The organism is Rothia sp. CCM 9417 (genome assembly GCF_048513575.1).
Taxonomy (GTDB): Bacteria; Actinomycetota; Actinomycetes; order Actinomycetales; family Micrococcaceae; genus Rothia.
Genome location: NZ_JBLXXT010000001.1, coordinates 57,672 through 115,342, shown reverse-complemented (window position 1 = coordinate 115,342; position 57,671 = coordinate 57,672). Strand labels below are relative to the sequence as shown.

Annotated in this window: 51 protein-coding genes (2 of these 51 cut by a window edge); 27 read left to right on the top strand and 24 right to left on the bottom strand. The window is 59.2% G+C overall.

The window, feature by feature from the left end; genetic code table 11:
- From ACN082_RS00500 to ACN082_RS00480, 5 genes are all read left to right on the top strand, one after another.
- Positions 1-1,158, top strand: partial view of an aldehyde dehydrogenase family protein gene (locus ACN082_RS00500; RefSeq protein ID WP_419098896.1) — the 3' portion only. Its footprint begins 258 nt before the window's first position; only the last 1,158 of its 1,416 coding nucleotides appear in the window; its start codon lies beyond the left edge, outside the window; the stop codon is at positions 1,156-1,158.
- A gap of 265 nt (positions 1,159-1,423) precedes the next feature.
- Positions 1,424-2,755, top strand: coding sequence for an MFS transporter (locus ACN082_RS00495; RefSeq protein ID WP_419098895.1), 1,332 nt, complete (start codon positions 1,424-1,426; stop codon positions 2,753-2,755).
- Between the two features lie 176 nt (positions 2,756-2,931).
- Positions 2,932-4,140 (top strand): thiolase family protein, encoded by a 1,209-nt coding sequence (locus tag ACN082_RS00490; protein WP_419098894.1) that lies wholly within the window; start codon positions 2,932-2,934, stop codon positions 4,138-4,140.
- 62 nt (positions 4,141-4,202) lie between these two features.
- Positions 4,203-4,901, top strand: a complete 699-nt coding sequence (locus ACN082_RS00485; protein WP_419099437.1) for an enoyl-CoA hydratase/isomerase family protein — start codon at positions 4,203-4,205, stop codon at positions 4,899-4,901.
- A gap of 9 nt (positions 4,902-4,910) precedes the next feature.
- Positions 4,911-5,777 carry a 3-hydroxyacyl-CoA dehydrogenase family protein gene (locus tag ACN082_RS00480; RefSeq protein ID WP_419098893.1) on the top strand — a complete coding sequence of 289 codons (867 nt, stop codon included), beginning with the start codon at positions 4,911-4,913 and terminating at the stop codon, positions 5,775-5,777.
- 171 nt (positions 5,778-5,948) lie between these two features.
- Here the strand turns inward: ACN082_RS00480 and ACN082_RS00475 are convergent, their stop codons facing one another.
- Positions 5,949-6,368, bottom strand: a complete 420-nt coding sequence (locus ACN082_RS00475) for a hotdog fold thioesterase (RefSeq protein WP_419098892.1) — start codon at positions 6,366-6,368, stop codon at positions 5,949-5,951.
- A gap of 146 nt (positions 6,369-6,514) precedes the next feature.
- On the opposite strand from ACN082_RS00475, the gene paaZ reads away from it, so the two are divergent.
- The gene (paaZ, locus tag ACN082_RS00470; RefSeq protein ID WP_419098891.1) at positions 6,515-8,596 is read left to right on the top strand and encodes a phenylacetic acid degradation bifunctional protein PaaZ; all 2,082 of its coding nucleotides are present in this window, start codon (positions 6,515-6,517) and stop codon (positions 8,594-8,596) included.
- Positions 8,597-8,730: 134 nt separating this feature from the next.
- Here the strand turns inward: paaZ and ACN082_RS00465 are convergent, their stop codons facing one another.
- The 4 genes from ACN082_RS00465 to ACN082_RS00450 form a co-directional block, all read right to left on the bottom strand.
- Positions 8,731-9,357 (bottom strand): TetR/AcrR family transcriptional regulator, encoded by a 627-nt coding sequence (locus ACN082_RS00465; RefSeq protein WP_419098890.1) that lies wholly within the window; start codon positions 9,355-9,357, stop codon positions 8,731-8,733.
- A 77-nt stretch (positions 9,358-9,434) separates the two neighbouring features.
- The gene (locus ACN082_RS00460; protein WP_419098889.1) at positions 9,435-10,808 is read right to left on the bottom strand and encodes a phenylacetate--CoA ligase family protein; all 1,374 of its coding nucleotides are present in this window, start codon (positions 10,806-10,808) and stop codon (positions 9,435-9,437) included.
- On the bottom strand, positions 10,805-11,221 hold the full coding sequence (locus ACN082_RS00455; RefSeq protein ID WP_419099436.1) for a PaaI family thioesterase: 417 nt from the start codon (positions 11,219-11,221) through the stop codon (positions 10,805-10,807). Before ACN082_RS00455 ends, ACN082_RS00460 begins: the two co-directional genes overlap by 4 nt.
- A gap of 217 nt (positions 11,222-11,438) precedes the next feature.
- Positions 11,439-12,512: a 3-hydroxyisobutyryl-CoA hydrolase gene (locus ACN082_RS00450; protein WP_419098888.1), complete on the bottom strand. Its 1,074-nt coding sequence runs from the start codon at positions 12,510-12,512 to the stop codon at positions 11,439-11,441.
- Positions 12,513-12,808: 296 nt separating this feature from the next.
- Between ACN082_RS00450 and paaA the strand changes: the two genes are divergently transcribed.
- From paaA to ACN082_RS00420, 6 genes are all read left to right on the top strand, one after another.
- Positions 12,809-13,813: a 1,2-phenylacetyl-CoA epoxidase subunit PaaA gene (gene paaA, locus ACN082_RS00445; RefSeq protein ID WP_419098887.1), complete on the top strand. Its 1,005-nt coding sequence runs from the start codon at positions 12,809-12,811 to the stop codon at positions 13,811-13,813.
- A 2-nt stretch (positions 13,814-13,815) separates the two neighbouring features.
- A complete protein-coding gene (gene paaB / locus ACN082_RS00440; protein WP_419098886.1) occupies positions 13,816-14,127 on the top strand; it encodes a 1,2-phenylacetyl-CoA epoxidase subunit PaaB in 312 nt (103 codons plus the stop codon).
- Positions 14,124-14,951, top strand: coding sequence for a 1,2-phenylacetyl-CoA epoxidase subunit PaaC (gene paaC, locus ACN082_RS00435; protein WP_419098885.1), 828 nt, complete (start codon positions 14,124-14,126; stop codon positions 14,949-14,951). The genes paaB and paaC overlap by 4 nt, the downstream gene beginning before the upstream one ends.
- A 73-nt stretch (positions 14,952-15,024) precedes the next feature.
- Entirely contained in the window at positions 15,025-15,621 is a 597-nt protein-coding gene (paaD, locus tag ACN082_RS00430) for a 1,2-phenylacetyl-CoA epoxidase subunit PaaD (RefSeq protein ID WP_419098884.1), read from the top strand.
- Between the two features lie 14 nt (positions 15,622-15,635).
- Positions 15,636-16,787, top strand: coding sequence for a 1,2-phenylacetyl-CoA epoxidase subunit PaaE (paaE, locus tag ACN082_RS00425; RefSeq protein ID WP_419098883.1), 1,152 nt, complete (start codon positions 15,636-15,638; stop codon positions 16,785-16,787).
- A 17-nt stretch (positions 16,788-16,804) separates the two neighbouring features.
- Complete coding sequence (locus ACN082_RS00420) at positions 16,805-17,575, top strand: enoyl-CoA hydratase/isomerase family protein (protein ID WP_419099435.1); 771 nt, start codon at positions 16,805-16,807, stop codon at positions 17,573-17,575.
- Positions 17,576-17,706: 131 nt separating this feature from the next.
- Here ACN082_RS00420 and ACN082_RS00415 read toward each other — a convergent pair whose 3' ends face one another.
- From ACN082_RS00415 to ACN082_RS00380, 8 genes are all read right to left on the bottom strand, one after another.
- A complete protein-coding gene (locus ACN082_RS00415; RefSeq protein WP_419098882.1) occupies positions 17,707-18,240 on the bottom strand; it encodes a hypothetical protein in 534 nt (177 codons plus the stop codon).
- Between the two features lie 854 nt (positions 18,241-19,094).
- Entirely contained in the window at positions 19,095-20,312 is a 1,218-nt protein-coding gene (locus tag ACN082_RS00410) for an ATP-binding protein (RefSeq protein ID WP_419098881.1), read from the bottom strand.
- A gap of 160 nt (positions 20,313-20,472) precedes the next feature.
- On the bottom strand, positions 20,473-21,297 hold the full coding sequence (locus tag ACN082_RS00405) for an HpcH/HpaI aldolase family protein (RefSeq protein ID WP_419098880.1): 825 nt from the start codon (positions 21,295-21,297) through the stop codon (positions 20,473-20,475).
- On the bottom strand, positions 21,282-22,067 hold the full coding sequence (gene hpaH, locus ACN082_RS00400; RefSeq protein WP_419098879.1) for a 2-oxo-hept-4-ene-1,7-dioate hydratase: 786 nt from the start codon (positions 22,065-22,067) through the stop codon (positions 21,282-21,284). The genes ACN082_RS00405 and hpaH overlap by 16 nt, the downstream gene beginning before the upstream one ends.
- 158 nt (positions 22,068-22,225) lie before the next feature.
- A complete protein-coding gene (gene hpaD / locus ACN082_RS00395) occupies positions 22,226-23,338 on the bottom strand; it encodes a 3,4-dihydroxyphenylacetate 2,3-dioxygenase (protein ID WP_419098878.1) in 1,113 nt (370 codons plus the stop codon).
- Positions 23,339-23,411: 73 nt separating this feature from the next.
- Positions 23,412-24,917 carry a 5-carboxymethyl-2-hydroxymuconate semialdehyde dehydrogenase gene (hpaE, locus tag ACN082_RS00390; protein WP_419098877.1) on the bottom strand — a complete coding sequence of 502 codons (1,506 nt, stop codon included), beginning with the start codon at positions 24,915-24,917 and terminating at the stop codon, positions 23,412-23,414.
- A 44-nt stretch (positions 24,918-24,961) separates the two neighbouring features.
- A complete protein-coding gene (locus tag ACN082_RS00385) occupies positions 24,962-25,621 on the bottom strand; it encodes a GntR family transcriptional regulator (RefSeq protein WP_419098876.1) in 660 nt (219 codons plus the stop codon).
- A gap of 4 nt (positions 25,622-25,625) precedes the next feature.
- Positions 25,626-27,104, bottom strand: coding sequence for a fumarylacetoacetate hydrolase family protein (locus ACN082_RS00380; protein ID WP_419098875.1), 1,479 nt, complete (start codon positions 27,102-27,104; stop codon positions 25,626-25,628).
- 173 nt (positions 27,105-27,277) lie between these two features.
- Here ACN082_RS00380 and ACN082_RS00375 point away from each other — a divergent pair, with 173 nt between their 5' ends.
- The 4 genes from ACN082_RS00375 to ACN082_RS00360 all read left to right on the top strand — a co-directional run bounded on the left by ACN082_RS00375 (position 27,278) and on the right by ACN082_RS00360 (position 32,696).
- Positions 27,278-27,664: a hypothetical protein gene (locus ACN082_RS00375; RefSeq protein WP_419098874.1), complete on the top strand. Its 387-nt coding sequence runs from the start codon at positions 27,278-27,280 to the stop codon at positions 27,662-27,664.
- Positions 27,665-27,934: 270 nt separating this feature from the next.
- On the top strand, positions 27,935-29,809 hold the full coding sequence (locus ACN082_RS00370; protein WP_419098873.1) for an FAD-binding monooxygenase: 1,875 nt from the start codon (positions 27,935-27,937) through the stop codon (positions 29,807-29,809).
- Between the two features lie 26 nt (positions 29,810-29,835).
- The gene (locus tag ACN082_RS00365; RefSeq protein ID WP_419098872.1) at positions 29,836-31,308 is read left to right on the top strand and encodes an APC family permease; all 1,473 of its coding nucleotides are present in this window, start codon (positions 29,836-29,838) and stop codon (positions 31,306-31,308) included.
- Between the two features lie 41 nt (positions 31,309-31,349).
- Positions 31,350-32,696, top strand: a complete 1,347-nt coding sequence (locus tag ACN082_RS00360) for a flavin monoamine oxidase family protein (RefSeq protein ID WP_419098871.1) — start codon at positions 31,350-31,352, stop codon at positions 32,694-32,696.
- Positions 32,697-32,776: 80 nt separating this feature from the next.
- Here the strand turns inward: ACN082_RS00360 and ACN082_RS00355 are convergent, their stop codons facing one another.
- The 3 genes from ACN082_RS00355 to ACN082_RS00345 all read right to left on the bottom strand — a co-directional run bounded on the left by ACN082_RS00355 (position 32,777) and on the right by ACN082_RS00345 (position 35,561).
- A complete protein-coding gene (locus tag ACN082_RS00355) occupies positions 32,777-33,160 on the bottom strand; it encodes a hypothetical protein (protein ID WP_419098870.1) in 384 nt (127 codons plus the stop codon).
- Positions 33,161-33,254: 94 nt separating this feature from the next.
- Positions 33,255-33,851: a hypothetical protein gene (locus ACN082_RS00350; RefSeq protein ID WP_419098869.1), complete on the bottom strand. Its 597-nt coding sequence runs from the start codon at positions 33,849-33,851 to the stop codon at positions 33,255-33,257.
- 156 nt (positions 33,852-34,007) lie between these two features.
- On the bottom strand, positions 34,008-35,561 hold the full coding sequence (locus ACN082_RS00345; protein WP_419098868.1) for a PLP-dependent aminotransferase family protein: 1,554 nt from the start codon (positions 35,559-35,561) through the stop codon (positions 34,008-34,010).
- A 398-nt stretch (positions 35,562-35,959) separates the two neighbouring features.
- On the opposite strand from ACN082_RS00345, the gene ACN082_RS00340 reads away from it, so the two are divergent.
- The 4 genes from ACN082_RS00340 to ACN082_RS00325 all read left to right on the top strand — a co-directional run bounded on the left by ACN082_RS00340 (position 35,960) and on the right by ACN082_RS00325 (position 39,544).
- Complete coding sequence (locus ACN082_RS00340; protein WP_419098867.1) at positions 35,960-36,556, top strand: hypothetical protein; 597 nt, start codon at positions 35,960-35,962, stop codon at positions 36,554-36,556.
- 200 nt (positions 36,557-36,756) lie between these two features.
- Positions 36,757-37,671 carry a pyridoxal 5'-phosphate synthase lyase subunit PdxS gene (pdxS, locus tag ACN082_RS00335; RefSeq protein WP_419098866.1) on the top strand — a complete coding sequence of 305 codons (915 nt, stop codon included), beginning with the start codon at positions 36,757-36,759 and terminating at the stop codon, positions 37,669-37,671.
- Positions 37,672-37,742: 71 nt separating this feature from the next.
- Entirely contained in the window at positions 37,743-38,321 is a 579-nt protein-coding gene (gene pdxT / locus ACN082_RS00330; RefSeq protein WP_419098865.1) for a pyridoxal 5'-phosphate synthase glutaminase subunit PdxT, read from the top strand.
- A 128-nt stretch (positions 38,322-38,449) separates the two neighbouring features.
- Positions 38,450-39,544 carry a YeiH family protein gene (locus ACN082_RS00325; RefSeq protein ID WP_419098864.1) on the top strand — a complete coding sequence of 365 codons (1,095 nt, stop codon included), beginning with the start codon at positions 38,450-38,452 and terminating at the stop codon, positions 39,542-39,544.
- A 777-nt stretch (positions 39,545-40,321) separates the two neighbouring features.
- Here the strand turns inward: ACN082_RS00325 and ACN082_RS00320 are convergent.
- Entirely contained in the window at positions 40,322-41,836 is a 1,515-nt protein-coding gene (locus tag ACN082_RS00320; RefSeq protein ID WP_419098863.1) for a phospholipase D-like domain-containing protein, read from the bottom strand.
- Between the two features lie 319 nt (positions 41,837-42,155).
- Here ACN082_RS00320 and ACN082_RS00315 point away from each other — a divergent pair, with 319 nt between their 5' ends.
- Entirely contained in the window at positions 42,156-42,728 is a 573-nt protein-coding gene (locus tag ACN082_RS00315; protein WP_419098862.1) for a TetR/AcrR family transcriptional regulator, read from the top strand.
- 53 nt (positions 42,729-42,781) lie between these two features.
- Complete coding sequence (locus tag ACN082_RS00310; protein ID WP_419098861.1) at positions 42,782-45,781, top strand: YhgE/Pip family protein; 3,000 nt, start codon at positions 42,782-42,784, stop codon at positions 45,779-45,781.
- Between the two features lie 146 nt (positions 45,782-45,927).
- On the opposite strand, the gene ACN082_RS00305 is transcribed toward ACN082_RS00310, so the two are convergent.
- The 4 genes from ACN082_RS00305 to arsB form a co-directional block, all read right to left on the bottom strand.
- Complete coding sequence (locus ACN082_RS00305; RefSeq protein ID WP_419098860.1) at positions 45,928-47,433, bottom strand: SulP family inorganic anion transporter; 1,506 nt, start codon at positions 47,431-47,433, stop codon at positions 45,928-45,930.
- A gap of 82 nt (positions 47,434-47,515) precedes the next feature.
- A complete protein-coding gene (locus tag ACN082_RS00300) occupies positions 47,516-47,872 on the bottom strand; it encodes a MerR family transcriptional regulator (protein ID WP_419098859.1) in 357 nt (118 codons plus the stop codon).
- Positions 47,873-47,947: 75 nt separating this feature from the next.
- On the bottom strand, positions 47,948-48,328 hold the full coding sequence (locus ACN082_RS00295; protein ID WP_419098858.1) for a low molecular weight phosphatase family protein: 381 nt from the start codon (positions 48,326-48,328) through the stop codon (positions 47,948-47,950).
- Positions 48,329-48,342: 14 nt separating this feature from the next.
- On the bottom strand, positions 48,343-49,443 hold the full coding sequence (arsB, locus tag ACN082_RS00290) for an ACR3 family arsenite efflux transporter (protein WP_419098857.1): 1,101 nt from the start codon (positions 49,441-49,443) through the stop codon (positions 48,343-48,345).
- A 105-nt stretch (positions 49,444-49,548) separates the two neighbouring features.
- Between arsB and ACN082_RS00285 the strand changes: the two genes are divergently transcribed.
- From ACN082_RS00285 to ACN082_RS00270, 4 genes are all read left to right on the top strand, one after another.
- The gene (locus tag ACN082_RS00285; protein WP_419098856.1) at positions 49,549-49,893 is read left to right on the top strand and encodes an ArsR/SmtB family transcription factor; all 345 of its coding nucleotides are present in this window, start codon (positions 49,549-49,551) and stop codon (positions 49,891-49,893) included.
- A 166-nt stretch (positions 49,894-50,059) separates the two neighbouring features.
- Entirely contained in the window at positions 50,060-50,524 is a 465-nt protein-coding gene (locus ACN082_RS00280; RefSeq protein WP_419098855.1) for a YbjN domain-containing protein, read from the top strand.
- Positions 50,525-50,528: 4 nt separating this feature from the next.
- Positions 50,529-52,370: an HSP90 family protein gene (locus tag ACN082_RS00275; protein ID WP_419098854.1), complete on the top strand. Its 1,842-nt coding sequence runs from the start codon at positions 50,529-50,531 to the stop codon at positions 52,368-52,370.
- A gap of 21 nt (positions 52,371-52,391) precedes the next feature.
- Positions 52,392-54,389: a hypothetical protein gene (locus tag ACN082_RS00270; RefSeq protein WP_419098853.1), complete on the top strand. Its 1,998-nt coding sequence runs from the start codon at positions 52,392-52,394 to the stop codon at positions 54,387-54,389.
- Positions 54,390-54,463: 74 nt separating this feature from the next.
- Here ACN082_RS00270 and ACN082_RS00265 read toward each other — a convergent pair whose 3' ends face one another.
- The 3 genes from ACN082_RS00265 to ACN082_RS00255 all read right to left on the bottom strand — a co-directional run bounded on the left by ACN082_RS00265 (position 54,464) and on the right by ACN082_RS00255 (position 57,269).
- Positions 54,464-55,846: an MATE family efflux transporter gene (locus ACN082_RS00265; protein WP_419098852.1), complete on the bottom strand. Its 1,383-nt coding sequence runs from the start codon at positions 55,844-55,846 to the stop codon at positions 54,464-54,466.
- 65 nt (positions 55,847-55,911) lie between these two features.
- Positions 55,912-56,457, bottom strand: coding sequence for a GNAT family N-acetyltransferase (locus ACN082_RS00260; RefSeq protein ID WP_419098851.1), 546 nt, complete (start codon positions 56,455-56,457; stop codon positions 55,912-55,914).
- A 386-nt stretch (positions 56,458-56,843) separates the two neighbouring features.
- Positions 56,844-57,269, bottom strand: a complete 426-nt coding sequence (locus ACN082_RS00255; RefSeq protein WP_419099434.1) for an RNA-binding S4 domain-containing protein — start codon at positions 57,267-57,269, stop codon at positions 56,844-56,846.
- Between the two features lie 141 nt (positions 57,270-57,410).
- Here ACN082_RS00255 and ACN082_RS00250 point away from each other — a divergent pair, with 141 nt between their 5' ends.
- Positions 57,411-57,671, top strand: partial view of a sucrase ferredoxin gene (locus ACN082_RS00250; protein ID WP_419098850.1) — the beginning only. Its footprint extends 714 nt past the window's final position; 261 of the gene's 975 nt are visible here — the first part of the coding sequence; the start codon lies at positions 57,411-57,413; its stop codon lies off the right edge, out of view.

Below are 57,671 nucleotides of genomic sequence, written 5' to 3'. Positions count from 1 at the left end.
CTTTCCAGGGAGCAAGGCAAGCCCCTGAACGGACCTAACGCCCGTTTTGAGGTCGGTGGTTGCGTGGCCTGGACCCGGGCTACAGCCTCCTTTGCTATGGATGAGGAGGTCTTGGTAGATGATGAAGAGACACGGGCTGTCCTCAATTATCGGCCTATCGGTGTAGTAGGTGGCATTGGCCCCTGGAACTGGCCGCTGATGATTTCTATCTGGCAGATTGCCCCAGCCCTGCGTATGGGCAACACTATTGTGCTCAAGCCCTCTGAGTACACCACTTTGAGCGTGCTGGCCCTGGTAGAGATTATCAATACGGTCCTGCCCGAGGGAGTGGTCCAGATTATTGCCGCTGATCGCGGTGTCGGTGCAGCTATGAGCACCCACCCCGGCTTTGACAAGATTACTTTCACCGGGTCTACCGCTACCGGTAGAAAAATTGCTGCCTCGGCAGCAGATACACTCAAGCGGCTCACCCTGGAGCTTGGTGGTAATGATGCCGGTATCGTTCTTGATGATGCTGACCCCAAGGCTATTGCTGAAGGTCTCTTCTGGGGAGCCTTTATTAATACCGGCCAAACCTGCGCCGCTCTGAAGCGTCTCTACGTACCCGACTCACTCTATGATCAGGTCTGCCAAGAGTTGCTAGCTGTTGCCCAGCAGATGCCTATGGGTGTTGGTCTGGACGAGCAGAATGTTCTGGGGCCGCTTCAGAATAAGGCCCAGTACGATATTGTTGCTGATCTGGTCCAGAAAGCTAAGGACTCTGGCGCCCGTATTCTGCTGGGTGGGGATCCCGACGAGAGCGCCAAGGGTTTCTTCTACCCCACTACCTTGGTTGCAGATATTGATGGCGATAATCCTCTGGTGGTTGAGGAGCAGTTCGGCCCGGCTCTGCCGATTGTTCGTTACTCCACCCTGGAAGAGGCCATTGAGGAAGCCAACAAGCTGGATGTAGGGCTGGGCGCTTCGGTCTGGTCTCCTAATATTGAGCGGGCCCGCGAGGTTGCGTCCAAGATTGAGGCCGGTACCGTCTGGATTAATAAGCACGGCGCTATTGATCCCCGTATTCCTTTTGGTGGTATCAAGCAGTCTGGCTACGGCATCGAGTTTGGTGTTGAGGGGCTCAAGCACATGGGCCTACCCCAGGTTATTTGCGAGTAGGGCGCCATCATTTTTTGAGGGCCCCGGCCTATCTCCTTGTGGAGCGGGCCGGGGCCCTTGTGTACCGCGAGCCCACCCTATGAGGCAAACCTTCGGGTGAGGGCAGTCCGTCACCCTGCCTGACCTTATTTACTGACCAAATGGTAAAAAAATAGTGCGCCCCGGGTGTGCCAAGCCCAGTTTTCATATATGATTTCTTGCAAGGCACTGTGATGCCCGCCTCATAAAGGCCCCTGACTTGACCATGACACACAAGGAGACGCAGATGTCTTCACCCGCCACAGCACACAAAATAAATAAAGAAGAAAGAAAGGTCCTCGCCGGAACCCTCATTGGCACAACCATTGAGTGGTATGACTTCTTCATCTACGCCCAAGCAGCCGGCCTGATCCTGGCCAAACAGTACTTCACACCCGAAGGTGAGGACAACACCCTAGCCCAGATCGTCGCCTGGGCCTCCCTAGGTATCAGCTTCATCTTCCGCCCCCTGGGGGCAGTAGTAGCCGGGCATATCGGCGATAAGTTCGGCCGCCGCATCGCCCTGGTCCTGACCCTCCTGCTCATGGGGCTAGCAACCGTAGGTGTAGGCTGCGTACCCACCTACGCCCAAATCGGCATAGCCGCTCCCCTACTCATCGTCCTGCTGCGCATTATTCAGGGCTTCTCTGCCGGTGGCGAATGGGGCGGTGCGGCCCTCATGTCTGTAGAACACGCCCCCCGCCACCGCCGCGGCTTCTTTGGCTCCTTCCCACAGATTGGCGTGCCCCTGGGCATGATTCTGGCAACCCTGGTCAACCTGCTCCTCAACGCCATCCTCACCGAAGAACAGTTCCTAAGCTTCGGTTGGCGCATCCCCTTCTGGTCCTCCATCATCTTGATTTTGGTTGGCTTCTACATCCGCCACTCGGTTGAGGAATCCCCCGTCTTCAAGGAGATGCAAACCCTCAAGAAGAAGGAATCAGCACCCCTGAAACAGCTCTTCAAGAGCAACAAGCGTGAGGTCATCCTGGCCGCCTTAATCTTTATCGCCAACAATGCCGCAGGCTACCTGGTGATCGCCTTCTTTATCTCCTACGGCGTCAAGAACCTGGATATGAGCCGTGGACAAGCCATGACCGCAGCCATCATTGGTGGCCTCAGCTGGCTTATCTTCACCATGGTGGGCGGCTGGATGTCTGATACAGTGGGCCGCGTTCGAACCTTCCAAATCGGCTATGGTCTTATGGCCCTGTGGGCTATTCCCATGTGGTTCCTGATTGATAGCGGCAACTTTGCCCTCTTCACCCTGGCCATCCTGGTACTTACCCTGGCCCTGGGCCCCTCCTACGGCCCCCAGTCCGCTATGTATGCTGAGATGTTCCCTGCCTCCGTCCGTTTCTCAGGTATCTCCATTGGCTATGCCATCGGTGCGATTCTCGGCGGTGCCTTTGCCCCCATGATTGCAGAGATGATTCTCAAGCAAACCGGCCAGTCCTGGATTATTGGTCTCTACATCGCCCTGCTAGCGGTCGTCTCCCTGATTGCCGTCAGCAAGGTACCTCGAGGGATCCAGGAGATAGATTTGCACCCAGCAGATGAAAGCTCCCGGGTTCACTAAGTAACACTTGAGCACAGTAACCGCCAGCCCCCGACCAGAGGGCTGGCGGTTGGCTTTAAGACCGCCCAGCATCCAACCACAAGACTTGACCTAAGTCACATAAAATGACAAGATTTATTGAACGATTGGTCAGTTATTTGGCTCTATGACTCATGCCTTCTCACAAAGGAGTAAGAATGTCCCAGACACCCCAGGCCTATCTCGTGGGAGGCTCCCGCACACCCGTTGGCAGGTATGGAGGCGCCCTGTCCTCCATCCGGCCCGATGATCTGGCCGCCCTGGTCATCAAAGACCTCGTCGAGAAGACCGGCATAGACCCCGCCACTATTGATGAGGTCATCCTGGGCAACGCCAACGGCGCAGGTGAAGAAAACCGCAACGTTGCCCGCCTGGCCTGGCTACTGAATGACTACCCCGATACCGTCCCCGGGATTACCGTCAACCGCCTCTGCGCCTCCGGCATGAGCGCCATTACCCTAGCGGCCCAGATGATTAAGGCAGGGGAAGCTGACCTGGTCATAGCAGGCGGCACCGAGTCTATGTCGCGGGCCCCCTGGGTCATGGAAAAACCGGCAACCGCTTTCGCTAAGCCCGGCCAGGTTTTTGATACCTCTATCGGCTGGCGTTTTATCAACCCGGCCTTTGCCAGCCGTGACAAGTTCACCTACTCCATGCCCGAAACCGCCGAGGAAGTAGCGCGGCAAGAGGGCATCAGCCGGCAAGACTGCGACGCTTTCGCCCTCCGTTCCCATGAGCGCGCCCTGGCAGCTATCAAGGACGGTCGTTTCCGTGACGAGATTGTCCCTGTCACCGTCCGGGATCGTAAGGGGCGCGAAACCCTTGTTGACACCGATGAGGGGCCCCGCCCAGGCACCAGCACAGAGGTGCTGGCCTCCCTGCGCCCGGTAGTGAGCGGTGGGTCAGTAGTAACAGCAGGTAATTCGTCCTCCCTCAACGACGGTGCTTCTGCAATTTTGGTTGCCTCCGAGGCCGCCCTCGAAAAGTACGGGCTGACCCCGCGCGCCCGCGTGGTGACCGGTACCAGCGCCGGCCTTGCCCCCGAAATCATGGGCCTAGGCCCGGTCCCCGCTACCGAGAAGGCGCTGGCACATGCAGGCTGGTCTGTAGCCGATCTTGACGCTGTAGAACTAAACGAAGCCTTCGCCAGCCAGTCCCTTGCCTCCATACGTCGCCTGGGCCTCAACGAAGAAATCGTTAACAAGGACGGTGGGGCTATCGCCCTGGGCCACCCGCTGGGATCCTCCGGCTGCCGTATCGTCATCACCCTCTTAGGTCGCATGGAGCGGGAGGAGGCCCAGCGTGGCCTGGCAACCATGTGTATCGGTGTAGGCCAGGGCGCGGCCCTGCTACTGGAAAGGGTCTAAGCGTGTTTGAACATTTCACCGCCCTCACCCTTGAGGAAAGCCAAGATCGCCTGCTGGTGCGCATGAACCGCCCCCAGGTACGTAACGCTATTGACGCAACCATGGTCGCTGAGCTCCACGAAGTATGCGCCTATCTGGAAAACACCCCCAAGATTCTGATTCTGACCGGCTGCCAGGTAGAGGGACGGGGCATTTTTGCCTCCGGTGCCGATATCGCCCAGTTGCGTGAACGCCGCCGGGACGATGCCCTGCGCGGAGTTAACTCGCAGATTTTTGACCGCATCCATAAGCTCCCTATGCCGGTCATTGCCGCTCTTGACGGCTACGCCTTAGGCGGCGGGGCGGAACTGGCCTACGCCGCCGATTTCCGGCTGGGAACCCCCTACATCAAGATGGGTCAGCCAGAAGCCAACCTGGGTATCATTGCCGCCGCAGGTGGTTTGTGGCGGCTCAAAGAGCTGGTCGGTGAGCCGGTGGCCCTGGAGATCCTGCTGGCCGGGCGTATCCTCAATGCCCAGGAGGCCCTGGATTTGCACCTGGTCACAGAGCTGCACGAACCGGATGACCTGCTCCCCGCTGCGCACGCCCTAGCCGACCGCATAGCCGCCCAGGACCCCCTGGCTATTCGCGTCACCAAACGGGTATTTGCCGCCCCCCGGCAGGCCCACCCGCACATTGATGAGCTAGCCCAGGCTATCTTGTTTGAATCCCAGGCCAAGTTTGACCGCATGCAGGCCTTTTTAGACCGCAAAAAGAAGTAGAGGTGTCCTATGACCGAAATTCACGAACTTAAAGTACCCGCCCGCGTAGGCGTGCTGGGCGGCGGGCGCATGGGTGCCGGCATCGCCCACGCCTTCCTGCTGGCTGGGGCGCAGGTTCTGGTGGTGGAGCGTGACGAGCTCAGCGCCCAGGCCGCCCGCGAGAGGGTCGAACGTGACCTGGCTAAGTCGCTAGAGCGCGGCACCTTCGATGGCAATTTGGATGAACTGACCGAACGTTTGAGCCTCTCTCTGAGCTACGCTGATTTTTCTGACCGCCAACTCGTCGTAGAAGCCGTACCCGAAAACTGGGACCTGAAAGTCTCGGCCCTGCGCGCGGTAGAGGAAGAGCTTGATGAAAGCGCATGGTTGGCCTCTAATACTTCATCGCTGTCCATTGATGGGCTGGCAGAATCACTAGAACGGCCAGCTCACTTTATTGGCCTGCACTTTTTCAACCCCGTACCGGCTTCACAACTGGTGGAGGTAGTGCAGTCTAAGCATTCCTCCGATGAACTCAAAACCCTTGCACGCACCTGGGTTGAGGGCCTGGGCAAGACCCCCGTGGTGGTCAATGACGCCCCAGGGTTTGCGTCCTCCCGCCTGGGTGTGGCTATCGCCTTGGAGGCTATCCGCATGGTTGAAGAGGGCGTAGCAAGCCCTGAGGATATTGATAACGCTATGGTGCTGGGCTACAAGTTCCCCATTGGTCCGCTGGCTTTGACCGATGTGGTGGGCCTGGATGTGCGCCTGGGCATTGCTGAGTACCTGGAATCGCAGCTGGGTGAACGTTTCGCACCCCCGCAACTCATGCGCGACATGGTGGCCCGTGGCGAGCTAGGCCGTAAAAGCGGTAGGGGCTTCTACGACTACAGCTAGGTGCCTGCCCTTACGCTGAGGCCCGGTCTTCGAGAAGCCGCAACAAGTCAGCTTCCGGAGAACCGGGCGGGGCTGACGCGTCTGGGCATCCATCTTTCCAGCGGGGCACCCATTTTACGGACCCGGCAGAAATTTGCCGGACCCGCCCGGGCGGGCTACTTTATAAAGAAACTACCCCTTGATGAAGTTGGTGATTCGCAGGGTGCAGAGCCGGTCCCCGCTCTCCTGGTGGGTGATGATAACTTCGTGGGTGGTCAGCGAGCGCCCCAGGTGAATGGCCTGCGCTACTGCGCGCACGGTACCGGCCCGGGAGGATTTGTGGTGGGTGGCGTTGACATCTACACCTACAGCGACCTTGCCCATGCTGGACGCATGAATAACGGCTGCCCAGGAGCCCACGGCCTCGCCCAGGGCAAGCATGGCTCCACCATGCAGTAGCCCCAGCGACTGACGGTTCCCCTCAATGGGCATAGTGGCAACAACCCGCTGAGCCGACTCTTCGAGTACTTCCACACCCAGTTTTTGATCCAGCTCCCCCAGCCTAATCTTCCAGAGTTCCGCCTGGTCGGCGGAGCGTGCATCCTGAGTCATGCTTTTGTTTTCCTTTCTGCCCGGCGGGCTGGGCACTTTCTTTCAAGTGTGATGTGAACTATAGTTTATAGCAATAACTGAACGCTCGGTCACTTATTTGCCGGGCTGTCCCTAGCGTTACCACCTGACCGAGCAAAGGAACCCCCATGACGAGCACTGCCCCTCTAGTCCCCAGCTTCATCAAGGGTAACTGGTGGGTGCCCCAAAACCCCTCCAAGGCCCAGGACGTCCTCAAGGCCGTCACCGGTGAGGTCATCTACCGGGTTTCCACCGAGGGCATCGACACCGCCGGGGCCATCGACTACGCCCGCACCGTGGGCCAGGCCAACCTCAGCGCACTAACCTTCCATGAACGCGCCCTGATCATCAAAGAGCTGGCCCTGCACCTGGGCAAGCACAAGGAGGAACTCTACGCGCTCTCCTTTGCCACCGGCGCAACCGCCCGCGACCACTACATCGATGTAGACGGCGGTATTGGCACACTCTTTACCTTCTCGTCCAAGGGCCGCCGGGAACTGCCCAACGCCCAGGTCATTATTGATGGTGCCCTGGAACCGCTCTCACGCGATGGCTCCTTTATCGGTGAACATATCTACACCACCCTGCCCGGTGTTGCGGTAGAAATTAATGCTTTCAACTTCCCCATCTGGGGGATGCTCGAGAAGTTCGCCCCTGCCTTTATTGCCGGGATGCCCACCATTGTTAAACCAGCCACCCCCACCGGCTATGTTACTGAGGCCACGGTGCGCATCATGCTGGATTCCGGCCTGCTACCGGAAGGCTCCCTACAACTCATCTCTGGCTCTGCCCGCGATCTGCTGGATCATCTGGACTACCGGGATCATGTTGCTTTCACCGGTTCAGCTGCCACAGCGCAGACTCTGCGTTCCCACCCCAGCGTCCAGACTAAGGGACTGCACTTTACTGCCGAGACTGATTCACTCAACGCCGCGATTCTGGGCCCGGACGCTACCGCTGATACCCCGGAGTTTGAGGCCTTTATCAAGTCGGTCATGGTGGAGATTACCGCTAAGGCCGGTCAGAAGTGTACGGCTATCCGCCGGGTGCTGGTCCCGCAGGGACGTGCCGGTGAGGTTGTAGAGGCTCTTGCCGCTAAAATTTCGGGCCGCGTTGTAGTGGGCGATCCACAGGCTGAGGGCGTGACCATGGGTTCCTTGGCTTCACCCGAGCAGAAAGCGGAGGTCAGCGCAGCGGTAGAGCGGCTGGTTGCCGCAGGCGGTCAGGTCGCCTTCCAGGGGCAGGCCCCCGAGGGCCCCTCCTTCTACCCGGTGACTGTGCTGACCTTTGCTGATGCTCGAACCCCTGAGGTTCACGCGGTAGAGGCTTTTGGGCCGGTGACCTCCGTACTTGAATACCAGGATGTAGCAGAAGCGGTGGAGCTGGCAGCCCTGGGCGCTGGTTCCCTGGTTGCTACAGTCTGCACCCACGACGATGCTGTGGCCCGCCAACTGGCTTTGGGCATTGCCGCCCACCACGGGCGTGTACTGATTCTAGACCGTGAGGACGCTAAGACTTCTACGGGGCATGGCTCCCCGGTGCCTCATCTGGTTCACGGTGGGCCGGGCCGGGCCGGTGGCGGTGAGGAGCTGGGCGGTGTGCGCGCTATCAAGCATTACATGCAGCGCACCGCCCTTCAGGGCTCACCCAATAAGCTCACTGCCCTGACCGGGGTCTGGCATAGCGGGGCGGATGCTCGCACGGTGACTCGTGCCCAGGTGGAGGCCGGGCAGGGGGTCCACCCCTTCCGCAAGTCTCTGGCGGAGCTGGAGATCGGGGATCAGTTCGCTTCTGACCTGCGCACGGTGACCCTGGAGGATATCACGGCGTTCGCGCAGGAAACCGGGGATATGTTCTACGCCCACACCGATGAGCAGGCAGCTACCGCTAACCCCTTCTTCCCGCGCAGGGTGGCTCACGGCTACCTGCTGGTTTCGTGGGCGGCAGGCCTTTTTGTGGACCCTGCACCGGGCCCGGTACTGGCTAACTACGGCTTGGAGAATCTGCGCTTTATCACACCGGTCACCTACGATGACGCTATCCGGGTGACACTGACCGCTAAGAAGATTACTCCGCGCGTTACCGACGACTACGGCGAGGTCACCTGGGACGCTGTTCTGCACAATCAGAAGGACGAAGTCGTCGCCACCTACGATGTGCTCACCCTGGTCGCTAAAACCTGGCCTATGCAGGAGATGAGCGAGGACTAAAAACTCTCAGTACTAGAGACGGGAAACGGGAGGGGCCGGTTGCACAAGACCGGTGCCCCTCCTAGCTCTTAGCTGGGATCGTGAGGTAATGAATACTCAGTTTGACTACTTTCTTTCCCCTTCTAGCTTGGGCCTTAAGGTTCAACCGCAATGCCCCGGAAGGCCATGTCGACTACGGCGTCGGCCAGGGTCTCAACATCCCCTCCGCGATCCGGGTCGTACCAGACCGCCAGGGAGTTAATCATGCCGAAAATCAGGCGGGCCAGGGTGCGGGCGTCCGCGCTTTCCCGCACCTGCCCCGCCTGCTGGGCCGCCGCGACCAGGGCGGCAAGGCGCACGGTCAGGGCACGGCGCTTATCCAGGGCCGCCTCTTGCACCGGGGTGTTGCCCTTGAGCCTGAGGAGCAAGGTGACCGAGGGCAGGTGTTCAGCGAGCACAAAGACGGTTTGACGGACCACAAACTCTAGGCGCTCTCTGGGGTCAGCTTCTAGCACCTCACCGGCTTCAAAAACCTCTTCGAGGGCATCGAGGGCCCGGTCCAGGGCCGTGCGCAGGATCTCCTCTTTGGATGTGACATGGTGGTAGATTGCGCTCTTAGTCAGCCCCAGCCGTTTAGCCAGCATGTCCATGCTGGTGGCGTCGTAGCCGTGCTCGTTGAAGGCCTCAACGCAGACCCGCAGTACCTCTTGGCGGTCGTAGCCGGGGCGGCCTCGTTTGACACGGGCACCGGTCTGAGTGGTGACGGTAGGCTGAGCGCTCACGGGTGGTCCTCTCACATCAGCAGTAGGGAGCCCCCATCTAGCGGGGGCTCCCTACATGCTAACTTAAGCGGACCAGCCTACTCATTGCCCTTGGGCTTGTTACGGTAGTCGTAGATACGGCGAATCTTACCTACCGAGCGGGGCAGAACCTCCGGGTCTAGCACCTCAATCTGGCAGGTGGAACCAATCTTGGTTTTGATATCGTGCAGGAGCCGCTTGCCGGCCTCCTGGGCGGCTTCGAGCGTGACCTCTTCGCGGCGTTCAATGCGCACAGTCATCTCGTCCATACGGCCCGGGCGGGTCAGTTCCAGGGCAAAGTGGGGCGAGAGCTCAGGCTGCTGCAGGGCGAGCTCTTCCACCTGGGAGGGGAAGAGGTTAACCCCGCGCAAGATAATCATGTCATCGCTACGACCGGTGATGCGCCCCAGGCGGCGGTGGCCGGGGCGGGCGCTACCGGGCAGGAGGCGGGTTAGGTCGTGGGTGCGGTAGCGGATAATGGGCAGGGCCTCTTTAGTCAGGGAGGTAAAGACCAGCTCACCGGGGCGGCCCATATCCAGCACAGTGTCATCAAAGGGGTCGATGATTTCGGGGCGGAAATGGTCCTCCCAGATGTGGGAGCCGTCTTGGGTTTCAAAGGACTCCCCGGCCACACCGGGGCCCATGACCTCAGATAGCCCGTAAATGTCGCAGGCTTTGAGGGTTCCGAAGGTCTTTTCAATCTCGTAGCGCATTTCCGCAGTCCAGGGCTCGGCACCAAGCACAGCGGTTTTGAGGGAAGTTTCTTGCGGGTCAATCCCCTGTTTACGGAAGGCATCTGCAATGGTCAGCAGATAGGTCGGAGTTGAAAGGATGGCATCGGGTTCAAAATCTCGGATGAGCTGAACCTGCTTCTCGGTCTGGCCACCGGACATGGGGATAACGGCAGCACCCAGGCGTTCGGCCCCGTAGTGGGCACCCAGCCCACCAGTGAAGAGGCCGTAACCGTAGGCGTTGTGCACCTTGTAGCCGGGTTTAATGCCGGAGAAACGGAAGCAGCGGGCCACCAGGGAGCTCCAGGTGGCAATGTCGTTTTCGGTGTAGCCAACCACGGTGGGCTGGCCGGTAGTACCCGAGGAGGCGTGGATGCGGCGGACATCACTCATGGGCACCGCGAAGGCTTTGAAGGGGTAGGCCTTGCGGAGGAACTCTTTGTCGGTGTAGGGGAAGAGTTTGAGGTCGTCGAGTTCTTTAAAGTCGCCGGGGTGAACGCCGTGGGAGTCGTAGAGTTCCTTGTAGGCGGGGACGTTCTCGTAGGCGTAGTGCAGGGTCCAGCGCAGGCGCTCAAACTGTAGGGCTTCGATCTGGTCCCGGCTGGCCAGCTCTTCGGGGTCGGGCTGGGCTGGGTCTGTGGCGCGGGGTGCGGGGCTGTAGGGGTTCTCTACGCTACAGGTAGAGTGCGGGGTGGTGCTCATGCTGGGTGTCCTTCCGTGGTGGGAGCTGGAGGGGTGATTGACCGCCCGCGCCCGCGAAACTCAGCGATGAGCTTCTGCTTGCAGGTGACGGTGACATCGACCAGGCAGGTTCGCCCGGTGCGGTGGGTGAGTGTGGCTTCTGCTTGCAGGGTTTGCCCTCGGTAGGCCGGTGCAAGGTAGTTGATGTCCACGCCTGTTCCGACCGTGATGCTTTGGGCTAGTTCCTCTGGGTCACTGCTGTTGCAGGCCAGGGCAAAGGCGGTATCTGCGAACGCGAAAGTCATGCCCCCGTGCACCATGCCGAAGCCGTTGACCATTTCGTCTCGGATGTCCATTTCGATGATGGCATGGCCTGGCTCAACGGTGAGCAGGCGGATGCCCATCCAGTGACTGGCCTGGTCCTGCTTGAGCATGGGGTGCTGGGGGGCCACATAACCTCCACAAGAATTTAGTGACCATTCGGTCAGTTATTGTTTAGACCCACTGTTTCACATTTTAGTGAGATGTGCAACACTCTAGGGGGTCTTGTTATCCGGCACCGCAAAGCCCTCTACAGACACAGAGCGTAGGAGAATAGCCCCCACCTGCCCCCGAGGGTTTAGGTGACCGCACCCCCTCTCCTCTCCTCTCCTAAACCAGCCCCAGCTCCCCCGCATCGGTTGGCTCAAAGAAGGCCAGGACCGTGCCCCCGCCCACCTCTTCAAGGCGAGCGGGGGACCAGGCCGGGTTCCGGTCCTTATCAATGACCTGGGCGCGAATCCCCTCACTCAAATCGTGCCCTTCCATAGCCCTACAGGTGGTCACAAAATCCTGATTGAGGGTCTGAGCCAAGCTCTGGGTGGCGGCACGGCGTACCGCCTCCAAAGCCACCTTCATGCCCGTGGGGCTATTCTGCTCCATAGCCCCCAGAACTCTTGTAGCAAACTCAGCGCTCTCTCCCCCAGCCGCAACCACCTGCCGCACGCTCTCCCTGATCTGCTCTACCGAATCAGCGGCAAAGGCCTGCTGCACCCAGGCGGCCTGGGCAGCCAGCGGGGAAGCGCCAGCGTCAGCCTGCATCCCGGCCAGCACACCGTCAACCTCAGAACTGTCAGCCACCCCAGATAGCGCTCCCACCAGGTCATCAACCCTGGCTGAGGGAATAAAAAAGTCAGCCAAGCCCACTGCTAGGGCATCGGCCCCGCCCACATGCAAACCAGTCAGCGCCATCAGCACCCCCAGATGCTGAGGTGCCCGGGCCAGAATATTAAGAACACCTACATCCGGGCTAAAACCAATCACCGTTTCGGGCATACCGGCGCGGGTCCGCTCAGTCACTAAACGGTGAGAACCGTGGGCAGAAACTCCCAGGCCCCCGCCCAGCACCAAACCGTCCATCAGGGCAATATAGGGCTTAGGGTAGCGGGAAAGTCGCAGGTTGAGAGCGTACTCGTAGCGAAAGAACTCCACACCCTCCTGCGGGGCATCCTTCATGGCCCGGTAGAGAGCTACGATATCTCCCCCGGCGCACAGGCCACGCTCACCAGCTCCGCGCACCAGCACGGCACACACGCCCGGATCAGCCTCAAACCGATCCAAGGCCGCATTCAGGCCCTGCATCATCTGGTAGTTCAAGGCATTAACGGCACGGGGCCTATTGAGGGTAATCACCCCCAGGCTCCCGCACTGCTGCACCAGAAGGCTCTGATCTGCTACGTCCACCATGATCTTTCCTCTCAATGATTGGGCCCAAGACCCAGCCGCCAGGTCGGCCACACTGCCGCCAGCGGGGGCCTGTCTCTAGCCCCGATAAATACTTTTCGCCACTGCCCACTCTACCCACCTCTCTCTGAGCAAGACAGCGTCAGTTCACACCCCCAGAGAGAAAACCCATCAGCTGGCCCGGCACGCCACCCGGTTTCTTGACCGTGACCCACGAAACACTATATTCTGAACGAACGGTCAGTAATTATTTTTGACTGGGGGAAGCCCCTCCCCCACACCCCGCAAGGAGCCAGCCCATGACCACAGAGACAACTAACCCTCACCTCACAGCAGTAGACCAACCCGCACCAGGGGACACCAGCACCGAGCAGGCCTACTTTGACCAGCTCATCGCAGAGGACTCCCGCGTCGAACCCCGCGACTGGATGCCCGAAAAGTACCGCAAGACCCTCACCCGCCAGGTCTCCCAGCACGCCCACTCCGAAATCATCGGCATGCAGCCCGAAGCCAACTGGATCACCCGCGCCCCCTCCCTCAAACGCAAGGCTATCCTCATGGCCAAGGTGCAGGATGAGGCCGGACACGGGCTCTACCTCTACTCCGCCGCTGAAACCCTCGGCACCCCCCGCCACATCCTCAACGAACAACTGCTTGAGGGCCGAGCCAAATACTCCTCCATCTTCAACTACCCCGCCCGTACCTGGGCTGACATGGGCGCTATCGGCTGGCTCGTCGATGGAGCCGCCATCTGCAACCAGGTCCCCCTCTGCCGCGCCTCCTACGGCCCCTACGGGCGAGCTATGGTCCGCATCTGCAAGGAAGAATCCTTCCACCAGCGCCAGGGCTGGGAAATTCTCTACGCCCTCTCCCACGGCACAGAAGCCCAAAAGAAAATGGCCCAGGACGCCGTCAACCGCTTCTACGGTCCCGCCCTACAAATGTTCGGCCCTCCGGATGCCGACTCCCCCAACTCCCAGCAGTCCATGGCCTGGAACATCAAACGCTTCTCCAACGACGAGCTACGCCAGCGCTTCATTGACATGCTGGTCCCCCAGGCCGAGGCTCTGGGCCTGACCCTGCCCGACCCGGACCTCAAATGGAACGAAGAGCGCGGCCACTACGACCACGGCCCCCTGGACTGGGATGAATTCCACTCCGTAATCTCCGGGGCAGGCCCCTGCAACGTCCAGCGTATGCAACGCCGCCGCGCCGCCCACGAGGAGGGCGCCTGGGTACGCGAAGCAGCCGCCGCCTACGCACGCAAAACAGCAGAGCAACACGCAGAACTCCTGGGAGCATAAAGATGACCGAGAACATCACACACCTACCCGACTCCAACGAATGGCCCCTTTGGGAAGTCTTCGTCCGTTCATCACGCGGCCTCTCCCACGTTCACGCAGGCTCCCTGCACGCACCCGATGCCACCATGGCCCTGCGTAACGCCCGTGATCTCTACACCCGCCGCAACGAAGGCACCAGCATCTGGGTGGTCCCTGCCCAAGCAATCCTGGCCTCAGACCCCGACTCCAAGGGCGGCTTCTTTGAGTCGGCCCAGGGTAAGAGCTACCGCCACGCCACCTACTACACCACCAGCGAGGGGGTTAAGCACCTATGAGCATGGCCTCCTCAGACTCAGCAACCCACCACAGCCAAGGAGAATCAATCCTGGCTGAGGACATCACCGCCTCCGGAGTGCAGGCCAGTGATGCAGTAGCCCGCTACGCCCTAGCCCTGGGCGACGACGCCCTCATGCTAGGCCAGCGCCTCTCCCACTGGATCTCACGGGCACCAGAACTAGAAGAAGATATCGCCCTGGGCAACATCGCCCTGGACCTGATTGGGCACGCCCGCTTCTTCCTGACCTACGCAGGAACAGCCTGGGGCAAGACCGAAGACGACCTGGCCTACTTCCGCGACGAAGAAGAATTCCGTTCGGCCCGCCTGACCGAGCAGGAAAACGGGGACTTTGGGCAGACTATCGCCCGCCAGCTCATCTTCTCCTACTACCAGCACGAGCTCTACTCCCAGCTGGTCAACTCCCAGGACCCCACCCTGGCCGCCATTGCCGCCAAGGCCCTGAAAGAAGTGGCCTATCACCAGGACCACGCCACCGCCTGGACCCTGCGACTGGGCATGGGCACCCAGGAGTCAAACCGCCGTATGCAGGAGGGCCTCTACTACATGTGGCCCTACATTGATGAGCTCTTCTACGACTTTGACCCGGTAGACCAACTAGCGGGTATCGCGGTGGCCCCCTCAAGCCTGCGCCAAAGGTTCCAAGAGCGCCTGCACACCATCATCGGTGAAGCTCAGCTAGAGGTGCCCAACCTTGATCAGGCTCGCGGCGGCGACCGCTCCGGAGTCATGAGCGAACACCGCGGGCACATCCTGGCAGAGATGCAGGTACTGGCCCGCGCCCACCCCGGCGCCACCTGGTAAAAACCGGGAGCACCCCGGTGCTCCCGGCCCTACCGCCCCCGCTAGCTGACCACACGCACAAGGAGGTGCCCCGATGACAAACGCTAGCCAAGCCGCTAGCGCCGGAATTGACTTCAGCTTCGGCTTTGACCAGGACTCCGGCTACGCAGCCCCGCCCCGGGAGGCCGAAAGTGCCGTCCCGGCGCCCGCCGGCTCTGACGCTACCCTATGGGAGCTAGCCGCCAAGGTAGCTGACCCCGAAATCCCGGTACTCTCCATAGCCGACCTGGGCATCCTACGAGCGGCCCGCTACGGCAAGGACGGCCAGCCAATAGTCGTCATCACTCCCACCTACTCCGGGTGCCCGGCCATGGAAAGTATTACCGCCAGCATCCGCCAGGTCTTCACAGATCACGGCCAGCAGATACCGCAGGTGGAGCTGGTACTCTCCCCGGCCTGGAGCACCGACTGGATGAGTCAGGCAGGTAAAGACCGCCTGGCAGAGTACGGTATTGCCCCACCCAGCGGGCAAGCCGCCGCGGGGCCGGTGACCCTGGGGCTGGCGGTCAAGTGCCCCCGCTGCCACTCCCTAGCTACCAAAGAACTCACCCGCTTTGGCTCCACTTCCTGTAAGGCTCTCTACCAGTGCACCGCCTGCTGCGAGCCCTTTGACTACTTCAAGATTCACTAAGGACTGCACCCGCTATGACCGAGACACCCACCCGCCGCCGAGCCAGCTTTAACAGCTTGACCGTTGCCGGGGTACGCAAACTCACCAAGGACTCCGTTGAAGTGACCTTCTCCGTGCCCGATGACCTGGTAGAAGACTACAACTACCTACCCGGCCAATATGTAGCCCTGCGCGCACAGATTGATGGGCAAGAGGTTCGCCGCTCCTACTCCATCTGCGCCGAGCCTACCCCCGGTGAAATTAAGGTCGCCATCAAAAGGGACTTCGGCGGTCTTTTTTCTAACTGGGCCAATGACACCCTCACCCCAGGGCAGATCATCGACGTCATGAACCCCCAGGGGGCCTTTGTTTCTCAGAGCACCGTCACCAGCCTTAACGACCCCCAGCACATAGCTCAGGAGGCGGATGCCAACGGGGGGCAACACCTGGTAGCCTTTGCCGCTGGCTCCGGCATCACCCCCATCATGGCTATCGCCCGGGCTGTACTTTCGGCCAGCCAAGCCAGCACCTTTGACCTGGTTTACGCCAACAAGTCCGCCCTGGATGTCATGTTTGCCGAAGAAATCGGGGACCTCAAAGACCGCTACCCCACCCGCTTCGCGGTTCACCATGTGCTCTCCCGCGAACAGCGCATCAACCCGCTCATGAGCGGCCGTATTGATGATGAGAAGCTCCAGGCCCTACTCGATCACGTCATCCAGGTAGACAGGGCCGATGAATGGTTCCTCTGCGGGCCTTTCGAACTGGTCCAGCTCTGCCGGGACACCCTGGCCGAGCGTGGAGTGGATCAGGACAAGGTACGTTTTGAGCTGTTCACCACCGGTAAGCCAGAGAAACCTGCTGGCCAGCAGGGCCGTTCCGTGGAAACAGACCCGGACGGTAAAAACTACTCCATTTCTTTCACTCTGGATGGAACCTCAGCTTCTGTGGAGTCCCCTGTTTCAGCCCATGAGACCCTTTTGAACGCAGCCTTGCGGGTACGCCCGGATGTTCCCTTCGCCTGCGCCGGCGGTGTCTGCGGCACCTGTCGGGCTAAGGTCATAAGCGGCCAGGTGGATATGGACGAAAACTACGCCCTGGAAAAGGACGAGGTAGATGCCGGCTATATTCTCACCTGCCAGTCCCGCCCCTGCTCCGATGCTGTCAGCGTGGACTTTGACGCCTAGGAGGGGTAACCATGAGCATGATTGAGCTGACTGTAGAGGGCGGTATTGCAGAGGTGGTTTTGAAGGCCCCGGCTAAGATGAACGCCCTGAACGAGGCGGCCCTAGCTGACCTGTCGACTGCCTACGATGAGGCCGCTACAGCCGGTGTGCGCGCCCTGCTCTTACGCGGGGAGGGGCGCGGCTTTTGCGCCGGGAGGGACATTGCCGGGTTGGTTCCTGCCGAGGATGATGCCTACGACTACCTGGCCGGTAAGGTTAGCCCGCTCTTGAAGAAGATGAGTGCCTTCCCCGCCCCCACTTTCGCGGCGGTTCAAGGCCCCTGCCTGGGTGTTGGCCTGGGCCTGGCCATTGCTACGGACGTGGTCTATGTGGCTGATACTGCCAAGATTGGCTCGCCTTTCGCCAAGCTGGGGGCCACCTTGGACTCTGGCGGCCATGCTCTCTTTGTGGAACGTCTGGGTGCTCACCGGGCCCTGGATCTGATTTATACCGCCGATTTAATGTCCGGTGCTGAGGCTGTGGCCGCTGGGCTCTTTAGCCGGGTGGTGCCCGCCGATGAGTTGCTGGACTTTACCCGCGCCAAGGTGGCACAGGTAGCCGCCGGTGCTACGGGGGCTTTCCTGGCCTCTAAGCAGTTGGTGGCGCAGGTGCGCGACGCGCGGGTGGGCCTCTGGGAGTCCGTGGAAGCCGAGAACCGCGCCCAAGGCGACTTGTGCGCCTCCACCGACTACGCCGAAGGCTTCGCCGCCTTCACCGAGAAACGCAAGCCGGTTTTTAAGGGGAAGTAAGGCGACCCAGGCTAGGACATGCGTGGTTTCCTTCCAGATGCGCGGGTTCCTCGCACATCTAGAAGGAAACCGCGCATCTCGATGAGGGTGGCAAGCACCTGCTCCGGCACCTGCCGGTGAGAAAGGTGGCTCTAGGAGATCTCAACAATCCAGGCGACGATATTGGTCATGCCCTCTTGCTCGTAACCGGGCGGCGTGTGGAACTGGTAGGTCATGGTGACTACCTGCGGCCCGGGCTCTGCCAGCTTGTGTTCCAGTAAGTAGCCTTCAGCAGAGGCCTCTAGCATTTCCGGGGTTACCTCAACGAGCTGGTCAGGATCCCCATCGAGGTTAACGTCCTCAGCCTTCCCTCGAAAGATATTAATCTCAGCGAACACGGGTTCAGCATCAAAGGTGATTCTCACAGTGTTGGACTCACCGGCAGAACCAAGAACAGGAATGAGTTGCTTATCCTGCACGAGCTCTTTTGTTTCGCTCAGGCTCGCTGAGTGCCATTCGTAGTAGAAAGGCACAAGAGGTTCACCGTTCACGCTTAACTCTGGTATGTCTTCTTGGAACTCTTCCTCTGCCACCAGAGGGGCCTCATGGTAGTCGCTAAACCCGCCGCCGCAAGAGGACAGAGTCAAGAGGGGTAGCACCGTCAGAAACCCGAAAAACTTACGCATTGCAGTCAAACCTTGTTTCAATATCACTTGATGTGCGCTGAATATATGTTTTTCCTTGATATACAACCCTATGATACCTATTGCCCCTATAAGTCTGCATAGAAGAAGACCCACAAACCCGCTTTGAATTAACATCAATTTTTCTTATATTCTTACCCTCCTTAGCATGGAATGACCTCCGGTGCCATACCCCCAACCCTTTTTCATAATCTCTGCACCAGCAGCCATAAACTCAACGCTTTGGCCACAACCTTTAACGCCTGAATGCACAGAAGCCATTCCACCACTCTTATGCACACGCTCTGTATATCCCATGCAACCGATTCCAGTAGGGACCCCAGGATAGTACCCAGGAGATTGTGGGGCAACAACAGCCTGAACAAATTCTCTATCAGTAACTAGGATTTCCGCTAGTAGGTATGAAAAGAAAGTTATACAAACCAAGCAAGCAGTACTGAGCCAAGAAAGAGGGTTAATTTTAGTAGCTAGCTTCACTGCAATTACCTTTCAATCTTACATTTGAATAACCCTCAGTGAAATAAGAAAATATTTATCGTCTAATACATCATTGCACCTTCTTCGAAAGAGATTGTTTTTGTACTACTGTGATTTTCAATCACTAACTATTCAAAAAACAAAGTCAATACTTAATTCAAACCGAGAACCGCGCCCAAGGCGACTTGTGTGCCTCCACCGACTACGCCGAAGGCTTCGCCGCCTTCACCGAGAAACGCAAGCCGGTTTTTAAGGGGAAGTAAGGCCACCTGGGCTGGGACGTGCGTGGTTTCCTTCCAGATGCGCGGGTTCCTCGCACATCTGGAAGGAAACCGCGCATCTCGATGAGGGGTTGCCCGCTACAGGGGAGCACCCGCTAGCACATCAAACACGTCCCGCCACTTCACCTCACCCGTTGCTGGGGCGAATCTATCGCCTGTCAGCAAAAGACAATGAGCCCCCGCCGGAAGGCGATCAAAAGGAGCCAGCTCACGGGCTAAAGTCTGTTCAGAATCGGTAGAAAGAGCCACCTGAAGGTAGAGAGCGTGCCCATCACGGCGCGCCACAAAATCAATCTCGCCACCGGGCACCTGGCCAGTCATCACCTCAAAGCCGCGCCGCTTCAACTCCAAAAACACCATATTCTCTAGGTCCCGGCCCCGGTTAAAGTCGCGTGACCCCAGAAGAGAATTACGCAGGCCAGGGTCCACGAAATACATCTTCCCGCTAGTCCGCAACCATTGCTTACCCTGGGTGTCATACCGGCGGCACCGGTACAGCAGGTGTGCATCCACCATGAGTTGCAGGTAGCGGTCCACCAGCTCTGACGACGCACCGCGCCCCTGGGCCCTGAGCTGTTTCACAATAGAGAGAGTTGAGAGCTCAGAACCTGCGTTCTCGAAGACAAAACGGGCAACACGCAGAAAAGTCTCTGTATCCCTAATCTGCCCCCGCAAGGCAATATCGCGCGTAAAGATTGAGTCAAAAAGGCCGCTGTTGAGCTGCCTGACGGTTTCCTCATCGTGCGTTATTGCCGAAGCGGGAAAAGCGCCCCAGCGAAGCCACTGCTGGTAGGCCTGCTCAACCCCCGTGTAGGTCACCCCAATTTTTTGGCGGAAGCGAGTGAACTCTGCAAGCGACAGCGGGTACATGGGGATTTCAATGTAGCGGCCCGCGAGGTAGGTCATTGATTCTGAGACGAACAGGGAGGCGTTCGAGCCGGTAACGCATATTTCTAGGTTCTCCCGGGTTCGCAGTGAGTTAATGACCCGGGCCCAGTCACTGAGTTCTTGGACCTCGTCAATATGGAGGTAGCGGATCTCGCTGTTATTGATGGCGTCCAGGACGTGGTCGTGAAAGGACTGAGCATTACGCAGGTGATCGTAGGCCATATCCTCAAAGTTGATGGTGAGGATTTGTGAGGGGCCTACACCTTGGGCGATGAGGTAGCTTCGGTACATACTGAGGAGGGCTGATTTACCGCAGCGACGTACTCCCGTGATGATGCGGACGAGGGCGGGGTCGTCAATGTTTGTCAGGAATTCAAGGTATCGGTCACGTGCAAACAGTTCAGCCATATTTCGACTATACCCGAAATTGCAACTGTTTTGACGGTTAATTTCGGGTATACCTGAAATACCCAGTGTGCCTTGGGCTGGGAGGTGCGTGGTTTCCTTCCAAGCGAGCGGGTTCCTCGCACATCTAGAAGGAAACCCGCGCATCTCGATGAGGGTGGGGCTAGTAGCCCACGTCCGTGCCGCCCCCGGCAGGCTGAGAATCAGCAGAATAACCGCTGATGAAGCGAGCCGCCAGCTTCTTAGACTCCAGGGCAAGTAACTGCACGTCGGCTGCTACCAGAATAAAGTCAGCACCAGCATCCAGGTAGTCCTGCGCTATCTGCGGGTCAAAAGCGTTCACGCCCACAGGCAGGCCGGCCGCCCGAGCCGTCCCGATTACCCGCTTCACCGCAGCCACCACGTCCGGGTGATTCTGCTGGCCCAACAGCCCCATAGAGGCCGCCAAATCAGAAGGCCCCACAAAGACCCCGGCTAGGCCCTCCACCGCACAAATCTCTGCCGCGTTCTCAACAGCGGTAGCAGACTCAATCTGCACACAAAGCGAAATGTACTTCTCAGCCTCGGTCAGGTAGCCAGCTACCCCACCCCAGCGGGCCGACCGGGACAGGGCAGAACCCACCCCGCGCACACCGGCAGGCGGGTAGCGGGTGGCGGCCACCGCCAGTTCAGCGGCAGCCGCATCATCGACCATAGGGATCAGCAGGTTTTGGGCACCAGCGTCCAAGAACTGCTTGATAGCAACCACGTCCAGGGAGGGCAGGCGCACCACACTCTGCACCGGGTAGGCCGCCGCCACCTGCAAAAGCTCTTGGACGGTCTCTAGGCTCACAACCCCGTGTTCGGCGTCCACCAGGAGCCAGTCCATGCCCGAACCGGCGCAAATCTCGGCGGCCACCGGCGACCCGGAACAGACCCACATGCCGACCGCTGGGCGGCCCAAGTCCCGCAGGGTCTGAGCAAAAGGCGGGTTTAGATGAAGCGACATGTGATTGCCCCCAAATCCCCGTAGTCGGCGTGCACGGTATCGCCGGGGTGCACCCACATGGGCTTGGTGAAGGAGCCTGCCAGAATTATCTCACCGGCCTTCAAACTGTCCCCGTGGGCGGCCAGCTTATTGGCTAACCAGGCAACCCCATTGGCCGGGTGGTTGAGTACGGCGGCTGCTACCCCGGTGTCCTCAATCTGCTCGTTGCGGTAGAGCAAAGCCGAAATCCAGCGCAAATCGACGGAGGCCGGGTCTACCGGGTTGCCTCCGTAGACCATGGCACCCAGGGCCGCGTTATCACTGATGGTATCTACAATGGTGCGGCCCTCCATCTCAATGCGAGAGCTCAAGATCTCTAGGGCAGGAACCACGTACTCGGTGGCACGCAGAACGTCAAAGATGGTGGCGTGGGGGCCGGCCAGGTCTTCTTTGAGGACGAAGGCCAGCTCCACCTCAATCCGCACATTGGAATACTGGGCGTGCTCAATAACCGACCCATTCTCATAAACCTGGTCGGCGAAGATAACACCGTAGTCCGGTTCGGTAATGCCGGTGGCCTCCTGCATGACCTTGGAGGTCAACCCAATTTTGCGGCCCACCAGCCTACGACCGGCGGCTTCACCGCGAGCGCGCCACATCTGTTGCACCGCGTAGGAATCTTCCACGGTCATCTCGGGGTAGCTGGCGGTCAGGCGCGGGATCATGGTGCGGTTCTTTTCGGCCTGGGCCAGGTCATCGGCAATCTGTGTGAGTTGTTCTTCAGTGAGCATAGCTAGCTTTCAATACTGCGAGAGGTGCTTGAGGTATATGCTCACCGCCAACTGGCTGGGTCTGGCGTGAATTGGGACGAGCGCTCCGCGCGAGTCCCAAGAGGCTTAGTTGGCTAGAGCATATCCCTCAAGCACCGAACTTATTGTATTTTCGGTCTTTAGAGCTGGTGGCCCAGCTTGTATTCACCCTTCTTCCAGTCAGGCATGGATTCCTCACCCTCATCTGAGCGGGTGTAAGAGAAGCCGTCTGCGCCGATGGTTTGTTCCAGTTCAGAATCATCGGTGCGCTCTACCAGGGGCACCAGGTTGCCGTCCAAGTCGAGGACGCGGGAGGCATCGGTGTACCAGGAGGGCACGACCGGGGTGCCCCACCAGTCACGGCGCTGGTTATCGTGGACGTCCCAGGTCACGCGGGGGTTGTCGGGGTCACCGGTGTAGTAGTCCTGGGTGTAAATCTCAACGCGGTGACCGTCCGGGTCGCGTAGGTAGAGGTAGTAGGCGTTGGAGACACCGTGGCGGCCGGGGCCGCGCTCAATGTGATCGGACAGGCGTAGGGCACCGAGCTTATCGCAGATAGCGATAATGTTGTGCTTCTCGTGGGTTGCGAAGGCCACATGGTGCATGCGGGGGCCGTCACCGCCGGTCATGGCGGTATCGTGCACGGTGGGTTTGCGGCGCATCCAGGCGGCGTAGGCAGTGCCGGCCTGGTCCTGAATGTCTTCGGTGACGCGGAAACCTAGATCTTCCATGTAGGAGATAGCCCGGGGCACATCCGGGGTGACCTGGTTGAAGTGGTCCAGGCGGACGAGGGCACCGGGGGTGTGCAGTTCGTAACGCCAGGCCAGACGCTCGACGTGTTCAACATCGTAGAAGAACTCGTAGGGGAAGCCCAGGGGGTCAAGGACGCGTACGGAATCGCCCAGGCCTTTGACGAAGCCTTCTTTCTTCCTGCGGACCTCACAGCCGCGGGATTCATAGAACTTTTCGGCCTTATCCAGGTCCTCTGGGGTGCGGACCCGGTAGGAGAAAGCGGCAACAGCCGGGGTTTCTCCCTTGCGCAGGATCAGGTTGTGGTGGATGAACTCTTCTAGAGAGCGCAGGTAGATGGTGTTCTCGTCCTCTTCGGTGACGACAAGGCCCAGGACATCGACGTAGAAGTCGCGGGAGCGTTCCAGGTCGGTGACCACCAGCTCCATGGAGGCGCAGCGGACGATATCGGGGGCGTTCTCATCGGGTGTAATAACGGGGTAATCAACAAAATTGGGTGACATGGTTATGCTTTCTTTTCTTAGGCCCGGTGGCTTGGCATCCTCGCCAGGCTACCGGGCACCGGTGCTAACTGGCTTAGTTGGCTTTACCGAAGACGGGGTTGTGGACCTCGCCCAGGTTGATGTGTACGGCCTGCTGGTCGGTGTAGAAGTCGATGGAGCGGTAGCCACCCTCATGGCCCAGGCCGGAGGCCTTAACACCGCCGAAGGGGGTGCGTAGGTCGCGGACGTTGTTGGAGTTGAGCCAGACCATGCCTGCCTCTACTGCCTGGGAGAAGTTGTGGGCCCGCTGTAGGTTGGAGGTCCAGATGTAGGCGGCCAGGCCGTACTTGGTGTTGTTAGCCAGCTCTAGGGCTTCTTCATCAGTGTCGAAGGGGGTGATGGCAACGACGGGGCCGAAGATTTCTTCTTGGAAGATGCGGGCATCGGGGGCTACGTCGGCAAAGACGGTAGGCTCCACAAAGTTGCCTTGATCAAACCCTTCGGGGCGGGAGCCACCGGCGACCAGGCGGCCTTCACTCTTGCCAATCTCGATGTAGGACATGACCTTCTCGTAGTGTTCGGGGTGGACCAGGGCGCCGACTTCGGTGGCCGGATCTGAGGGTAGGCCTACTTTGACGCGCTTGGCCTGGGCGGCGTAGCGTTCCACGAACTCATGGTAGATACTGCGCTGGACCAGGATGCGGGAGCCTGCGGTGCAGCGCTCGCCGTTGAGGGAGAAAACCCCGAAGATGGTGGCGTTAATGGCGGTCTCTAGGTCAGCGTCCTCAAAGACAACGGCCGGTGACTTACCGCCCAGCTCCATAGACAGGCCCTTGAGGTAGGGGGCGGCATTGGCGAAGATGATCTGGCCGGTCTTGGATTCGCCGGTGAATGAGATCAGGGGAACGTCCGGGTGTTTAACCAGGGCGTCTCCGGCGCTTTCACCGAAGCCGTTGACCAGGTTGAAGACACCTGCCGGCAGGCCGGCTTCCTCAAAGATTCCTGCCCAGAGGGAGGCTGAGAGGGGGGTAAATTCGGCGGGTTTGAGGACCACGCAGTTACCGGTGGCCAGGGCGGGGGCTAGCTTCCAGGATTCCAGCATGAAGGGGGTGTTCCAGGGGGTGATCAGGCCGGCGACCCCGATGGGCTTGCGGTTGACGTAGTTGATCTGGCGGCCCGGCACTTTGAAGGAGTCGTCGGTTTGGGCCACGATCAGGTCGGCGAAGAAACGGAAGTTCTCGGCGGCACGGCGAGCCTGGCCCTTGGCCTGGGTGATGGGTAGGCCGGAGTCGAAGGACTCCATCTGGGCTAGGGTTTCTTCACGGGATTCCACAATGTCAGCGATTTTCATGAGCACCCGGGCGCGCTCGCGTGGCAGCATGGTGGGCCAGGGGCCGCTGGTGAAGGCTTGGCGGGCGGCAGCTACGGCGGCCTCGATGTCCTCTTTCTTACCGCTGGCGGCCTGGATATAGGGCTGGTTGGTCACGGGGTTGAGTACGTCGAAGGTTTCGCCGTCTAGGGAGTCAACGAACTGACCGTTGATGTAGTGCTGGATTCGGTCGGGTAGACCTGCGGGGAGGGTGGTGTTGGGTGTGCTCACGGGCTAACTCCTTGGTGGTGTTGAATCTGAAGAATGAAAAATTTTTAGTGGGTGCTCTTGAGGTAGCTGGAGAGGGTCGCTTGACGGTGCTGGCGGGCAACGGCCTCAATCTCTTGTTCCTTCGCCCCGGATTCGATGAGGCTCAGCATGCGATTGTGCTCGCTGACAGACTCCTGGGCTCTAGCGGGTACAAAAGAGAAGGTTGATTCTCTCAGATGGCTGAGGCGGTCCCACTCAATGGCAACCAGCTCGAGGAGCCTGTCGTTGGGGCAGGCTGAGCAAAGGATCTGGTGGAAGCGGTAGTTGAGTTCGGTAAAGGCTTTGGGGTCAAAGTCTTCAAGGAGGGCCTCCATCTGGGTGTTCAGTTCCCGTGCCTGTTCGAGTTTCTGGGCACTCAGGTGGGGTGCTGAGTGGGCTGTAGCCCGCCCCTCTAAGAGGCCCAGCACCTGCATACTGTGGGTGTAGGCGGACTGGTCAACCATGGCAACCCGGGCACCTACGTTCCGCTCGAAGGTGGCTAGGCCTTCGGCTTCAAGGCGGCGGATAGCTTCACGCACCGGGACCACTGACATCTCTAATTCAGCGGCCAGACTCGAGAGGGTGAGCCTGTGGCCCGGGGCGAACTCTTGGCCGACTATTTTCTCTCGGATCCATTGGTAGGCGCTCTCCGCTTTGGACAGCCTAGCCCTTCTCTGGTGGCTCACAGGGCTATTCGCTTCCCTGCTGGGACTGGACGAAGGCCTGGTAGGCTTCCTTCCACTGTCCGGTGGGCGGGAAGAGCCCATCCACGGGGTTGCCTTGGGCTACGCGCTGGGCTACCCAGGCGTCTTCTTCTTCCTTAGCCTGGGCGGCGGCGGCTACCTCATCGACCAGATCTAGGGGGATCACGATAACCCCGTCATCATCACCTACGATGACGTCTCCCGGTAAGACGGTGGTGTTTCCGCAGGCTATGGCAACATCTGATTCCCAGGGGACGTGGCGGCGGCCCAGGACAGCCGGGTGGGGGCCCTGGCTAAAGACGGGGAGGCCGATCCTTTGGACTTCTGCGTAGTCGCGTACACCGCCGTCTGTCACAACACCGGCAGCTCCCCGGTGCTGGGCCCGCAGGGCTAGGATGTCGCCCAGGGTGCCTGACTGGGAGCTTCCCCGTGCCTCAATGACGATGACTTCCCCGGCTTGGACACTGTCAAAACAGCGTTTCTGAGCGTTGTAGCCGCCACCGTGGCTCTTGAAGAGGTCCTCACGGTTAGGGACAAAGCGCAGGGTTTTGGCGGTACCTACCAGCTTGGTTCCGGGGGTCTGGGGGTAGACCCCTTCAATCACAACGTTGTTGAGGCCGCGGGCTCGGAGCTGGGCCGAGAGGCCAGCGGTGGGTAGCTCCTGGAGCAGGGCGCGGGTTTCCTGGCTGAGGGCCGGCTTCTCTGGTAGGCCTGCTTCCTGGCGGGAGCCCCAGGCTTCTTCAACCTGAGTTTCGGTGGTGGCAGGCAGGTTGCCCAGATCCGGGTCAAAGTTCCCCTCCCCTTCGATAACGCGGGTGGAGAGCTTGCCGCTGGTGGGGGAACCGGGGGCAGTGGGGGCATCTACCTCCACCTCGACTAGGTCGCCGGGAACCAGCACCGAGGAACCTGCCGGGGTGCCGGTGAGAATAATGTCGCCGGGCTCTAGGGTCATATGCTGGGATAGGTCTGCCACGAACTGGGCCAGGGGGAAGATTAGGTCTTGGTCGGTGGTTCCGCTTTCCTGGCGGAGTTGGCCGTTGACCCAGGTGCGCACACGTAGCTGGTCAGGTTGGACGGTAGAAGCATCAATGTAGTTAGGCCCTACCGGTGTGTAACCGTCACGGCCTTTGGAGCGCACGTTGGAGCCCTTATCGGCGGCCCGGTAGTCGTAGATTCCTAGGTCGTTAGCTGCGGTGATATGGGAGATGTGGTCCCAGGCCTGGCTCTGGCTGACCCAGCGGGCTTCCTTTCCTACAATCAGGGCGATTTCGCCCTCGAAAGCCAGTAAGTCGGTGCCTTGGGGGCGGGCTACTTCACCTGATCCGGTTAGGGAGCTGGTGGGTTTGAAGAAGTAGGAGGGGGTGGAGGGCCGGCGGCCTCGCTGGGCGGCTCGGGATTCGTAGGCCAGGTGCACAGCGATGATCTTGCCGGGGGCTGCGGGTAGGGGTGTGGGCTGATCTGCCATAGAGTCTCCTCCTCGAGCTCTGGTATTTCACCGAAAATCGTATATTATTTTCACACATTAGCAAGTAATCAGCGTCACAACAAGGGGGAGGGTAGCTAGCCTTCAAGCAGGCAAGCTAGTCCCCTCCACACAACAAAGCAAAAGCCTCGGCGCTTCTGTGCTTGAAAGGAAAAATGATGAAGGAGCCATACCTCATCGGAGTCTATGCAGCCGATGCTGGAATCAAAGGAGAATTGTCCTACATCCTAAGGAAAGTCAGCGGGCGCAAAGGTTGCGCCCTCTGCGACATCACCCACGGCTACAATCCCCTGGGCAAGAAAGAGTGGAAAGAAGCCTGCCAGACCCTACCACTACCCCTGAGAACCCTGCACCTCAACCAAGGCACCCCCCAGCTCAAAACCCTGATACCAGATGAGCAGGCACCCGCTATCGCCTACATCTGCGGGGAAGAGTCCCGTATTTTAGTTACCTCCCAGGAACTCCAGGGCTGCAACAAGAGCCCCCAGGCCCTCCTTGAACTCATCAAAAAGAAACTTTCTGGCCTACACCCCACGGAATAGGCCCTTAGAAAGGCCCTGTAAAAGTTTAGTCACCAGAGCCTAGAAGGCCGTTCCTAGATCAGGGTAGGCCAGCACAGCCAGTAAGGGCAGCTCCCTCAGGCCTGGGCCAGCACTCCCTCAGCAAAAAGAGCACCTATCCCTTGTTGCCCGGTCTGGTATCGTATATGATTCAAATTAGTTACCGACATCACACCCCTGGGGGCTTGGGTCTTCCAACACACCCAAACTAAGGCGTACAAGGACGTACCCCAACACACCGTAAGGAGCAGTATGCACTTCCACCACAACGGTTATATTTCCCGCGATCCGCGCATCCAAGAAGCTGCTGGCTACGGCATCGACCGCCCCAGCGACCTGCCAGAAACAATGGATGTGCTCATCGTCGGCTCAGGCCCTGCCGGCATGATTGCCGCAGCCCAACTCTCCCAATTCCCCACCGTCAATACCCGCATCATCGAACGCCGTGAAGGCCGCCTAGAACTCGGGCAAGCCGACGGCATCCAGGCCCGCTCGGTCGAAACCTTCCAGGCCTTCCGTTTTGCCGAAGAGGTCATCCGGGAGGCCTACCACATCACCGAAATGAGCTTCTGGAAGCCGGACCCCCAAAACCCCCAAAACATTATTCGCGGTGCCCGCCCCGTCGATGACCCCCACGACATCAGCGAATTCCCCCACCTAATCGTCAATCAGGCCAGGGTGCTGGACTACTTCGCAGAATACGCCCGCAACTCCCCCGGCAGAATCACCCCCGACTACGGCATTGAATTTCTGGGGCTGAGCACCGACGAAAGCCAGGAATACCCCCTAGAAGTCCGCCTGTGCCACAGCGCTGGCCCCCAGCAGGGGCGGGAGTTTAGCGTGCGCACCAAATACATCATCGGCTGCGATGGAGCCCGCTCAGCTGTGCGCAAGGCCATCGGCCGCAAGCTGACCGGGGACGCCGCCAACCACGCCTGGGGCGTCATGGACGTCATCGTCAATACTGACTTTCCCGATTGGCGCATGAAGTGCGCTATCAGCTCAGCCCAGGGATCTATTCTGCATATCCCCCGAGAGGGTGGGCACCTGGCCCGGGTCTATGTAGACCTTGGCGAAGTCCCAGCAGATGATAACCACGCTGTACGTTCCACCCCCATCGAAGAGATCATTGACCGCGCCAACGCCATCTACCACCCCTATAGCATCGACGTTAAAGAGGTTGCCTGGCACTCGGTCTACGAAGTAGGCCACCGGCTGACAGATCATTTCGATGACCGCAGCACAGAAGAAACCCACCCGCGGGTTTTCATCACCGGCGATGCCTGCCATACCCACTCCGCCAAAGCAGGCCAGGGCATGAACGTCTCCATGCAAGATGGCTTTAACATCGCCTGGAAGCTGGGGCATGTCCTCAGCGGCCGGGCCCCCCAAGCCCTGCTCGAAACCTACTCGGAAGAACGCCAGGAAGTCGCCCAGGACCTGATCGACTTTGACAAAGAGTGGTCAACCCTCATGGCCACCAAACCCGAAGACCTCCCCAGCCCCGAATACCTCGAAGAGTTCTACGTCAAGACAGCCGAGTTCCCGGCCGGCTTTATGACCTGCTATAAGCCCTCTTTACTGACCGGTGGCACCGAGCACCAGCACCTGGCTGAAGGCTTCCCGGTGGGTAAGCGTTTCCGCTCGGCCCGGGTCAATCGGCGGGAAAATTCCTACCCCCGGCACCTGGGCCACGAGGCCACTGCCGACGGTCGTTACCGGCTCTACGTCTTTGCAGATGCAGCCCACCCCGCCGCAGAAGATTCTGCGGTACGAACCCTGAGCGACTTCCTCGTTTCGGACCCCCAATCACCTTTCGTGAAGTTCCGGGCCCAGGGCCAAGACTTTGACGCGCTCATTGAGCCCCTGGTGATTTACCAACAGGTCCACACCGAGTTTGAGGTCACCGATGTACCAGCAGCCTTCCGCCCGCTAGTTGGCCAGCACCAGGTGGAGTACTGGGAGAACATCTACTGCCGCCTGCCAGAAGAAGATATCTTTGAGCAACGCGCTATTAGCCGCGATGGTGCTGTCATCATCGTGCGCCCCGACCAGTATGTGGCCGCAGTGCTACCCCTCAATGACCTGCAGGGCATCAGCGACTACTTCAACGGAGTCTTCCAGTAAGACTACTCACAGATGGGAGGCCCCCAGTGCCCCAGAACCTTCAGCAGACCCGACCGGGCATAGGAACCACGGCCCTGGTCTTCATGATTATTGCGGCCTCGGCACCACTGACCGTGCTAGCCGGTGGAGTCCCCACCAACTTTGCTGTTGCAGGGATTCTGGGGGTGCCCCTGGGCTATCTAGCCATCGGGCTCATCATCTTGCTCTTCACCGTAGGCTACGTGGCCATGAGCCGTTCTATTTCCAATGCGGGGGCCTTCTACGCCTACATCACCGAAGGGCTGGGTAACCGTCAGGGAATCGCCGCTGCCATCTTGGCGCTGGTCTCCTATAACCTCATGCAGTGCGGCCTCTACGGGCTCTTTGGCTTCTCCCTGGCCGCCTTTCTCAGCACCCTCTTTGGCATCCACATCTCCTGGTGGGTCGCGGCCCTGCTGGGCTGGGTATGTGTAGGTTTGCTCGGAGTTGCCAGCATTGACCTGTCAGCAAAAATCCTGGGACTATTGGTAGCCCTCGAGTTCCTGGTAGTTATCATCGTCAGCGCCCTCGCCCTCACAGAGCCACCCGAGGGGATCTCTAGCCAGACCATCGAGCCACAGGATTTTTTCACCACCGGCATCGGAGTTCTCTTAGCCTTTAGCATTGCCGCTTTTATGGGCTTTGAATCCGGGGCTATCTATTCAGAAGAGGTCAAAGACCGCAAACGAACTGTTGCTAGAGCAACCTACATTGCAGTGACCCTCATTGCCCTCTTCTACGCTGGCACGGCATGGGCTTTTGCCATGGGAGTGGGGCCAAGCGCCATCATCGCTCAGGCTCAGGAATACGGGCCAGATCTGGTTTTTGTCTGGCTGGCTGAACGCTCACCCGCCCTGGCACACACCGCTAACGCTCTCTTCATCACCAGTCTTTTTGCCGCCCTGCTGGCCTTCCATAATGCTGCTGCCCGCTATTTCTTCTCCCTGGGCAGGTCACGCGTGTTGCCAGGCCTACTAGGGCGAGCGAGCACATCAGGTTCCCCCCTCTACGGGTCAGCTCTACAGACCGTCCTAGCCCTACTGGTCCTGCTGATCTTTGCCGTCCTGGGCCAGAATTCTGAGCACGGGGAGCTCTACCCGGTACTGACCCTCTTTACCTGGTTCACCAACGCGGCAGCCTTTGGGCTGGTCTTTCTACTGACCATCACCTCAGTAGCAGTCATCTGCTGGTTCGCCCGCAATCCAGCCGACCATTCCCTCTGGGTGCGCCTCATAGCCCCCGGAGTCTCGGCGCTGGCCCTTGCGGTAGTTGCCTTCCTCATTCTCTGGAACTTTGACATCATGATCGGCTCCCAAGACGGCTCCCCCCTGGTCTATGTCATGCCAGCAGTCATCATGGGCTCCGGGGTGCTGGGTTTGGCCTGGGGCCACTACCTCAAACACCGCAGGCCCGATGTCTACCAGGCCATCCGCCACCTTGACCATCAGGAATCAACAGACCCCGGTAGCCAGCCCTCATGAGGCTCAGGCTACTGAGGTGCCACAGAAAGAAGGTCCCCACCATGACCACACAAAAAGTAGCAGTAATTGGAGCTGGCTTCGCCGGCCTAGTGACCGCCCGAGAACTTCAAACCCTGGGCTACCAGGTAGAAGTTTTTGAAGCCCGGAACCGCATCGGGGGCAGAGCCTGGACGGAAAACCGCATGGGTCAAGACCTGGAACTAGGTGCCACCTGGGTCCACTGGATGCAACCCCATATTTGGGCTGAGATTACCCGCTACCAGCAGACCATCTACCCCAGCCCCTCAGACTGCGATGCCTACTGGGTCAGCCAGGGGCAGGTCATTTCAGGTACTGAAAGTCAGATGGATGCCCGCCTTGCTAGGCCACAGGCAAAAATCTTTGAAGGTTCTCGTGACTTCTTCCCCAACCCCCAAGACCCCCTGGCCATCCTGAGGCCCGATTCAAAGGCCTCAGAGCAGTTGCAAGAAGCCTTCCTCAAGGCGGATCAAGACAGTGTTCTTGACCCTCTCGAAGAGGGAGATTTCAGCCAGGAAGAGAAGGATCTGTGTAACGCCTACTGGTCTGCTGGTTACATCGGCAACCCCCACCAGGGGTCATCACTGATGGCTAAGCAGTGGGCGGCTCTGAGCGACCACCGTCTCTCCCTCATGGATGAACAGACCCTCCGTTTTAAACTGACCAATGGTATGCAAGGTATCTACCAGGCTATTGCTCAAGACCTCACCTGCCCTATCCATTTAGAGACCCCGGTCAAAAAGGTGGAGCATAGCGACCAGCAGGTGCGCTTAACCCTAGAAGATGGCCGGCTGGTCGAGGCGGATGCCGTCGTAGTTACCGTCCCGCTGGGGGCGCTAGGCAACCTGACTTTTTCACCTGAGCTACCGGGTAAAATTCCTTCTCTGATCCAGCAGAAGTGGAACTCCACCGGTTGCAAGATTTGGATTAAAATCAAGGGCCATCATAAGATTCTGGGCTACGCCCCTAGCCCCGCAAAGATTAATGTCTTCCGCAGCGAGTTCTTTCTGGACGACGGCACCACCATTTGCGTTGGTTTTGGCTCCGATCACAGCCAGGTAGACCTCAACAGCCTTGAGGATGCCCAAGAAATCCTCAACCAGTGGCGCCCCGACCTTGAAGCTATCGACTGCACTGGCCATGACTGGGTCGATGACCCCTGGAGCGGACAAGCCTGGGCCACCTTGAAGAAGGGGCAATTTACCGATGGCTGGCACCATTTCGAACAGGATATGGGCCGCATCTACTTTGCTGGGTCCGACTATGCTCGCGGCTGGCGAGGTGTGGTAGTGGACGGAGCCATTGAAACCGCCTACCGCACCAGCCGTAAGGTAGCCCACGATCTAGGTTCTGCCGCTCAGGAATCCTAGGATCTAGCGCCAGCTGAAAATATGCACTTAGTGCCTTCCACTAGCGACTGGCCCTATCTGCCTCTGACCGGCAGGTAGGGCTAGTTCTTTTTGTTGGCCTCGTCGATACGCTGGGCCAGGCGTTCTTTTTCCTCAGCTTCTCGGCGTTTGGCTTCGGCTTCACGGCGGGCGCGTGCCTCGGCGTAGAGCTTGGCGGAGGAACGGTTAACACCGGTACCTTGGCCCAAGGAGGGGTCATTGGGTTTTTCCACCAAGATAAGGGTGGCGCACATGACCAGGGTGACCACAAAAACAGCACCGCCGATGGTCAGCGCCAAAACGAACTGAGGCCGGTTGGCCGTACCGCCGGTAGCAAAAATAAAGGTGCAGGCAAAGGCAACAGCTGCTAGTACCGCCGCGATAATGAGCGGGCCGGTCACCTGCGCCTTAAACCCTGACCGGGTTGGTTCACTCTTCTGAGCCACAGACTTCTTCCTCCTGAATTGGTAGTCCCACCAGTCTACGGGGTGGCCAAGGGTTTTATGCGCCCCGCCACCGCTAGGGTCACAGGTAGCCCTGCTAGGGCTCCTGGGGTTTGTTTGCCTGAGCGCGCAGAGTAAGCGCCCCGATCAGCACAAAAACACCTGCTAGCAGGGCACCGCCACCGGCGGTTCCCATAATGGCCTTGTCTCCGATCTCTGAGACCACCGGTAGGGCGGCCGCAGACAGAGTGATGATCAGGCCTTCCAGCTGCCAGTCGCGGGCGGCAGGGTTCCACTCTTGAGAGCGCATACCGGCTAGAACTTTAAGAACACCGGTCAGGCCAAGAACCAGGGCCCCCATGAGGGTGAGCCAGAACTCCCCGCGCGGCGCCAGAAGCATCAGAGCGCCACCGGCGGCTTGAACTAAGGCTATTGAAGTAAACCCCTGGGCAGAAACCCTGTCCCCGGCAGGAGCAAGCGCACGCGCCGTCAGGTAGGAGGCTCCCGCATAGCCCAGCAGGTAGAGCGCCAGCATTATAGTAATGACCGTCAGGGTCGGGGCCTGCCAAAAAACGGTAACCAGCCCAAAGACCAGGAAGACCAGGGCCTGAACCAGGGTAGGGCTTGCAAGTGCCCCGGCCAGTAGCCGGTCGGTGGGGTGGAGCTCAGATTTGTTCTTAGGTTCCTCAATCACCCTCTTAGTCTACCGCCCTCCCTCGACCCTGTGGCTTGGAAGATAGCACAGGCTTAGCTACGAAGATATTCCCACCCAGGGGATGAGTAGCTCTCTGGGGCTGAGCAGAAGGGCCGACAGGCCAGGGTAAATCTCTGAAGACATCAATAGGCTCTCTTAGGCTGAAGGGCGCATCAAGATAAAACGCAGGCGCTCTAGAGCAAGAGCAAGGTCCTGGTCCTTAAGGGCACCAAACCCTAAAACTAGCCCTTGCGAGTGCTCTAACCCCAGGGGAGAGCCAGGGGACAGCTCACTTTCCTGGGACCAGTAGTCGCTCAGAGGGGCCAAAACTACCCCCACCTCACGGGCTCGCTCCAAGGCACAGGTCTCAGTGAGCCCTCCCTGCCCCGGCAGGATCAGCATGGCGTGCAAACCACCTTCCATCAGAACCAACTTCACTCCGGGAATCTGCCCCAGAGCCTCACGAACGAGCTCCCGCCTCCGTCGGTAGACCCTACTCATCCGGGCAGTATGGCTTCGCAGCCCGCCCCGGGCCAGAAAATGAGCTAGAGCATCTTGAACCAGGCAGGGCACGGGGTTACCCAGAGTATCCCGAAGATCCAGTAATTCTTGAGCTAGCTGCGGGGGCGCGAGAAGGTAACCCAGCTTAAGACCGGGAGCTAGCAGCTTAGAAAAGGAACCTAGGGTAAGGACTCGACCCTGCTGGCTCTGCCTACCAGAAACTAGTTGGGAAGATAGCAGGGGGGAACGGTCAAGAGCGGCCAGGGTGGGCAGAGGATCACCTCGGTAGCGCAGTTCGGAATCATAATCGTCCTCCACGAGGAGCACTTGCTGCTCCGCAGACCAGGCAAGTAAATCCAGGCGACGGCTCACCGGCATGGAGGTGCCCAAGGGGTACTGGTGGTTAGGTGCCAGCAAGACTAGATCCGGGCGATCTTTACCGACAGGTAAGCAGTCCGGAATCAGACCGCAGGAATCAACCGGTATAGGGATGATCTGGTGCCCAAAGGTTTGGGGGATTTTACGCAAGTTAGGGTAACCGGGATTTTCCACTGCCACCCTCAAGGGGCGCTTACGCTGCCGAGCACGCAGAGCCGTAAGAAGCAGGCGAAAACCCTCCCTGGCACCAGCGGTGATCAGTAGCTCCTCTGGGTCCCTGTAGGTGGCCCGTATGAGCCTCAGGTGCTCTGCCAACTCTGAGCGTAGGGCTAGCGACCCAGCCGGGGGGTGGCTGCTCAGAGGGGCTGCCACGGCGGTTCGCCAGGCCGCTCGCCAACTGGCGCTGGCCAGCAGGGAGGTATCGGGTTGACCGGGCCTCAGATCAAAAAAGTTGCCCTGAGGGGGGCTTGTTTCTGGCTGCTGGACTTGGACGCTAGCTGGCCCTGGGATGAGGTATTCTTGGCCGGCGCCGGAGGGTTGAGCAGGATCTTGGGGCCAGTGAGCCAGTAGTGTGCGTGAGACCCGCGTTCCGCCACGATTACTTGACAGGTACCCCTCACCGGTCAGCTGTTCATAGGCAAAGACCACTGTGCCCCGTGAAACCTCTAACTGGTGGGCTAGCGTCCTGCTAGATGGCAGGTGGTCACCGGCCCTGAGACGGCCAGAGACAATCAGCGAGCGGATCTGCTCAGCGATCTGGGTGTGTAAGGAGAGCCCTGTGCCCCTGCTCAGGCTAAGGGGGAGGTATTTATCCCCTGAGTATTGAGCCACGTAACCCCCTTCTGCTCTTCCCTTCTCTAGTGTATCGGCAGATAGGAACCCTAGGAGATAACTACTCAGCGAACCTGGGTAGTAGGTGCTAAAGGGTCAGAAGATGACACTTCCTGGACTCCTTCCCCCTGGGCCCAGTGAGGTGCTGGGGGTCTCTTAAGGGGCCTGCCCTTATTCCCAGGCTGCGGATACGAACTCGGCAGGATTCTGAGCCCCCAGCCCTATTTGCTATATCTGTAAATATGGCTCCTATTAGGCATTACAGATGCAAAGAATAATTTATTATTTGTTGCCAACATCTCACCGAGAGATGTCTATCTCCATCACCCGAACCAGAAGGAGCTGATAGCATAGGCCAAATACCCTAAATCATCCTAAATATCTCTAAGCAGGTAAAGATGTCCTCCCCCACCCCTCATGTTAGCCGCCGGGCCTTGGCCTGGTCCGCACCCATGGTCCTAGCGTCCGCCAGCATCCCGGCCTATGCCGCTTCTACCCGCGAGAAGCAGCCCGCTGTCAGCGGTAACGGTCACGCTTACCACAATTCAGATCAGGACGCTAACTACGACGGCAGTAAGCGCTACTGGCTGACTACCTTCGATGAGCGAAATCCTTACAGCGTAGCTGTTTACTTCACCATTCCTACAGATATCATCACCAACGTAGCGGTGACCTACTGGCTACCAGAAGATAATCTGCAGTTCACTAGCGTAGAGTCCAATGGCTGGGCCACCCCTACCCGCGACTACACCCAGGGTAACGTGGTCACACGTCAAGGTATTACAGAATACGCTTACACCTCCTACTACCAGGGAAGTCTGGCAGCCAGGAAGGGCACCACGCCCTTCCCAAGCTACCTCTTTGTTGCAACCGGCCAAGATGATCGTGACTGGAGCACTTTGAGGGTTAAGTACCGTTATAAGTACACCGCCACCGTTAACGGCCAGGAAAGCATGAAATCACCAGATCAGTACTTCTACCGCCCCGAAGCCTAAAAAGTTCCCAGGTTTACAGGGAACCCCTCCCAGGCCAGGCACTCCAGTCTCACCCCCAGAGACTAAGTGCCTGGCCTGGAGTTTGAGAGGGGCAGAAAATCCAGGCCTGGGGTAAACCCAGGCCTTAAACTATCTGGTCTAAAAAGAATGTGTTTGTCTGGACCTTTCCCTAGACCAGATCTGGGCGCAGACTGGTCACCATGACTGAAAAAACAACCGAGACCGCAAACACCGGCTCACCCCTTCTTAAGCGCGGCCTGGCCGACATGCTCAAAGGCGGCGTCATCATGGACGTTGTCACCCCCGAACAGGCCAAAATCGCTGAAGATGCTGGCGCTGTTGCCGTCATGGCCCTTGAACGCGTGCCCGCCGACATTCGCGCCCAAGGCGGTGTTGCCCGCATGAGTGACCCCGATATGATTGAGGGCATTATCGATGCTGTCTCAATCCCCGTCATGGCTAAAGCCCGTATCGGGCACTTCGTCGAAGCCCAGATCCTAGAGCACCTCAAGGTCGATTACATTGACGAGTCTGAGGTGCTCTCCCCCGCCGACTACGTCAACCACATTGACAAACACGCCTTTAAGGTTCCTTTTGTCTGTGGCGCCACCAACTTGGGCGAGGCACTGCGCCGCATCACCGAAGGTGCAGCCATGATCCGCTCTAAGGGTGAAGCAGGCACAGGGGATGTTTCCGAAGCCACCAAACACATTCGCACCATCAAGACCCAGATCGCTGAGCTTCAGGCTCTGCAGGCCACGTCCCCCGACTTGCTCTACGTCAAGGCCAAAGAACTGGCCGCACCCTACGAGCTGGTCCTTGAGGTAGCCCGCACCGGCAAGCTCCCCGTAGTCCTCTTTACTGCAGGCGGCGTTGCCACCCCAGCCGATGCTGCCATGATGATGCAACTAGGAGCAGACGGTGTCTTTGTGGGTTCGGGCATCTTCAAATCCGGCAAACCAGAAGCCCGCGCCAAGGCAATCGTGAAAGCCACCGCCTTTTACAATGACCCCGAGCAGGTTACCGCAGCCTCACGTGGCCTAGGTGAAGCCATGGTCGGCATCAACGTTGCCGACCTGCCCGCACCGCACCGCCTGGCAGAACGCGGCTGGTAAGCCTAAGGGGTGGGGTAACTACGCCCCACCCCTAGCATCTATTACTTTGCCGGGGTAGCGAAAGGGAATCCATGACTTTAACCGTTGGTGTTCTGGCCCTCCAGGGCGGAGTGGCCGAGCACGTCAAGCTCCTAGAGACGCTGGGGGTGAACACTCTGCTGGTCAAAAAACCGGAGGAACTGCAAAGGTGCGATGCCCTGGTACTACCCGGTGGGGAATCAACCACTATCGACAGGCTCACCCGTATCTTTGGCCTACGCCAACCCCTCATTGACGCTATCGGCGCTGGCCTGCCCACCCTGGGCACCTGCGCCGGGCTGATCCTTCTGGCCAAAAACCTTGAGGGCCCTGCCGCTGACCAGCAAACCCTGGGTCTGCTCGATGTCACCGTTGCCCGTAATGCTTTTGGCTCCCAGATCGATTCGGCGGAAGCTGAGCTTGCCTGGTGCCAGCAAGAAACCCCGCTGAGGGCAGCCTTTATCCGTGCACCTGCGATTACACGAACAGGCCCCGAGGTAGAAGTCCTAGCCACCTACCGCAAGAAAATAGTAGGCGTCCAAGAGGGCAAACTACTGGGCATCTCCTTCCACCCCGAGCTGACCGGGGACACCACTGTCCACCGCCGTTTACTGGAACTTACCACCGCCTAGCCCTTACCGGGGCACTCCCCGGAATAAAAGGGTTGAGGTTCTAGGGGTGTCAAGAGTAGCTAAGGAAAGGGGAGGGATTTCATTCTGCAGGCCAACTCAGAGGGCTCAAGGCAGTCTAAACTAAAAGCATGAGCTTGCCAGACCCCACAATCCACCGCAGAGCCACCCCTCGCGCTGGCCTAGCGTCCCTCCCTAAGCTCCTACCGGGGCTAGTCCTAGCGGTGGGCCTAGCCCTAGTTGCCTACCTTCTGACCCTTATGCCCGGTCTCAAGCTGGTCAGCACCCTACTTCTGGCCATAGTTCTGGGAATAGCTGCCCGCAATATGGGCCTCTTACCCCAAAATGCTCAGGCTGGCTTGACCTTTGCCTCCAAGAGCCTGTTACGGCTGGGCGTTGTCCTCCTGGGTCTTCGTCTGTCTCTGCCAGATGTATTTTCACTGGGGTTCGGGGCCCTACTGACCATACTTCTGACAGTTGCAGGGACCTACCTGGTGGCTATCATCTTGAGGCGCTACCTTGCTTTGGCCCCCACTACCGCCCTTCTGACCACCACCGGCACTGCAATCTGTGGCGCTTCGGCAATTGCCGGTATCTCGGCGGCCCTACCCCCAAAAGCCCAAGACCCAGACGATGAAACAGTGGATAACGCGGCCCTCACGGCCTTGGCTGTCATTACCCTCTGCGGCACTTTGACTATGTTTGCCTTACCGGCCCTGGTCGGTTTTTTGCCCCTTACACCTCTGCAGGCTGGGGTATGGTTAGGTGCTTCTATTCATGAGGTGGGGCAGGTAGTAGCGGCGGGGGGCTTTATTAGCCCAGAGGTGACCGATATTGCTACGGTAAGCAAGCTGGGCCGGGTAGTTCTTTTGGCCCCTATTGTGGCTCTGGTAGGTTATGGCCAGAGTAGGCAGGCCCAGAGGAAGACCTCGCAGGCTAAGAGTCACAGACCACCCTTACTGCCCCTCTTTGTGTTGGGGTTTATCGTGGCTATCGTGCTCAGGTCAGTGCTGGCGTGGAGCGGCTTGGATCAGCCCCTTGGCCCGCTCCTGGCTGGACTCAATACCTTCACCACTTTTATTTTGGCAGTAGCCATGGCCGCTCTGGGCACGGCAGTCAATCTCAAATCCACCCTCTCCGCTGGTGGTCCGGCTCTCCTCTTTGGCCTCATCCTCTCTGGGGCAACTGCCTCCATAGCCCTTGGGCTTACTCTCTGCTTGGTCTAACCCTCGAAATAGCCACCCGGTATCTACCCACCACTCACTCTCAGCTCTTGCACCGGCAGTTGGCCCGCAGCGAAGATGCAGGTATGACCCGGACTGGGGTGTGGCTGGTGGTCATAGCTTGAAGCGTCCCAAGGACTCCCTGGCACATTTGCGGGGACGTCTTTTCGCAGCAGAATTTCGGCTTGTGTTTTCTGGGCATTTTGCCTGCCCGCTACTACCGTCCCACAAACCGGGGGATGTGGGGCAAGCCGGAAAATTTTATTCCCCCCTCTTAGCCCCACAAATATTTCTGATAGGTCAGCTGGTTAAGGAGAATCTCTTGCTCTCACTTTCCACAGATACCAGCCTAGGCTTACCAGAAGCGTTACTAAACCAAAGGCATAACTAACCCAGAACTCCTGAGAAGCCCCCGACCAACCACCGGTTAAAAAGTTCACTCCGCTAAGAACCATCGCAAAAGGCAGGGGTATCAGTAATAAAACCATTACCGTTATAAGCAAAGACACTATTTTCCTCATGGCTTCCTGCAGCTCTCTTGAATGAACCTCACTAGCAATTTTCTTGATAAAAAAATTGTACCCACGAGAGATCACCCGGCACGGCTATGACCTGAGGTTCCTGGACCATGGCTGGTGTTCTTATCGCTTGTCGCGCTCTTCTTGAGCAACTGCACCATCTTGGCATTCCTTGCCTAAAGTAGTTGTGCACTTGCTAGGCCCCAGCCGTCCACCAAACGCAAAAATTCTTTTATTCCACGCAGTTCAGCTTAAGAAGTCTCTAGAAGGTACCCAGACCGGTAGCCTCCTGAAAGCGATAAACCAGCTTGTGCAAGGCAGAGCGCATGGCCCCAGGCTCCTCACGCCCTTCATAGGGCAGACTCAAGAGAGCTGGCCTGCCAGCAACCGGCTCATTCCTCCACATCAGTGACCAATAGGCAGTAAACTCCTGAGCCAAATGGGCATCGATAGGTGCCACCAACCTCAGGTCAGTCTCCAGGTTGTAATTACAAATATTTCGGCGGGTAAAATTACCCGATCCAACCAGCAGCTCGAAGATACCGCCGCCCTCCCCCTTTCGGTAGGTCGCTAAGTACTTAGGGTGAAACTGCTCCCCACTGGTGGCATACCACCGCACCTGCACCCCAGCGCCTTGCAGTTCGCGGGCTACAGGCAGGGCCGGCAGCCCCGTCTTCTTACGCCCAAAAGCATCAAGGTTCAGATCAAGCAGGGCCTGCACCTGAACTCCGCGCTGAGCGGCAGCTTTGAGCTCCCGCACCACTGATCTCTCAGCCAGATAAAACATTCCCAGACAAATCTCTCCACCGGGCTCTACTGCTCGCACCATCTGGCAGGCTACCCGCCGGATAGCTCCTTCGGTGACCAGTTGAACTCTCACCGGCTCATGGTCTTCTGAGCTTTGGCCGTTCCTGTCGCGCAGGCCTTGGGTGAGCACCTGCTCGAACCTGTCAAAGACCTCACCCTGCCCACCCGAGAGGGTATAAATAGCGCGTTCACTGGCTAAAATATCGGCCAGAACGGGGCCCGTCACCAGCAAACCTAGGTTAGAGTTAGGGGCCGAAGCGTCATGGGGATTAGCTGAGCTGACAAGGGCCTCTCGCTCACTAAGCGCCAGCTTGCGGTGATTGGCTTTGAAATTGAAGAGACGAGCATAGGCGTTAGGGCTCACCCTAGGACGCCCAGGAGCCAAGACGTTAGGCAACCCTGCAGGAAGTTCGGGCAGACGGGCCAGGAAAGTGCGATAGAAAGCCGAGTAGATCGGGTTGGAGTCAGCCAGAGCATCTAGATCGGTCATCACCACCTGCACCCCAGCATCAGCTAGCTGCTCCAGGTGAGGTAGGGAGTAGCTACCGTAGAAAGTATTAATGGGGTCGGTAATAAAAATGATAGGCAGTTCAGGTGCCTGTGCCCGCTTGTTAACCAGGGCCCTAGTCACCCGCTCAGCAAGCCGCGGGTAGCCACCCTCTGGCCCACGGGTACGGTCGTAGTCAGAGTTGAAGAGGAAGAGGTCTAAGACCAGAAAGTCTTGGGCACGCTCGATCAGGCCCTCAAGGGCGGCAAAGATGGACTGCTCCGAAACAGTAGTGCCCTCTTGCTGGTAGGTCAGGTCAGCCAAAAGCTGGGTGTAACCCGAGGGATGACTCCGACCCTCCAAGCTGAGCCCTTTAGCTAAAGGTATACGGGCTTGCCGGTAGCCGGTGAGAGCGGTAGTGACGCAAGCGCCTGCGACAAGGGCGGTGGTTGCAGTGAGGGCGTAGCGGGTGAATGTGCTCATAGTTCTAATCTACCGGGTCTCCGCTAGCGGGTAACCGGCCAGCCTGTTGGCTGAAACTCAAGGTGCACCAGCCAAGCTGGCTAGGGCTAACGTGAATTCCCGTGCGGGCGCTAACGAGCCAGGCAAGAAACAGGCTTGCCAGTACTCTACCTACCCAGCGAAAAGGAAGACTTCAGGGGCGGGCATTTGAGGTAGCGGTTGCAGTATTGAACACCCCTGGCTCACAGAAACTGTCCTATATCACACCCCAGCCCCTTGCCGATTTCCTTCACAGGCGTAAAATTTACATCTGTAAGAAAAATACTGTGGAGAGAAGCCCGTGACCCTAGACCCCCGCCCCGCCCGTAGTCGCACAGCCCTTGTTGAGGCCACCATCAAGGCTCTGAACACCCCAGAACCAGCAAGCCTTAATATCACCGACCTGGTCAAGGCCGCAGGAGTCAGCCGCCCCACCTTCTACCAATACTTCTCAGACATCAACACGCTCATTCACACTGCCGCGCTGGAAAAGCTAGATACCGCCCTCAACTCGCTCCCCGAGGCAGACCCCACCGACCCAAGCACCCTCATCACAAGCGCAGCTAGCACCAGCCTGCTCACCGCACTCCAAGCAGATGCAGTCTTCTTCCGCAATGTCTTAGACGCCTCCGGCAACTCATCTCTGGTCGAAGAGCTCGTTACCTTCCTGACCCATAGACTCCTGCTCCGAGGCTCTGCTACCGAACAACCCAAGACCACAAATAGGCCTCTCACCAGTGACTACGCCCAGTTTATCGCCGCCGGGGCCGCCTGGTTAACAGTGCGCTGGCTCAGGACAGACTTCATCGGCCCCAACACCGCCCAGGCCATGGGCCAGCGCCTGTCCGCCATGATCCAAGCGGCTACCAGCTAACCCCCCTTAGTTTTCCCCTCTCCCCAACCTTAAAAAGAAAGTAGGTGAACCCGGTGCCTTCAACACGAACCAAACACCCCGCCCTAAAGCGCACATCAGGCCCTATGAAATACCTGGTACTCCTGGCAGTTATTATTATTCCTTCCATCTACGCAGGTATTCTCACCTGGGCTAACTACGACCCCACCGGTACCATCGATGCCGTACCGGCCGCTATCGTCAATCAGGACAAGGCTGCCACCACACGCACAGGCCAAGAACTGACCCTCGGTGACGACCTCACCCAAGAACTACTTACTAAGGACAGCACCAGTAATTTTGACTGGTCAGTCATGGATGCTGATCAAGCACGGAGCGAGCTCGAAAACGGTCGGGTTCAGGCAGTTTTGACCATTCCAGCTGACTTCTCAGCCAACGTCTCATCCCTGTCCGAAAACTCTTCAGATGCGGCCCGCAAAGCCAAACTAGATATTGCCACCAACGACGGCTCTAACATCATCTCCGGCAATATCGCTAGCTCACTTGGGACAGCAGTTACCGACGCACTGGCCCATAAGGTATCCACAGAATACTTGAGCAAGATTTACGCGGGCTTCACCAATATCCACGACTCCCTGGGGGAAGCTTCCGACGGTGCCCAAAAACTGGCAGACGGCTCAAGCTCAGCAGCCCAGGGCAGTAAGGAGCTAGTCGTAGGGCTCACCGACCTAAAATCAGGAACAGACTCACTAGCCAGCGGGACCTCATCCCTAGCTCAGGGCGCCAGTAAGGTTGACCAAGGAGCATCATCCCTCTCCCAAGGCGCATCATCCCTAGCTCAGGGCACCAGCAAGGTTGACCAAGGAGCGTCATCCCTCTCCCAAGGCGCATCATCCCTAGCTAACGGCGCCAGCAAGGTTGACCAAGGAGCATCATCCCTCTCCCAAGGCGCATCATCCCTAGCTCAGGGCACCAGCAAGGTTGACCAAGGCGCCTCATCCCTCTCCCAAGGCGCATCATCCCTAGCTAACGGCACCAGCAAAGTTGACCAAGGAGCATCCACCCTGGCGCAGGGCACCAGCCAGGTTAACGAGGGAGCATCATCCCTAGCCAAGGGTGCAGACCGGGTCAATGGTGGGGCATCTTCCCTGGCAACCGGTGCGGACCAGGTCAAGGCAGGGGCTTCTAGCCTCTCTAAGGGCCTGACCCAACTCAACGAGAGTGTAGCCACCCTACCCGAAAAACTTCCCGCCCTGACCGATGCCACCGGTTCACTTACAACAGGCGCTTCCAACCTAGCTGCTGGGGCACAAGAGCTCAAAGCAGCTACTAATCAGGTGAGCTCTGGGGCTGAAGCGCTCTCCCAAGGAGCAGATAAGGCCCTGGGCGGGGCACAAGACCTGGCCACCGGAGCCACCAACCTAGCCGGCGCTACCGATGAGCTCACCACCGGAGCCACCACCCTAGCTGCGGGCACCCAATCCCTACTAGATAATTGGGACAAGCTCACAGACGAACAGAAGCGAGCTGCCCTCCAAGAGCTCAACACCGGGGCCGGTAAACTCTCAGCAGGAACTAAGGCGCTGGATTCCGGGGCAAACACCCTAGCTGCGGGCACCCAGGCACTGGTCGGCGATGAAAACAGCGGGCTAACCAAACTAGCCGGTGGAGCAAATAGCTTAAAAACCGGAGCTAGCCAAACCGCTACAGGAGCCACCACCCTAGCAGAGGGTGCCAGCGCTCTCTCACAGGGTGCCCAGGAGCTAGATAGCTCAGTCGGAGCCCTCAGCAAAAATCTCGGAGCTCTAGCCGGTGCAGTATCCCAGGCTAATGACGGGGCAGCCGCACTGGCAGATGGCACCTCATCACTTGCTACCGGTGCCCATAACCTCCATGACGGGACCTCATCACTTGCTACCGGAGCCACCAGCTTGGCAGATGGCACCTCCTCCTTAGAGGCTGGCGCATCCACCCTGGCGCAAGGCACGTCCTCACTCAACCAGGGAGCCAACCAGCTCAAAGACGGCACCTTCACCCTGGCGCAAGGCACGTCCTCACTCAACCAGGGAGCCAACCAGCTCAAAGACGGCACCTTCACCCTGGCGCAAGGCACGTCCTCACTCAACCAGGGAGCCAACCAGCTCAAAGACGGCACCTTCACCCTGGCGCAAGGCACGTCCTCACTCAACCAGGGAGCCAACCAGCTCAACGACGGGGCCGCTGACCTTGATGCAGGGGCCGGTAAGGCCGTAGACGGAGCCAGCCAGCTTTCACAAGGTCTCGGAGAACTCAAGAAGGGAAGTTCTACCCTCTCCACCTCGCTCAGTGACGCGGTGGACAAGGTACCTAGCTATACTGACGGGCAAGCTGAGGATCTGAGCGCAGTGACCAGCGACCCCGTAGCCATTGACAAAACCCGCATCAACGAGGTCTCCACCTACGGACACGGCCTAGCCCCCTATTTCATGACTCTTGGTCTATGGGTAGGTGCCATTGCTTACTTCATGATGTACCCAGCTATCTCAGCTAAGTTCGCTCGACGTGGACATTCCGGCCTGGCAACCCTCCGAGGAGCCATGGTGCCGGTTATCCTCATGGGTATCGTCCAGGGGTCAGTGATGACTATCATCATTCACAGCCTGGTAGATATTAAGACAGCTAACTTCTGGGGCCTGATGGGTTTTGCGGTGCTGACCTCCATCACCTTCCTGGCTATCAACCAGGCACTCATTGCCCTGCTCGATGCACCGGGTCGCTTTATCTCGCTCATGCTGACAGTTATTCAGATTGGTGCAGCAGGCGGCACCTACCCGATTGAAACAGCCCCGGGCTTCTTGCAGGCCCTGCACCCCTGGCTACCGCTCACCCACGCCCTGGAAGCCTTCCGCTCACTCATTGCTGGTGGTTCAATTGGAATCTCTACCGGCCTTGCCTGGCTGGCAGGCTGGTTCATCCTGGCTCTTAGCGGTACCGCAGCTAGCATCTGGATTCGCCACCGCCGGGAAGACCGCAGGGAAGCAGAACGTGCCCGCAAGAACGCCCCTGCACCGGAACTCGCGGGGGCTGCGGGCTAAGTCAATAGCACCCAACCTAAATACCCGGTGCCGCGCCCGGCCCAGCACCCTTAACGCCAGCCCCCCCCCCCAATCCAGCTGGCTGGCACGGCACCGGTTGAGAATCAGGTAGGAGTACGGGAACATGCTGGGGGAAATGCCACTTCCTAGTGACCTGCTCCTAACTGGCCGCTCAGCCGGTCCTGGAAGTCCTGGCTGGCAGGGTTCAAACCCTGAATCTGCACGGTTTTACCCAGTCGCTCATACTTGGCTGTAATACTGTCCAGGGCGCTTACCGTGGAGGCATCCCAAATGTGGGAGCCACTCAAATCAATGACCACGGTCTGCGGGTCCTGCGCGTACTGGAACTGGTAGTAGAGGTCATTCGAGGAGGCAAAGAACAGCGCCCCTTCCACCCGGTAGGTCACGGCCTCCACCCCTTCCAGGGGTGCCATCTGCCGGTCTACCGTCACCAGGTGAGAAACCCTGCGCGCAAAGAGAACCGTAGCGGTCAGCACGCCCAGCACCACACCGATTGCCAGGTTGTGGGTAGCCACTGTGGTAGCCACCGTCACCAGCATGACTACCAGCTCACTCTTGGGCATGATTCGCAGGGTACGCGGGGTGATGCTGTGCCAATCAAAGGTCGCAATCGACACAAAAATCATGACAGCTACCAGTGCGGCCATAGGGATCAGCGCCACCACATCACCCAGCAGGAGCACCAGCGCTAGCAAGAAAACACCGGCCAGGAAAGTAGAAATACGGGTGCGGGCACCCGAGGCCTTGACGTTGATCATGGTCTGCCCAATCATGGCGCAGCCGCCCATACCGCCGGTCAAGCCCGTGACGATATTGGCTACACCTTGGGCCCAAGATTCGCGGGTCTTGTTGGAAGGGGTATCGGTAATATCGTCCACCAGCTTGGCTGTCATCAGCGACTCCAAGATACCCACGATAGCCATAGCCAGGGCGTAGGGGGCCATGATGCTGAAAGTTTCCACGTTGAGGGGAACCTGGGGGATAAAGAGCGTGGGCAGGGCTTGTGGCATCTCGCCCTTATCGCCCACAGTAGGCACCTTAATTCCAGCTACTACGGTAATAGCGGTAATGAGGACGATAGCGACCAGGGGCGCAGGGACAGCCTGGGTGAGGCGGGGAAGCCCGAACACCAGCAGAAGACCCAGGGCAACCAGAGGATAAACCGCCCAGGGAACACCCAAAAGTTCGGGAACCTGAGACATGAAAATGAGGATAGCCAGGGCGTTCACAAAACCGACCATGACCTGCCGGGGAATAAAGCGCATGAGCTTAGCAATACCCGCCACAGCCAAAAGAACCTGGAAAAATCCGGCCAGGATAACGGTGGCAATAAAGTAGTCGGTGCCGTGACTGGCAACCAGCGGGGCGATCACCAGTGCGATAGCGCCAGTGGCTGCTGAAATCATGGCTGGTCGCCCGCCAAGCAGTGCAGTTGTGACTGCCATGGTGAAGGAGGCAAAAAGCCCTAGCCTGGGGTCTACCCCGGCAATGATAGAGAAAGCAATGGCTTCTGGGATGAGGGCTAGGGCAACGACAAGCCCGGCGAGGACTTCGGTTTTGAGTAGCTTGGGGGAAGTAAGGGTCTTTCGAACTGATTGCCGGTCGAGGGCAGAAAGTGCGGTGTCAGCCACGGGGCTCCTTAGGGTAGATCATCTAACTCTACTCTAACGTAAGAGTAGAGTTAAGCCTCTGCAAGCCTACCCAAACCCCGCCTTAGCCCTGCGCGAGACGCTTCTTCAACTGGGCCTCCAGCTCCCGCCCCTGCCGGGCGAACCGCTCCAAGGTAGCGGCCTTCTCCTGCACCCGCACGGTCAGCTCTTGGAGTCTGGCCTGCCCAGAATCACCCAGAGAATCTGACTCCATCAGGTCGATGAGCTCATTGATTTCATCCAGCGATAGCCCCAGCGGCTTCATGCTCTTAATAAAGAAGAGACGGCGCAGGTCATCTTCGGTATAGAGACGGAAACCGCCCTCACTGCGGCCCGAGGCCGGCAATAAGCCAATATCGCCGTAGTGGCGAATACTGCGCACGGACAGGCCGGTCTTTTCTGCAAGGTCACCAATATGCACGCACTTCTCCTCATACAACAAGGTGGGATAGTGCACCAAACACTACCCCACCCCTGTTGGAAGAACCAAGCAAGACTAATTCAGTGAAGCTAACAGATCGCGCACACGCTCTTCAATATCGTCAAGAATCAGGTTCATCCGCTCAGCACCCTCAATTCCCTGGAGGGAGGGCTCAACCGTATCCCATCGCTCAAACCTGATTCCGGGAGGAACCTCAAGTTGAGCCTCATTACCCAGCACCACAACACAGTCAGCCTGGGCTACCCGCTCAACACTCGCTTCTTTGGGGTATTCCCCTTCCACGGAGTAACTGCGTGCTTCTAGCGCCTGCACAGACTCGGCATTCAGCCCGCTCCCGGGGTGAGTCCCAGCAGAGAGAACCTGCACATCCTGACCAGCTAGTCCGCGCATGACGGAAGCCGCCATCTGAGACTTACCGCCATTTTTCTTACACACAAAAAGTACAGTTTTTATAGCATTTCTTTCTTGATTGAAGCAGTAGGAGGAGCAAAGAAACGTCTCTGAGCCCAGAGAGCAACGTACACCAGCCCCACAAGTACCGGTACCTCAATGAGAGGGCCAACGACACCGGCAAGAGCCTGCCCGCTGGTTACTCCGAACGTGCCAATAGCCACCGCTATCGCCAGTTCAAAATTGTTACCTGCGGCGGTAAAAGCCAGGGTTGTTGTTTTGGCATATCCCAGGTTGAGGGAGCGACCCAAGACCATGCCAGCGGTAAAGGTGCAGACAAAGTAAACCAGGAGGGGCAGGGCAATACGGGCAACATCCCAGGGCCGGTCAATGATGTTTTTGCCCTGCAAGGCAAAAAGTATCGTAATGGTAAAGAGCAGACCGTAGAGCGCCCAGGGACCAATAGCAGGCAGAAAAGTATTGTCGTACCAGTCTCTGCCTCGGGCCTTTTCGCCCCAGGTTCTGGTCAAGAACCCTAGGATCAGGGGAATGCCCAGGAATACGAGGACGGAGAGCGTCACCGCCCAGAAGGAAAATTCTGCGCTTGTGGTAGCAAGCCCCAGCCATGAGGGGAGCAGTTGAAGGTAGAACCAACCCAAGAAGCCAAAGGCTAGAACCTGGAAAACAGAGTTGATAAAAACGAGTACAGCAGCGGATTCACGATCCCCACAGGCAAGATCATTCCAGATCATCACCATAGCTATACAGCGAGCTAGCCCCACGATAATAAGACCCGTCCGGTACTCGGGCAGATCCGGCAAGAACACCCAGGCCAACACGAACATAAAAGCCGGTGCAATGAGCCAGTTAAGGATGATGCTGGTGACCATCAGCTTTTTATCGGTGAGGACTTCTCCAGCCTTGTCGTAGCGGACTTTTGCTAGGACCGGGTACATCATGATCAGCAGGCCGATAGCAATCGGTAGGGAAACCTCACCAACTTTGACCGCTTCTAGCAGGTGGGAAAGCTGAGGGAAGAAGTTTCCTAAGAACAGCCCAAGCACCATAGCCGCCACAATCCATAGCGGCAAGAGGCGGTCAAGGGTAGAAAGTTTAGCTACGACATGGGCGCTTGAAGCGTACTTGGAGTCATCAGACATAGAGAGTCTCCGGTAAAGGGTGGGGTTCAAAACACCTTATATTGATGATTATAAATATAATCATGTCTTTAATATCGATGACTGTCAATGTGACATGATTACTTTATGCACCACACAGAGCCCACCCCCATAAACACCTGCCCCAGTACACCCAGCACAAAGACACCGCTCTCTACCGAGGCAGCCCAGCAGCAGGCCCTCCTCCTCAAGGCCCTCGCAGACCCCAGTCGCCTCAAGCTCCTCTCCCTACTTCCTACCGCACCGGAAACATCCTGCATCTGCGACCTTATTCCTGCCATCAATCTCAGCCAGCCCACAGTGTCCCATCACTTCAAAGTGCTCACCGAAGCAGGGCTTGTAAGCCGCCAAAAACGTGGCACCTGGGTGCATTACTCCCTTGTTCCCGGAGCGCTGGAAAAAATTGCGAACAGCATACTGAACCTCAGATAGACCCCGCCGCTAAAAGCAATTAAATCCGCCTCCCCCCTCAGCCCCAAAGACACGAACGCTGGCTCAACTTGTAGGATAGAGAGGTACCAGCGCCCCCCTACAGACCATATAAACGGGCCTGTGGCTATCAGCCTCACCGCCCGCCAGCAAAAAAGAAAGAGCACCCTTGGGCTTCTTTGATAGCGTCCAGCCAGCACCTGCTACCCCTGCACCGCTCACAAGCACTCGACTGGGGCAAGCACTGCGGCGTCTTGAAATCCCCCACGAGCTTGAAGCGGACGGCACCCCCATCACCTACTACCCTGCCGGCTATCTGCTCTACCTGCTCACCCCTGACCGGCTGACGGTACGTACCACCTGGCGGCAGTCCTTACCCACCAGCTCCCTACCCCACCTGAGCATGTTTGCCCACCAATGGAACCAGCACCGCCCCTATCCCACTGCTTACCCGGCCATTCTGGGTGAGGACGGCCAGGACTTCGCGCTCCTGCCAGCGGACTTCACCCTGCCCGTCACCGCCGGGGCCACCGATGAGCAGATCGACCTCTACCTGCGTGAAGCTAGCCGCTCGGCCCAGGAGTTCCTGACCGAAGTAGAAGGCGCCTTTGCACCCATAACGGAAGGGGAATAAAAGCATGTCACAGCGCTTTAAAGTGGATTTGGGTGGCCTGGTTGAGCTGCTCTCCAAGAACCTTTATTCTGGCCCGCAGGTCTACCTACGCGAGGCAATCCAGAACGGTGTCGATGCCATTACCGCCCGCCGCGAGACTGACCCCGATGCCCCCGCCCGGGTGCTTCTAGAACCCTGGGAAGAGGGCACAGGTATCACCATCACCGACACCGGGATTGGGCTGACCGCGGAACAGGCCGAAGAATTTTTAGCAACTATTGGGCGCACCTCCAAGCGTGACGACGTCTTTAACGAAGGCCGAGCCGAGTACCTAGGCCAGTTCGGTATTGGTTTACTGGCCTGCTTCTTGATTGCTGACACGGTTGATATCACGTCACGTTCTGCCACCGCTGGGCAGGCCCCGGTCCGCTGGCTGGGCCACGCCGACGGCACCTTTGAGGTTACCGAGCTAGCGCCGGAGCAGGCCCCCGAAGTGGGCACCCTTATCCGCCTGAAAGCCCGCCGCGATGCCGCCCACTGGGTTGCTCAAGAAACTGTGCTAACCCTGGCAACCGACTACGCCGACATGCTCCCCATCGACGTATCCGTGGTCGTCAAAGCTGGCTCCCGCCGCCTACCGCGCAGAATCTCCCACCCCCGCCCCCCGTGGGCACCCGCCCGCACCTTGGGAAACAACAGCGCCAGCGAAGAAGCCCCCAACCAGCATGAACGCACCATGGCCCTAGCTACCTATGCAGAAAAAACCCTGGGCATCACCCCACTTGCCACGATCGACCTAGAGGTACCGGCCACCGGCACCAGCGGGGTCGCCTACGTCCTCCCCCAGGCCGTCTCACCGGGTTCTGGCCGCCACCGGGTCTACGTCAAGAACATGCTGGTAGCCTCCCGTGAAGACTCGCTCCTACCCGACTGGGCCTTCTTTGTGCGGGCGGTCGTCAATTCTGAGGGGCTGACCCCCACCGCCTCCCGCGAGCAGTTGCGCGAGGACGAGGTACTCCTGCTCACCCGCGAAGCAATCGGGGACCAGCTCAAAACCTGGATTACGCAAGCTCTGGCAGAGCCAAGTGCCCTGCGCGACCGCTTTGTGCAGACCCACAACCTAGCCCTACGCGCTGTTGCCCTTGCCAGCGACGACATGCTCGATGTGGTTGCCCGCTCTCTCCCCTTTGAAACATCCCAGGGGCTTGCCACCCTCACCGAGGTCACCGATGCCGCCGGGCAGATTCTCTACACTCCCACCACCGAGGCCTACCGCCGTATAGCCCCCGTGGCCCGCGCCCAAGGCCTATGGGTGGTCAACGGCGGCTACGTCTACGACTCAGACCTGCTAGCTAAGCTGGCTGACCGCCCCGGCTGGCAGGTCACCGAACTCACCAGCCAGGACGTGACCCAAACCCTTTCCTCTGTGGAGATGGAGCGGGAGTTTGACGTGATGCCAGCCCTGGAACTCGCCCGCGCTGTACTATCCCCCCAAGACTGCGGGGCCACCCTGCGGGTCTTTGAACCGGCCAGCCTACCGGCAGTTCTGCTGCGCGATGCCGACGCCGAACGCCGCCGCGACCTCACCCAGGAAGCCCAGCAGGCTGATGGGCTGTGGGGCGATCTTCTTGGCTCCCTAGCAGGTCAGTCCACCGAGCCCAGCCGTACCCTGGTGCTCAACGACGCCAACGAGAACGTCCAGCGGCTACTGCACCAGCCGCATCACCCCTCCTTTGAGCCCGGCATTAACACCCTCTACCTCTCGGCACTCATGCTGGCGGGTGAGGGCCTGCGCGGCAGTGAAACCACCCTGCTCAGCGACAGCCTGGCCCAGCTTCTTGAAGCCGCTCTGCGCCCCAACACCTAGTTTTCACCAGGGAGAAACACCGTGTGGTCCATCCACGAAGCCACCCAGAAGATAGCTCACACCCGCACGCTACCCTATGGGAGCGCGCGCACCGCCGCCGCAGAGTACATTGCCCGCACCCTTGAGAACGAGGGGCCGGAGCAGGTTCTACCGCAGGCCCTCCTAACCCTGGTGGAGGCCTATGTCTTTGGCCAGCCAACCCCCGCCTCTTTTGCGGTCTTCTCTAAGCTCTTACGGCTGTGGGACACCCACCCCGAATACTTTGACGACGAAACCGCCAAGGCCCTCTTTTGGCAGTTCAAGTGGGTCACCGGCGACCTGACCGCCTACCCGCAGATTTCCAAGGAGCAGGCCCGCCAGCTCCTTGATGAGATGCGTAAACGCTACCGCCTAGCCGGGCTGGGCGATAGCGCCGCCGACCGTGCCGAACACATGTGGGCCGCCCACATTGGCGATGACGAAGCCGCCCAAACCTGGCAGGCCCGCTGGCTCTCCCACGGTGAGGACGAGATGGATTGCGGCTCCTGCCGCCACGGGAGCAATCTGCGAGATCATATGGCCGCCGGGGAGTTTGAGCAGGCTGTTGCGCTCGGTGCCCCGACCGAAGATTTGTGCAACCGCGAACCGGCGTCCTCCCACCGCCAGCTTGCCCTGGCCCTGCTTCACCTGGGCAGGGGCGAGGAGGCCGGGCGGGAGCTTTTGCGTGCCCAGGCCAACAGCCAGCACTATGACCCCGACGATGTGGGTGTAGAGTTTGAGATTTTAGCGCGCGGCCAACAGTTAGAGCGCGCCTTTGCTCTGCTGAAAAAACACGGCAAACGGGCGCTGGCCCTGGGTGGCGACCCCGGCGATAACCGTAACTTCTTGCGCTACCTGGTAGCCGGTCTGGCCTGGGCCCGCCAGGAGAAGGGACAGATGCCCACCGGCTTGAGCGGTTTTACCCCCGCATCTTCTGCCGTGAGCCAGGGAGGCCAGTCAGCAGAGGTGTCTCGCGCTACCCTGGGTGAGCTCTACGACTGGGCCCTGGCCCAATCCCTACCCCTGGTTGCGGCTTTTGACCGGCGGGCGGGTAACACATGTTTTAGTGAATCGCTGGCGGACGCCGAACTAAAATCTGTTCTCACCCCCTTGGTTCTTCCGGAGGGGCAGGCCGCGAGCGCCCCCTTAGGGCCTCAGGGGGAATCTGCCGGTGAGCCTGTTTCTTACACTGACTCTGCACGGGCAGGTTTGATGTCGCCGGATACTGCCGCCGCAGGTGAGAGTGCAGATGGCCTACTGGCGGAGGGCAGCTACGACCGAGCCGCCCAGGCCTACTTGGAACAGGCCATTAGCTATGAGGGTGCCGGTCAGCTTGCGGCGGCGGGGCAGGCACGGGCTGAGGCCGCTATCTGCACCAAGCTAGTGGGCCGTGAAGCTGAAGCTGCCGCCCTCTTGAGCCAGGCTTTTGATCTGCTGGTAGCCGGTGATGCGCACCCCGCGCTTCTGGTAGAGACGATACGCCAGTGGGCCCCAGTGGCTGAGATTCTGGGGGATTACGGCGCGGTGCTGCCTGCTGCCCAAGTTGCCCTTGACCGGGTAGAGAGCGCCCTGGTTCCTGCTCAGGAGGGCAGTGAAGCCCGACCCGGCGGCACCGGCATGAGTGCCTTACCGCGCCCTGACCTCCTGGTTTATCTACTAGCCCAGGAGCTGGTTGCGCGGCTGGATGCGGCGGCGGGAACATCTGACCCTCAGCAGGTTCAGGCGGGCTTGGTCGCGGCGGCCGATGCTTATGCTGAGCTGGGTTTCCCCGAGCGTTCGGCGCGTCTGCTCGTGCTGGTTGCTGAGTATGCCCGTGAGCGGGGCGGAGTTGAGGGCGCTGTCAGCGCCTATCAGCGGGCCAGGGAGCTCTTTCAGGGGGTGGGGCTGGTCGAGTCAGCCACCGCCGCCTTGGATGCCTGCCTTGATTTACTCCAGACCACCGGGCAGGGCCACCGGGTAGAGGGTCTTATCGAGGGGCTACTGACGCAGGACGGCCAATAACCTGCGGGCTTTCTTTCCAGCTGCACGGGCTGCTCGCGCACACGGGAGGAAACCGCGCATCCGGGTGAAACTGGCTAACGGATCCAGACGCCGGTGCGGGCCCTCCACCAGAGCGTAGTGGCGCGAGCGCCCATGTACCAGAGGGCGTAGGCGCACCAGAGGAGCAGGTAGGCGGCGCTGGCCCCGGCTGGGGAGGAACCACCGGCCCACCACAGGTAGAGGCCCACCAGCACCGGCAGGTAGGTGGCCAGGGTGAAGAAGGCCGCCAGGCCCAGGTAGCGCACATCCTGGGCACCGATGAGAACCCCGTCCAGAATAAAGACGTAGGCCGCCAGGGGCTGGCCTGCTCCCAGTACCAGCAGGGAGAGGGCAAAGAGGTGCTGGACCTGCGGGTCGGAGCTAAAGATCCAGGCCGCACCGAACCCTACGGCGGGGCAGGCTAGGGCGGTCACTAGCCCGAAGAGGACGCTCCAGCGGACCAGCCGGTTTTTCAGCTGTGTGACGGCGGCACGGCCCTGGGGTGTGGTCAGGTTTTGGGTGCCCATCTCTTGACCCAGGAGGGCTTGGGCGGCAATGGCAAGGGAGTCTAGGGCGAAGGCCAGTAGGTTGAAGAAGGCCATGGTGAGCTGGTAGGCGGCCAGGTTTTTCTCACCCTGGGCGGTGACCACGAAGACGGTGGCAAGCAGGGCAACGCGCATGCAGGCGGCGCGAACCATCAGCCAGGCACCGACCTTAAAGACGGCCCCCAGTCCAGCCCTGTCGGGTGCCCAGCCCTGTTCTTGCCCGCGAGTGCGGGCCAGCACTGAGGCTGTGAGTACCAGGGCCATAGCCCATTGTGTGAGAGCGGTTGCGGCCGCTGAACCGGCCACGCCCCAGCCCACAGGATAGACCATAACCCAGCTCAGCATCACGTTGAGGGCGGCCCCGGCTATGGCGACGTAGAGCGGGGTTTTGGTGTCTTGGAAGCCGCGCAGGGCACCTGTTGCGGCCAGAACGATGAGCATGCCGGGCAGACCGGCCAGAGAGGGCAGCAGGTAGGCGTTGCCGTAGGTAAGTACCTGACCCTCACCGCCCAGGGCTTTGAGTAGGGGGTGAGCAAGGAGGGCTAGAAGCAGAGCAAAGAATACTCCCAAGCCAGCGGCTACCCATAGGCTGTTGCGGGTAGCGGCAAAGGCGCGGCCGGTGTCACCTGCACCGACTGCGCGGGCGACGGCGGGTGTGGTGGAGTAGGCCAGGAAGACCATGAAACCCACCAGGGTTTGAAGGACTGTGGAGCCCAAGGTCAGGCCCGCAAGTTGGGCGCTCCCCAGGTGGCCTACGATAGCTGAGTCTGCAAGCACCAAGAGCGGCTCAGCAATGAGTGCGCCGAAGGCAGGTAGGGCAAGGGCAAGAATCTGACGATTCAGGGAGGGGGTACTCCCCCGGTCTGCTGGTCTGGTTTGAGCTGCGTTTGGCATAGCTTCTAGCCTAGCTCTTAGGCTGAGCCCTCCACCAGGTAGGCTCTGGATAGCTCCAAGGGTAGCTAGGGGCGGGCCATAATGTAGGTTTTACGTCCGGCAAACCTATCGGTTCGCACCTGCACAAATCCCTCTTTTTCGTAGAAGCGGATTGCGCGGGCGTTAGTGGTCAGTACTTCTAGCTCGGCAGGACCGGGGTCAAGAACCCGGCTGAGCAGGGCGTGGGCGATACCGGTGCCGAAAGCCTGTGGGTGCAGGTAGAGCATCTCAAGTTTCTGCACCTCATAGGGTATGCGGGTGGCAAAGGCTAGGCCCAACAGACCCCCTAGACCTGCGGGGCTAGTCTGTGGTGCCGCTACAGTTTCCGCTGATCGCACAGCCACTAGGGCACGGCGGCGCTGGCCCAACTGGGGCTGTACGTCCTCACCGGTACCAGCGGTGGATTCGAGCCACTGGGCAAAGCCCTCGGCACGGGCTTCTAGCTGGCTCTCCTGAGCCTTAAAGACCTCGGGGGTAAAGTCGCCGGCGTAGGCTTCTCGCCAGGAGGTAATACGCAGCTGCTCCCAGGCCCTTGCCTCCGCTGGCAGAGGTGGGCGAACCTCAAATTTCACGGTGTCCTCCAACCCCACCAAAAGATGTGAGATGGGTGGGGGCACAGAATATCGTACAACACCAACCTGCGAAGGATGTTTTTCTGTCAGCGGGAGGTAGTAGGCGAAGTCCTGCACCAGCACACCGGGGGCTAGCTAGAACTGGCGGGTTCCCACGATGGTGTAGCCCATCTTCTCCTAGAACTTCTGAGCCCGGCAATTCTCCTGGTGGGTAGCTCAATAGATGCCCTCTATCCCGGCGGCAGGAGCCTGGTCTTTTAACCCGCTCCATGAGCTCACCGGCCAGCCCGTTACCCCGCACAGCAGGGCCCAGACAGAACTTACTCAGGTAGGCGGCTGTGCTGAGAATCTCACCGGATCAGGCAGAGAGTGGAGGCCGTGAGCACTTACGCTTTCTCGTAGCCACGCAGCTTATTGAGGGCGCGACGTTCAGTTTTAGTGGGTCTGCCCGCGCCGCGTTCGCGCCGGGGTAGGGTTCCGCTGGTCAGGTAGGCGGGCTTGGGGGCAGAGATGTCCTCGTAGCAGGTAACAGCTACGGGTGCGCCGACCCGTTTGGACAGGGTTTTACGTACCACCAGTGTGCGCTCCCAGCCAGGGTAACGCACGGTGACGGTGTCTCCGGGGCGCACCTTTTGGGAGGGCTTGGTGTGGGCCCCATTAAGCCGAATGTGGGCGGCCTTTACTTCGCTGGAGGCCAGCGAGCGCGTCTTAAAGATGCGGACGGCCCACAGCCAGGCGTCAAGTCGAACGGGTGCCTGTGCTTCTTCTGCCGCGGGTGGGGGCACCGCTTCGGCACCGGTGGGTTGAGTCATGTCTTCTAGGGTAGTCACCAGGCCACCTCAATAAAAGCAGGGGCCGGGTCTGTAGCAGCTAAGAGCATTGCATGAAGCCAAGGGGTAGCGCCTCAGAGGACCCATGGGCAGAGCACTGTTACCGGCCCTAGACTGGATGGTATGGCTTTTACTTCTTCTACAGTTAGAAAGCAGGCGGAGCTTCCAGCGGGTTCCTGCTCTCTACCTCGCGATGAGGCTCTTCCCGGCACAGCAGCCCAGGTAACTACCTGGGTTCTTGTGGAGCACCCGGGTGGCTGGGGGCGAGATATTCTGGATGGGTCAGCATTTGGCCAGCCTCTCTCCACTGAGCTGTCGGCGCGCATGGAGCAACTGGGGGCCCGCCTGCTTCTGGTGCGTAAGCCGGGACGGGAGGGCCAGGTA

What these genes read in the sequence shown, in the direction of transcription:
- ACN082_RS00495 (WP_419098895.1), top strand. Translation starts at nt 1,424, where the DNA reads ATGTCTTCACCCGCCACAGCACACAAAATAAATAAAGAAGAAAGAAAG.
- ACN082_RS00490 (WP_419098894.1), top strand. Translation starts at nt 2,932, where the DNA reads ATGTCCCAGACACCCCAGGCCTATCTCGTGGGAGGCTCCCGCACACCC.
- ACN082_RS00485 (WP_419099437.1), top strand. Translation starts at nt 4,203, where the DNA reads ATGAACCGCCCCCAGGTACGTAACGCTATTGACGCAACCATGGTCGCT.
- ACN082_RS00480 (WP_419098893.1), top strand. Translation starts at nt 4,911, where the DNA reads ATGACCGAAATTCACGAACTTAAAGTACCCGCCCGCGTAGGCGTGCTG.
- ACN082_RS00475 (WP_419098892.1), bottom strand. Translation starts at nt 6,368, where the DNA reads ATGACTCAGGATGCACGCTCCGCCGACCAGGCGGAACTCTGGAAGATT.
- paaZ (WP_419098891.1), top strand. Translation starts at nt 6,515, where the DNA reads ATGACGAGCACTGCCCCTCTAGTCCCCAGCTTCATCAAGGGTAACTGG.
- ACN082_RS00460 (WP_419098889.1), bottom strand. Translation starts at nt 10,808, where the DNA reads ATGAGCACCACCCCGCACTCTACCTGTAGCGTAGAGAACCCCTACAGC.
- ACN082_RS00455 (WP_419099436.1), bottom strand. Translation starts at nt 11,221, where the DNA reads ATGCTCAAGCAGGACCAGGCCAGTCACTGGATGGGCATCCGCCTGCTC.
- ACN082_RS00450 (WP_419098888.1), bottom strand. Translation starts at nt 12,512, where the DNA reads ATGGTGGACGTAGCAGATCAGAGCCTTCTGGTGCAGCAGTGCGGGAGC.
- paaA (WP_419098887.1), top strand. Translation starts at nt 12,809, where the DNA reads ATGACCACAGAGACAACTAACCCTCACCTCACAGCAGTAGACCAACCC.
- paaB (WP_419098886.1), top strand. Translation starts at nt 13,816, where the DNA reads ATGACCGAGAACATCACACACCTACCCGACTCCAACGAATGGCCCCTT.
- paaC (WP_419098885.1), top strand. Translation starts at nt 14,124, where the DNA reads ATGAGCATGGCCTCCTCAGACTCAGCAACCCACCACAGCCAAGGAGAA.
- paaD (WP_419098884.1), top strand. Translation starts at nt 15,025, where the DNA reads ATGACAAACGCTAGCCAAGCCGCTAGCGCCGGAATTGACTTCAGCTTC.
- paaE (WP_419098883.1), top strand. Translation starts at nt 15,636, where the DNA reads ATGACCGAGACACCCACCCGCCGCCGAGCCAGCTTTAACAGCTTGACC.
- ACN082_RS00420 (WP_419099435.1), top strand. Translation starts at nt 16,805, where the DNA reads ATGATTGAGCTGACTGTAGAGGGCGGTATTGCAGAGGTGGTTTTGAAG.
- ACN082_RS00415 (WP_419098882.1), bottom strand. Translation starts at nt 18,240, where the DNA reads ATGCGTAAGTTTTTCGGGTTTCTGACGGTGCTACCCCTCTTGACTCTG.
- ACN082_RS00410 (WP_419098881.1), bottom strand. Translation starts at nt 20,312, where the DNA reads ATGGCTGAACTGTTTGCACGTGACCGATACCTTGAATTCCTGACAAAC.
- ACN082_RS00405 (WP_419098880.1), bottom strand. Translation starts at nt 21,297, where the DNA reads ATGTCGCTTCATCTAAACCCGCCTTTTGCTCAGACCCTGCGGGACTTG.
- hpaH (WP_419098879.1), bottom strand. Translation starts at nt 22,067, where the DNA reads ATGCTCACTGAAGAACAACTCACACAGATTGCCGATGACCTGGCCCAG.
- hpaD (WP_419098878.1), bottom strand. Translation starts at nt 23,338, where the DNA reads ATGTCACCCAATTTTGTTGATTACCCCGTTATTACACCCGATGAGAAC.
- ACN082_RS00380 (WP_419098875.1), bottom strand. Translation starts at nt 27,104, where the DNA reads ATGGCAGATCAGCCCACACCCCTACCCGCAGCCCCCGGCAAGATCATC.
- ACN082_RS00375 (WP_419098874.1), top strand. Translation starts at nt 27,278, where the DNA reads ATGATGAAGGAGCCATACCTCATCGGAGTCTATGCAGCCGATGCTGGA.
- ACN082_RS00370 (WP_419098873.1), top strand. Translation starts at nt 27,935, where the DNA reads ATGCACTTCCACCACAACGGTTATATTTCCCGCGATCCGCGCATCCAA.
- ACN082_RS00360 (WP_419098871.1), top strand. Translation starts at nt 31,350, where the DNA reads ATGACCACACAAAAAGTAGCAGTAATTGGAGCTGGCTTCGCCGGCCTA.
- ACN082_RS00340 (WP_419098867.1), top strand. Translation starts at nt 35,960, where the DNA reads ATGTCCTCCCCCACCCCTCATGTTAGCCGCCGGGCCTTGGCCTGGTCC.
- pdxS (WP_419098866.1), top strand. Translation starts at nt 36,757, where the DNA reads ATGACTGAAAAAACAACCGAGACCGCAAACACCGGCTCACCCCTTCTT.
- pdxT (WP_419098865.1), top strand. Translation starts at nt 37,743, where the DNA reads ATGACTTTAACCGTTGGTGTTCTGGCCCTCCAGGGCGGAGTGGCCGAG.
- ACN082_RS00325 (WP_419098864.1), top strand. Translation starts at nt 38,450, where the DNA reads ATGAGCTTGCCAGACCCCACAATCCACCGCAGAGCCACCCCTCGCGCT.
- ACN082_RS00320 (WP_419098863.1), bottom strand. Translation starts at nt 41,836, where the DNA reads ATGAGCACATTCACCCGCTACGCCCTCACTGCAACCACCGCCCTTGTC.
- arsB (WP_419098857.1), bottom strand. Translation starts at nt 49,443, where the DNA reads ATGTCTGATGACTCCAAGTACGCTTCAAGCGCCCATGTCGTAGCTAAA.
- ACN082_RS00285 (WP_419098856.1), top strand. Translation starts at nt 49,549, where the DNA reads ATGCACCACACAGAGCCCACCCCCATAAACACCTGCCCCAGTACACCC.
- ACN082_RS00275 (WP_419098854.1), top strand. Translation starts at nt 50,529, where the DNA reads ATGTCACAGCGCTTTAAAGTGGATTTGGGTGGCCTGGTTGAGCTGCTC.
- ACN082_RS00265 (WP_419098852.1), bottom strand. Translation starts at nt 55,846, where the DNA reads ATGCCAAACGCAGCTCAAACCAGACCAGCAGACCGGGGGAGTACCCCC.
- ACN082_RS00255 (WP_419099434.1), bottom strand. Translation starts at nt 57,269, where the DNA reads ATGACTCAACCCACCGGTGCCGAAGCGGTGCCCCCACCCGCGGCAGAA.